Raw genomic sequence first — 56,453 nt, 5'->3', positions numbered from 1 at the left:
GCCAGCAGGAGGGCGCGCTGAAGCTGGTCAAGCACGACCAGGACGGCAAACCGCTGGCCGGTGCCAAGTTCCGGCTGTGGCACGAGACCAACGGCACCGACGGTCTGCAGACCACCGGGGCCAAGCCGGACACCCCCGTCGGTGACCCCTGCACCACCGGCGCCGACGGCATCTGCCAGGGCAGCGGCGTGCCCGGGACGTACTACTGGCAGGAGCTGAGCCCGCCCGACGGCTACTCGGCGCCGGACAGCACGGTCTTCGGACCGCTGGTGCTCACCGCCGACAACCTCGAGGACGGGGTCAGCGTCACGGCCGTCAACAAGCTGATCCCCACCCCGACGCCGACGTCGACCCCGACGCCAACCCCGACGCCGACGCCGACCACACCGCCGAGCACGCCGGCCCCACCGGCGCCCGCTCCCGGTGGCGAACTGCCGCACACCGGTGCGAGCAGCGGGCTCCCGCTGATCGCGACCGGTGCCGCGGCGCTGATCGCCCTCGGTGGGGCACTGTACGTGCTGGTGCGCCGACGCCGGGCCCAGCACCGCTAGGAGCTGTCCCGCTCTGACGGGATGGTGACACCCGGATCGGGCGGGCTCGCGGACCGCAACGGACCGCGAACCCGCCCGACTCCCGTGTTCGACGCGGACGTGAAGAAGAGATCGGAGTGGACCCCCGGATGGCCCGGAAGACGAAGACCAGCCCCCGCCCGCCCCGGCGCAGGCGGACCCGCCGGCTGACGGCGCTGATCGCGACCGTGGTGTGCGCCGCCGTGGCGGGCGGCGTCGTCGCCTACCAGACCGTCTCCGACCAGGCCCCGGAACGCCCGGTCACCACCGAGGAGGCGGGACGGCTGGCACTGTCCCGGCTGAACCTCTACCAGGCCAGCCCGGTCGGGGTGGTGCTCACCGCCGACGAGGGCGGGGGAGTGCGGATCCGGGTCGAGGGCGTCGTGGACTACCGCACCCACCGTGGCGTGGGCCGCTACCGGAGCACCGGCGCGAGCGGGTCGCTCGACCACGGCCTGGTGGTCTGGGACACCGGCGGCCTCGGCCTGGCCCCCGAGCCGGCGGGCGACCAGAGCCCGCCCTGGGAGCAGGCAGAACACATCCCCCGCTCCGGCTGGTCGCCGCGCTCGTACACCGCCGACCCCTTGGACGCCGGCCTCCAACTGCTCACCCAGGTCGGCGCCGACCGTCCGGACAACCCGCTGCTGCTCGCCCAGTCCGGCGCTCGCTGGCTCGGCCGGGACCGGATCGACGGCCGGGGCTACGACCGCTTCGCCGGCCCGCGCGCCCAGGGCGCCGCGCCGGACGGAAAGAGCTCACCGCTGACGTACTGGGTCGACGGCGACGGCAACCTGCGCCGGGTCACCATGCGGATGGCGGGCCTGGGCACCCCGACCAGCGTGGACTTCTCCGGCCGCGACGCCGACGCCAAGCTCCCCGAGGCGCCCTGGCTCACCGGCTGACCACGCCCGGTGACCGTGGCTCAGCGGCGGCGGGCGATCGCCAGGCCGGCCGCTCGCCCCGAGAAGATGCAGCCGCCCAGGAAGGTGCCCTCCAGCGCGTTGTACCCGTGCACGCCCCCGCCGCCGAAGCCGGCCACCTCCCCGGCGGCGTAGAGACCGGGGACCGGGGCGCCGTCGCCGTCGAGCACCCGGGAGTCCAGGTCGGTCTGCAGGCCGCCGAGCGTCTTGCGGGAGAGGATGTTGAGCCGCACGCCGATCAGCGGGCCGTGCGCCGGGTCGAGGATCCGGTGCGGCCTGGCGACCCGGGCGATCCGGTCGGTCAGCGAGCGGCGGGCGTTGTGGATCGCCATCACCTGGGCGTCCTTGCTGAACGGGTTGGCCAGTTCGCGGTCGCGGGCGACGATCTGCCGCTCGATCTCGGCGAGGTCGAGCTTCGGGCCGCGGGCGATCCCGTTCATGGCGGCGACCAGCTCGGGCAGGGTACGGGCGACGACGAAGTCCTCGCCGTGCTGCTTGAACCGCTCCACCGGGCCCGGGGCGCCCTTGGCCAGCCGGCTTCGCAGCGCGAACTTGAGGTCCCGGCCGGTCAGATCGGGGTTCTGTTCCGAACCGGAGAGCGCGAACTCCTTCTCGATGATCGACTGGGTCAGGACGAACCACGAGTAGTCGTGGCCGGTCGCCAGGATCTGCTTCATCGCGCCGATCGAGTCGGCGCCCGGCACACCGGACATCCCGGTCAGCCGGCGCCCCTCGGCGTCGAACCACATGGAGGACGGGCCGGGCAGGATCCGGATGGCGTGGTCCGGCCAGACCGGGTCCCAGTTGTGGACGCCCTCGGTGTAGGCCCACATCCGGTCCCGGTTGACCACCCGGCCGCCCGCCCGCTCGGTGATGGCCAGCATCCGGCCGTCGACGTGGGCGGGGACGCCGGAGATCAGGTGCCCGGGGGCGGGGCCGACCCGGTCGACGGGCCAGTTCGCCCGCATCAGCGCGTGGTTGTGCCCGATGCCGCCGGAGGTCACCACGACCGCCGCCGCCCGCTCCTCGAACGAACCGGCCTCCTCGCGCGAGGACTCGACCCCGCGTCCGGAGTCGTCCGGCGCCAGCACCGCACCCCGGACGCCGACCACCGCGCCGTCCTCGGTCAGCAACTCGTCCACCCGGTGCCGGAACGCGAACCGCACCAGCCCGCCCCGCTCCGCCCGCAGCACCGGACGGAGGAACGCCTCCACCACGCCGGGCCCGGTGCCCCAGGTGATGTGGAAGCGCGGCACCGAGTTGCCGTGCCCGGTGGCCGAACCGGCACCCCGCTCCGCCCACCCCACCAACGGCACCACCCGGTGGCCGAGTTCGCGCAGGTACCGGCGCTTGCCGTCGGCCGCCCAGGCCAGGTACGCCTCGGCCCAGCGCCGCCCCCAGCGGTCCTCGTCGTCCAGCCGGTCGAAGGCCGCCGAACCGAACCAGTCCTGCCGGGCCAGCTCCAGGGAGTCCCTGATCCCGACCCGGCGCTGCTCCGGGCTGTCCACGAAGAACAGGCCGCCGAGCGACCAGAACGCCTGGCCGCCCAGGTTCCGCCGGTTCTCCTGCTCGACCACCAGCACCCGCCGGCCGGCCTTCGCCAGCTCGTGCGTCGCCACCAGTCCGGCCAGTCCGGCTCCGACCACGATGACCTCGGGCTGGAACGGCATTCGGCTCTCCCTCGGGACGGTCACCGTCGCCCGGTCGCGACGGCTGCGCGCCCCCATGGTCGCGGCAGGGCGCGGGGACCGGCACTAGGCTTGTCAGATGGTGACAAAGAAGACTGTGCCACCAGTACAAAGCGAACCGGCGCAAAGCGAACCGGCACAGGCCGACCGGCACGCCGCCGTGGCGCGGATCCTGGCGGACGAGACCGGGATGGTCGACGCCTTCATGGCCGCCATCGCCCGGGAGATCCCCGCCTACGCCAACCTCGACGCCGGCCAGCTCGAGGAGGTCCGCTCCATCATCGTCTGGACGCTCCGCCGGGTCCTCGAACTCTGGGCCGTGGACGGCGCGTTGGGCGCCGAGGACATCCGGATGTTCCGCGGCGTCGGCGCGGCCAGGGCGCGCGACGCCCGTCCACTGGCAGCCGTGCTGCGGGCCTACCGGGTCGCCGCGCTGGCCTTCTTCGACCGGATCGGCGAACGCTTCGCCGACGTCGTCTCGGTCCGCGACCTCAGCGCGCTCGCCCGGGTCTGGCTGACGGTGCTCGACCAGTCCTCCGAGGCCATCTTCGACGGCTACGAGTCCACCGGGCGGATCCTCGGCGAGGACCGCGAGCGCTCCCTCCGGGGCCTGCTCACCGACCTGCTGCTCGGCCGGCAGAGCCACGCCGGCACCCTGCGCGCCCGGCTGCGCGAGCTCGACGCGGAACTGCCGTCCTCCTTCGACCTGATGGTGGTGTCCCCGGCGGCCGGCGCGGCCGAGGCGGCGGAGCGGGCGGCGGCCCTGGTGACCGCCGCCCTGGACGCCCGGGCCGCGGGAGAGGCTGCCGAGCTCGAACTCACCTCGCTGCACACCACCCTGGACGGCGTCGGAGTCGCCCTGGTCAAGGCGGTCGACGTGCCGCTGCTGGACCGCCTGGCGGCCGGGCACGACCTCACCGGCGCCCTGCTCACCGGCGTCACCGCCGCCACCGCGCCGCGCGCCCACCGGCTCGCCGTCCACGGCCTCCGGCACGCCTCGCCGCTGGTGTGGACCGAGCGCCGGGTGCTCGACTGTGGCGACCTGGAGGTGGTGGCCCTGGTCACCGGCCACCCGGACGCCGATCCGGTACTGGTGGCCGAAGCCGTGCTCGGCCACCTCGCCCAGGACGACGAAACCCGGCGGACCCTCGACGCGGTGATCTACTCCGACGGCGCTCCCGCCGCGGCCGCCCGCCTCCACGTCCACCCGCAGACCGTCCGCTACCGGATGCGCCGGCTGGCCGCCGCCACCGGCCGCGACCCGCGGACCCCGTGGAACCGCTTCGTCCTCCAGACCGCCCTGCTCGCCGGCGCTTCCCGGTAGTGGGTGTCCGGGAGCGTCCGGGATTGTCCGGGACGGTGCTCGACCGGTTGTCCTCCGTCCCGCCGGCTGCTGGGGTTCGGGGTGTTCCCGGCGCCAACCCCGGGGCGGAATCGACCCGTTGGAGGAGCACCATGCGATTCACCAGGACCAGGAAGCGCCTCGCCGCCGCCGCGATCGCCGCGGCGGCGATGGGCGTGATCGGGATCGGCACCGCGAGCTCGGCCCAGGCCGCCACGACCGCCGAGGGCAGCTGGGCGTTCGGTACCGGCGGCTGCAATGCGATCGAGAACGTCGCGCTGGGCAGCGACTACCACGACTACATGGACATCGTCCCGACCGCCAACCCCGGCCACTGCCTGTTCGGTGTCTTCGACCGGAACGCCTGGAAGTGGTTGGGAGCCGCCGGCGCGACCCCCAGCAGCAACCCGTCACCGTGGTACTACGACGGACCGGGCCAGAGCCTGGAGGCGTGCCTGATCGACACGGCCAACAACAACACCTGGGCGTGCGGTCCGATCAACTGAGCCAGGTGCGGTGAGCCGGGTGGGAGCGGCCCTTGCGAGTCCGCTCCCGCTGCTCAGCCCCAGCCGGACGCGGCCCCGGAGAGCTGCTCCCGCCCGCCCCTGCGGGTCACTCCGTCAGGGAGTCGAGCAGGGCCCGGGCCTCGTCCGCCTCGGGGATGTCCAGCGAGGTGTGGATCTCGACGGCCTGTTCGGCGTGCTTCCGGGCGGTGCCGGGTTCTCCCAGGCGCTGGTGGGTGCGCGCCAGCCCGAAGTGGATGCGGCCGAGGTTGTACCGCTCACCGGTGTGCGGTAGGTACTCCATCGCGGCCCGGTAGTGCCGGAGGGCGCTCACCGGAGCGTCCATGGCCAGCAGGGCTTCGCCGAGCAGGGTGTGCGACTCGGCTTGACCGAAGGTGTCACCGAGGTCCCGGTGCAGGTCCAGCGCCTCCTGGTACAGGTCGAGGGCCTCCGGATGGCGTCGCAGCCTCTGCTGGTGCTCGCCGAACTGGTTGAGCGCTATGGCCTGGCCGAGGCGGTTGCCGCTGCGCCGGTGGAAGTCCAGCGCCGCACGGTGGTGCTCCAGGGCCTCCTGCAGCCGTCCGAGTCTGGTCAGCGTGGGTCCCAGGTTGATCAGGGCGATCGCCTCGACCGCCGGATCGGGGATGTCCCGGCTGAGCCACAGCGCCCGCCGGTGGTGGTCGAGGGCCTCCTCCAGGCGCCCCATCCGGGTCAGGGTGAGGCCCAGGTTGGCCAGGACGTGGGCCTCACCGTTGCGGTTGCCGGTCCGCTGCTGGAGCTCCAGGGCCTGGTGGAGGAGGTCGAGCGCCTGGCGGAAGTCGCCGAGCTGGTACCGGACCAGCCCGAGCTGCCGTAGCGCGGCCGCCTCACCGGCCTCATCGCCGAGCCGCCGAGTGGCCTGCACGGCGCGGACACCCAGCCCGAGTGCCTCCTGGGCGGGCAGGTGGCGCTTGAGGTGGCGCCAGAGGATCGCCGGCAGGTCCGCCGCGTACTCGGGCAGGCCGGCGTCGGTGGCGTGGCGGATGAGCGCCAGCAGGTTGGCCCGCTCCCCGGTCAGCCAGTCCGCCGCGTCCGCCCCGTCGGCGAACACCAGCGGGGCACCACCGGGCGCGGGCGGCTGCGGTCGGTGATGCCGTTCCAGCGGGGCCAGCAGGTCCATCGCCGAGGCGGCGGTGTGCCGGTAGTGGTCGAACAGCCGGATGAGCGCGGCTCGTTGGAGGGGTTCGGGTTCCTCCCGGGCGAGCAGTTCACCGGCGAAGGCGCGCAGCAGGTCGTGGAAGGTGTACCGGAAGGCCGTCCGTTCGACCAGCAGGTGGTGGTTGTGCAGCGACTCCAGCAGTTCCTCGGCCACGTCCAGCGGCGCGTCGACCAGGGCGGCGAGGGCGTGCGGCGTGACGTCCTCGCCCGGTTGCAGCGAGGCCAGCCGGAACGCGCGCTGCTGGGCGGGGGTGAGGGAGCGAAGGGAATCCACGAAGGCCGCCGCGACGCCCCGGTCGTGGTCGGAGAGCTCGGTCAATAACCTCTGCGGACGCCGGATCCGCTGAAGCAGCTCGACGGGCGTCCAGACGGGATGGTGGGCCAGTCTGGCAGCGGCGATCCGCAGCGCCAGCGGCAGTCTTCCGCACAGTGCGACGATCTCGTCCACGGTGCCGGCATGACCCGCGACCCGGTCCGGGCCGGCGATCCGGGCGAACAGCTCCACCGCCTCGTCATGGCTCAGCACGTCCAGGGGCACGCTGACCGCCCCGTCCAGTGCGGGCATCCGCCGCCGGGACGTCACCAGCACCAGGCAGCGCGGGCCGCCGGGGATCAACGGGCGGACCTGCTCGGCGTCGACGGCGTTGTCCAGCACGATCAGGTACCGCCTGCCCGCCGCCCGGCTGCGCCACAACTCGGCGCGCTCCTCGGTGCGCGACGGCAGCGCGGTCTCACTGACACCGACCGCCCGGAGCAGGCTCGCCAGGGCCGCGCCCGGTTCGAGCGGGCGCTGGTCCGGAGTGAAACCGCGCAGGTCCACGAACAGCTGCCCGTCGGGGAACCGGCCGGCGAGGGTGTGCCCGACGTGGACGGCCAGGGCGGTCTTGCCGACACCGGCCATGCCGTCGATGGCCGAGATCACCAGCGGACCGGACCGGGCACCGCCCGGTCCGGCGGCGAGGGCCAGCAGCCGGTCCACCTCGCCGCGCCGTCCGGTGAAGTCCGGGACGGCGTACGGCAGCAGCCGGGGCACCACGTGTTCGACCGGCTCCCGGCCGGGCTGCGGCTCCGACTCCCCGCGTGCCGCGGAGAGCAGCCGGTCGCGGTCGGCCGGGTCCAGCCCCAGCGCGGTGGCCAGCCGCGCCACCGACGACAGGCGGGGTTGTCGCCGCCCCGACTCCAGCACGCTGATCGCGTGCGTCGAGATGCCTGACCGTTCCGCGAGCTCCTCCTGCGTCCATCCGGTCGAGTACCGGTACCGTCGCAGCAGCGTTCCGAAATCCCCCAGCACGATCGCCTCCGATGGATGGTCAGCCACGGGGACGACGACGGCAGGAACGGCCCGGCGCCCGAAACGCTTCCCCCGTCGGTGACTCCTGGCCTGCGGCCCTGACGGGCCCCTGACAACAGATCATCATAGAACGCCAAGCGAACGCCATGGAGTGACCGGCCGGCGTTGGTCAGGATGGTCCCCGGCACGCACGCCGCGATCGGCCGGTCGAGCCGATCACTCAAGGGGGTTCAGATGACCGAGCGAGACCTGGACGGGGATGCGGACCGGTTACCGGAACGGGCTACGGCGACCGTGCCCGATCCGGGCGGAGCGACCACGGCGCAGGAGTTCGTACGCCGGCTCCGGGCGTTCAAGGCGTGGTCCGGCAACCCGTCGCTGCGCGAACTCGAGCGCCGCACCGGCCTTCCGCGCAGCACCCTCTGGGGGGACCTGAGCCCTCAGCGGAACTGCCTCCCGCCCCTGGAACGGGTGTTGGCGCTCGCCACCGCCTTCGGCGCGCCCACCGAGGAGCTCGCGCGCTGGCAGTCCGCCTGGCAGCGCATCCAGATGCGGCAGCAGTCGGCCGAGCGAGCGGCGCCAGCCGCGCAGGCCGCCGTCGAGCCACCGGCGCCGGTCTCGTGCGCCGCCGTCGAGCCGCCTGCACCCGACGGGGCACCGCGGGCACTCCGGGCACCGGCTCGGACCGGACGCCACCGATTCGCCCGTCGGCGCCTCCTGTGGCCCGTACTGGTGCTCGGCGGCCTGCTCGCCGCCCTGCTGGCCCTGCCCCGGACCGCCGCCCGGGTCACCGGCGGGAGGGCCGCCGCAGCCGCACCGGTGCTCGCGCACGGTACGGCCGCCGCGGGTCGGCGCTCCCGCCGGTCCCCGGCACTCGGCACCGTCACTGCCGCGGCCCTCGTGACCCGGTTCCTGAACGGGCTCCGCGCGTGACCGTCAGGACCGGTACCCGACCGGCCGGGAGCCGGCGCTGCGGCGCAGCAGCCCGTCGACGGGGCCGGCGCGGGGTCGTCGATCATGCTCGCGGTCTCGCTCTCGGGGTCGGTCCGGTTACCGGGCGGGTTCGACTCGGCGGCAGCCGGCCCGCTCCCGACCGGACCCACCAGGGTCCGCGGCCCGCGCGGGTGTCCGACGGGCGAAGCCGGGTAGGCGTCGGATAGCCACCTACTCCGGGAGGCCGCCATGGACCTCGCGTTCCTCACTCCGTTGCTCGACCGGCCCGGTCCCTGGGCCTCGCTGTACCTGGACACCTCTCGCGCCACCGAGGACGCCGCCCCGCGCCGCGCCCTGATCGACCGGGCCGCCGTTCACCGGCTCGCCGGGCTCGGCGTCGACGAGGGCACCTGCGACGCCGTCCGCGACCACCTGGCCGGCGAACCGGCCGCCGCCTCGCCCCCGGGGCGGGCGCTGTTCGCCGCCGACGGCGAGGTCGCGCTGGACGTCCCGCTGATGGAATCGCCGCCGGACGTCGGCGCCACCTGGGCGCCGCTGCCGCACACCGCGCCGCTGCTCGGCCTGCTGGACGACGCCGCGCCGCGCTGTCTGGTGGTGGCCGTCGACCGCACCGGCGCCACGCTGGAGCAGCGCGAGCTCGGCCGCGCCGCGCCGCTCGGCACCGTGGAGGGCCGGCAGTGGCAGGGCCGCGGTCACCGCGCCCCGCCCGCCGACCGGTACGAATGGCACTACCGCCACCGCGTCGAGGACGCCTGGGAGCGCACCGCCACGATCATCGCCGACCAGCTGGCCCGGATCTGGCCCGCCAGCGGCGCCGGCCTGCTGGTGCTCACCGGTGACGCCCGCGAGCGCCGGGCGGTCCGCGAGCAGCTGCCCCGGCAGCTGCGGCCGGACACCGTCGAGGTCGACGGCGGCGGCCGGGCCGACGGCACCGACCGGGACGTCTTCGACCGTAGGATCGCCCAGGCCTGGGAGGAGCACCAGCAGCGGCACCTGAGCACCGTGCTGGACGCCTTCCGCACCGGCGTCGGCCGCCCCGGCGAACACGCCACCGACGCCGCCGGTACCGAGACCGCACCCGGCGCCGCCGCCCAGGGCGTGCCCGCCGTGGTGAGCGCCGCCCGGCAGCACCAGCTCGCCGCCCTGCTCATCCAGTCGGGCGGGCACGATCCGGAGCGCCCGGTGTGGACCGGCCCGGAGCCGGAGCACATCGGCGTCCAGCGGGCCGAGCTGCGCGCCATGGGCGTGTCCGAACCGTGGCAGGCCCCGGCCGCCGACGCCCTGCTGCGCAGCGCCGCGGCGGTCGGTGCCGAGGCCCTGCTGGTGCCCGAGGCCGTGGACGGTCCGCCGGGCGGGCTGGGAGCCGTGCTGCGCTGGAGTGCCTGAGCCGGACGATCGGGCGGAAGATATCACCGTTCGTATACATGTTCCAGGGAGCGGAGGAGAATCGACGACACGGGGCGGGGAGTCCGACGAGGAGGCCGTCCATGAAGAGCCTTGAACGCCGCTACGCGGTGACCCTGCCCGGGCCGATCGGCGGGCACGCCCCGCCGGCCGTCATCGTGGTGCACGCCACCGAGCGGCTGGGGCCTGGCGGCGGGCCCGTCTGGGAGAACGCGGACGGGGACTTCCGGGTGGAGATCACCGGCGAGGTGGCCACCGTCCTGGCCGCTCCGCTCGGCTCCCCACGGCACCCGTGCCTGCACGCCGTGCCACTGCCCGACCGGGCCGTGCCACTACCCGACCGCGCCGCGCCCCTGCGCTGACGGCGAACACGATCACTGATCGGCCGTGCCCGGGGCCGACGGCGACGTGTGGTGCTGACTCGTTCCCGCCGGCAGGCTCCGCTCGGCAGGCCGACCAGCAGTGCGACGACCTGATCAGCGGGCTGCGCGGCGGGCGCAGGCCCGTTCCCCCGGCGGCCGCTCAGCGGAGGCGACCGGGGGAACGGCCGGGCCGGCGCATGCGCAGGGCCAGTGCGGGGCACTGGTTCACGGCCCGGCGGGCGTCGTGTTCCTGCCAGGGGGCGACCGGGACGGTGGTCGACGCGGGATAGCCGTGCGGGCCGAGCCGGACCAGGCCGGGAGCCAGCACGCCGCACAGTCCGTGCCCGGTGCAGCGGGACCAGTCCACCTCCAGGCGGGCGCCCTCGGCAGGAGGCAGCGGCAGCACGTCGAGGACCGGCCGGCCGCAGCCCGGGCCGCCGAGGTGGGCCTCGACGTCCCGGGCGAACACGTCGAGCGCGCTCAGCACGAAGCGGGCCGTGCCGTCCGGGTGCGAACAGGCGCCGCCGCCCTGCGCGCCGCCCAGGGCCTGCCGGACGTCCTCCAGGGCGGTCGGCCCGCCGGTGCCCGCGGCCAGCGCACCGAGCGCCTCGGCGGCGTCGGGCAGCCCGCGCCGGCACGGCCCGCACTGCCCGGCCGACTCACCCGCCAGCCAGGCCGCGACCCGGGCGACCTCGCCGAGCGGGCACGTGGCGGGCGGGAGCGCGACGATCGCGCCGGCGCCGAGGGTGCCGCCGAGCTCGGCCAGGCCCGTGCGCGAGAGCGGTGCGCCGACGGCGTCCGCCGGGTCCAGCCAGGCGCCGTGGTAGCCGCCCACCAGCACGCCGTCGCCCGGCCGCAGCCGGCACGCGTCCAGGACGTCTCCCAGCGCCGTGCCGAAGGGGGCCTCGACCACCAGGGGGCCCGTGCCGGGACGGTTGACCGTCAGCAGCAGCGTGCCCGGTTCCGCGTCGGTGCCGACGGCGGCGTACGGTCCGGGGCCGAGCCGGGCGGCCACGGCGAGCTGCGCCCAGGTCTCGGCGTTGGACAGCAGGGTCGGACGCCGCCGGACGCCGCCCGTTCCGCCCTCTGCCGCGCGGGACTTCACCGCGGCGGGGTGCACCGGAAGACCGTTGACCCCGCGGATCAGTGCGCTGGACTCGCCGGAGACGAAGCGCTCGGGCACGCACACGGTCCGGGCCGGGCAGGGCAGTTCGCGCTCGTCGAGGGCGGCCGGGACGGAGGCCTCGCCGGGACTGCCGGCGGCGACGCCTATGACGATCTCCTCGGCCCCGAAGGCGGCCGCCGCGAGGACGGCACCGTCGAGCACGAGGTGCGGGGCGCGGGCGAGCAGCATCCTGTCCTTGGCACTCGGGGGCTCGCCCTCCGAGCCGTTCACCACGATGACCGGGGCCGCCCCGCTGCGGGCGGCGGCGGTCACCGCGGCCCGGGCCTTGCGGGCGAACGGGAACCCGGCGCCCCCGCGGCCGCGCAGGTCCACGCGCTCGGCCAGGTCCAGCAGGTCGTCGCGGCCGAGCCGGGGGAGCGGGGGGTGGACCCGGACGTGGGCGGCGAGGTCCAGGCGCTGGAAGCGGTCCAGGCCGGCGGTCAGCCGGGCCGGTCCCAGAGGGCGCACCTGCGGCAGCTCGGGCCGGGGACTCACAGGCCACCGCCGGGCTGGAACAGCCCCGGGCGCCGGGGTGCGGCCGGGGCGGCGTGCCGCAGTCGCCGCGGCACCGGCACCGTGCCGGTGCGGGTCGGCGCGTCCGTCCTCGGCGGGAGCGGTGCGCCGGCCGGCTGGGCCTTCGAGCGGCGCCGGTGCACGGTGACGGTCCGGCGGTGCCCCACCCAGGAGAGGCTCCGTACCAACAGGGCGAGCGCGACCACGGCCGCGCACAGACCGTAGCCCCACAGCACCCAGGCGTGCGCCGGGCGCCCGGCGGTCAGGCCGTGGACCAGCGCGACCGGCCAGCAGGCGTACGCGCCCGAGTGCAGCACCCGCCAGAGCCAGGCGTGCCGGCTGCCCGCGAACCGTCCGCGGAACGCGCCCGTCGCCGCGACCAGGACGAGCAGGTCGGCCGCCACGGTTCCCAGGCCCACCGCGACGGCGGTGCCGCCGGTGAAGGGCAGGACCGCGCTCCGCGGGTCGGCGTGGTGCTCGGCGACCTTGACCGCGATGTGGACGGCCAGGAACCCGAGCGCCGCGACGGCGGTCGCCCGGTGCACCGACTGGACGGCCACCCGCAGCCGCGGCGTCAGGACCAGTCGGTCGGTGGCGGCCAGCCCGGACACGACCGCCGCGGTCAGCGAGAGCAGGGTGAAGACCCCGGCGAAGTAGTCCAGGAAGGCGACGACGTGGCGGGCCAGGGCCGATGCGCCATCGACCGCGGTGGCGGCGAGAAGGACCGACGCGGGCATCTGGGCACCTGCTTCCGTGGGTTCGGGCCGGCGGCGGGGCGTGGACCGGCGGCGCTGCCGGCCCGGCCGGAGCGCCTCGAAACCCCGTCGGGGGGTGCACCCGGCCGTGCGGCCGGCGACACCGCTGGTCCGCCCATTCTTAGCGGCGCCGAACCGGCGGTGAAGGCCCCCGAATACGACGCGGGGCAGTAGGAGGGCCTCCGGACGGGGCGTTTCCGCGAAGCCCGGAAGCGGGCCCGTACCTACGGTCGGACGTAGTTGCTACTGTGAGTGACGTAACGGGGCTCACGCACCGGGCGCCGCGGACGGCGGCGAGCCGGTCGACCGGTCGGCCGGTGCCCTCGTCGGCGGGCCGGAGGCTGCGGAGAGCACCCGACCGATGACGGCGCGCCGCTGCGAGCCGATCCGTCCCCCGCTGGACGTGGCCCCTTCGTGCCGGAGCGAGACCATAGGTGTTATGGCGAGGGACACGGGCCCAGATCCCCGGGATCCGGGCCGGACGAGCGGTCATGGCGGGCGACGGCACCCACACCCGGTGCCGGGCGGCCCTCCGGTGCGGCGGCTGCGGTCGGTGCTGAACATCCGCAGTGTCGCGGGGCAGATGTTCCTGCTCCAGGTGCTGATCGTGCTGCTGCTCGTGGTGGCGGCGGTCCTCGCGCTACTGATCGAGTCCCGCAGCGACCGGTTCGCGGCGGCGCGCGACCGTTCGCTCGCCGCGGCCGAGTCGTTCGCCCACGGCCCCGGTCTGGTGGCGACGATGCAGGGACCCAACCCCAGCGCGGTGCTGCAGCCGCTGACCGAGGCGGCCCGCAAGGGCGCCCAGGTCGACTTCATCGTGGTGACCGACCGCAACGGCATCCGCTACACCCACCCCGAGCCGCAGCAGATCGGCAAGAAGTTCGTCGGCACCATCGGACCGTCGCTGCAGGGGCGGATCACCGTCGAGCGGGTGCACGGTCCGCTCGGCCTGGAGTACCAGGTGGTGGTCCCGGTGGAGGACACCCACGGCGGGGTCGTCGGCATCGTGTCCGCCGGGATGAAGGTCGCCAACGTCAGCAGCGCGATCGACCGCCAGCTGCCGGTCGTCCTGGGCGCCGGCGCCGTCGGGCTGGGCCTGGCCACGGCCGGGACGGCGCTGGTGGGCAGGCGTCTCCTGCGGCAGACCCACGGGCTGGGACCGGAGGAGATGACCAGGATGTACGAGCACCACGACGCGGTGCTGCACGCGGTGCGCGAGGGCGTGGTCATCGTCGGCGGCGACGGGCGGGTGCTGCTCGCCAACGACGAGGCGCGCCGGCTCCTGGAGCTTCCCCCCGAACCCGAGGGCCGCGCCGTCGCCGACCTCGGCCTCCAGCCCCGCGCGACCGAGCTGTTGCTGTCCGACAGCGCGGTCACCGACGAGGTGCTGCCCGTGGGTGACCGGCTGCTGGCCGTCAACAACCGTCCCACCGGCAGCGGGGGAGGGCCTCCGGGCAGCGTCACCACCCTGCGCGACTCCACCGAGCTGCGCGCCCTGGCGGGGAAGGCCGAGACCGCCCGCGGCCGGCTCAGGCTGCTCTACGACGCGAGCACGGCCATCGGCAGCACCCTGGACGTCCGGCGCACCGCCGAGGAGCTCGCCAGCACGGCCTGCCGGGAGTTCTGCGACTACGCCACCGTCGACCTCGCCGGAGAGGTCCTGCACGGCGAGGAGCCGCAGACCCCGACGGCCGGTGCCGAGGTGAGGCTGGTGCGGGTGGCGCTCGCGGGCATCCGGCACGATTCGCCGCTGTACCCCCAGGGCACGCTGGTCCGGTGGGCGGGGAGCACGCCGCAGGCGGCCGGGTTCGTCAGCGGGCGGTCCACGCTGGTCCCCGAGCTGGCGACCGACGTCGGGTGGCGCAGGCAGGACGCCGAGCGGACGCAGGCGGTGCTGGACTTCGGCCTGGCGTCGCTGATCGCCGTCCCGCTGACGGCGCGGGGCGTGCTGATGGGTGTCGCCTGCTTCTACCGCGGCCGGGACCGGGGCCCGTTCGAGGACGACGAGCTGTCCCTGGCCGAGGAGCTGGCCGCCCGGGCCGCCGTGTCCATCGACAACGCCCGCCGCTACACCCGCGAGCACACGATGGCCATCACCCTCCAGCACAGCCTGTTGCCGCGCGCGCTGCCCGAGCAGAGCGCCCTCGACGTCGCGTACCGCTACCTGCCGGCCCAGGCAGGGGTCGGCGGCGACTGGTTCGACGTCATCCCCCTGCCGGGCGCCCGGGTCGCGCTCGTCGTCGGCGACGTGGTCGGCCACGGCGTGCACGCGGCCGCGACCATGGGCCGGCTGCGCACCGCCGTCCAGAACTTCTCCTCCCTCGACCTGCCGCCGGACGAATTGCTCGGGCACCTGGACGAACTGGTCGCCCACCTGGACCAGGAGACGGCGGCGGCCGGGGGCGAGCTCACCATCACCGGCGCCACCTGCCTCTACGCGATCTACGACCCCAGCACCGCCACCTGTGCGCTGGCCCGGGCCGGCCATCCGCCGCCCGCCCTCGTCCACCCGGACGGCACGGCCGAACTCCTCGACCTTCCCAACGGTCCGCCGCTCGGCCTGGGCGGGATGCCCTTCGAAGCCGTGCAGGTGCGGCTGTCACCGGGGAGCGGCCTGGTCCTCTACACCGACGGCCTGGTCGAGGACCGGACCCGCGACATCGGCGCCGGCCTGGAGGCCCTCATGACCGTCCTGAGCCGCTCCGGCCGGTCGCCGCGATCGCCCCAGGAGATCTGCGAGGACGTGCTCGACGCCCTGCTGCCCGCCCGCCAGACCGACGACATCGCCCTCCTCGTCGCCCGCACCCGGGTGCTGGGGCCGGACCGGACCGCCGAGTGGGAGGTGGAGCCGACTCCCGAGGCCGTGGCCGGCGTCCGCGCCGTGGCCATCCGCCGGATCGCCGATTGGGGACTCGACGAGGCCGCCTTCGTCACCGAACTGGTGCTCAGCGAACTGGTGACCAATGCCATCCGCTACGGCGCCGCACCGATCCGGGTTCGGCTCCTCTACGACCGCACGCTGATCTGCGAGGTCTCCGACGGCAGCAGCACCGCCCCGCACCTGCGCTACGCGGTCGAGGAGGACGAGGGCGGCCGCGGCCTCTTCCTCGTCGCCCAGCTCACCGAACGCTGGGGCGTCCGCTACACCCCCGGTGGCAAGATCATCTGGGCCGAACAGCCGGTGTGAGGCGGCCGTGCCCGGGGCGGCTCCGGTGATGGTGGTGCCGGAGCCCGGCCCCGGCGGCACCGGGCGCCTCGGGGTCGGTGCCCGGGTCAGGGACGATCCGGGGTCGTCGGGCGCAGGTTGACGATCACCTTGCCGGGGAAGTCCTGCCGCTCGGTGGCGAGGTCCATGACCAGGCGCGGGAAGTCGTCCAGGTCGATCCGCCGGGAGGTGAGCTTCTCCAGGGGGAAGGCGTCCGGGTGTCGGGCGCGCAGGCGGAAGCCCTCCTCGTAGTCCTCCCGGTGGCAGCCGTAGGCGCCCGCGACGGCGATCCGCCTTCCCCGGTGGTCGACCCGCTGGATCAGTTCCCGGCGGCGGATGGTGTCGATGTCGGCCTGGCCGGCCGGGAAGGTGTCGCCCTTGCGGGTGCCGCCGTAGACCAGCAGCACGGCGCCGTCGGCGGCCAGATCGGCGGCGGTCTCCAGGAGTTCGGTGGTGGCGACGGTGGGGGCCACGATCACGACGTCGAACCGGCCCTGGTGCCGCTCCGCCCCGGCCTCGGTCAACGGGTGGTTCTCGTCGTCGGCGAGCAGGCCCTGCTCCCGGGCGAAGGCACGGCGCGGCTCGCCGCGGTTGAAGACGGCGACCGACGCGCCCAGGTGCCGGGCGTACAGGGCGAAGGTGAGTCCGGCGCAGCCGGCGCCGATGACGGCCACCCGGCGGCCCCGGAGGTCGGCCAGGTCGGTGAGTTCGAGGAGCTTGCGGAGCGCGTGCACGATGCAGGCGAAGGGCTCGGGCATCCAGATGTCGTCCCGGATGTCCGCCTCGGGGACCCGCACCACGGCCTGGTCGAGCTGCGCCCCGGTGCCGTGGACGAAGACGTACTCGGCGAAGCCGGTGGTGCGGGTGGGAGTGATGTTGGGGTTGAGGGTGACGAGTTCGCCCTCGTGGAAGCCGGTGCGGGTGCCGGCGAAGGCCACGGTGCCGACGAGTTCGTGGCCGAAGAGCGGGCCGCGGTCCTCGGGGATGTCGCGCGAGCCGAGGATCTCCTTGGCGTCGGCGCGGCAGATGCCCAGGTGGTCGGGCTTGATCAGGACGGTGTCGGCGCCGAGCGCGTCGTGCGGGAAGGGGTGGGTGCCGAGGCTCACCACGCCGTCCCGCAGCGTGGTCGTGAGGTAGGTGGCGGGGAGGTTCGGCACTTTCGGCTCCTCAGCGGGTGCGGGGCAGGTGGGTTCGGGCGCGTGCGATGTCGAGGGCGAGGCGGGCGAGGTCGCCGTCGCGGTAGTCGTTCTCCAGGACCAGCGCCTCGGGCGTGAACCCGTGGGCGGTGAGGGCGGCGAGGGCCTCCCGGACCGGGCCGTCCCCGTCGCCGAGGAGGTCCCGGGCGACGACGCCGTCGGTGCCGTCCTTGAGGTGGATCTGGGGGGCGATCCAGGGGTGGGTCGCCTCGATCAGGGCGACCGCGTCGACGCCGGCCACCCGTGGGTTGTAGGTGTCCAGCAGCAGCCGGAACGGGGCTGCCGCCACCTGCTCGACCAGGAGGCGGGCGCACCGCGGGTCCAGGTCGTTCTCGTTGGCCAGCAGCAGTCCGCGGGCCTGCGCCTCGGCCGCCGCCCAGGCCAGCACGGCGGCGGTCCGCTCGAGGGCCGGCCGGTCGGTGATGGCGCTGCGGCGGAAGCTGGGGACGAAGGCCAGTGGGGCGCCGAGGGCGTGGGCGGTGTCGAGCACCCGGATCAGGACGCGGCGGGCGCGCAGCGCGTCCTGGCTGCCCGGCGGCGCGTGCAGGCCGATGTCGTTGAGGGTGTTGCCCGCGACGGCGAGCGGTCGCAGCCGGTGCCGGGCGCAGTCGTCCCGGATCCGGTCGACGGTGCCCGCCGCGTCGAGCCAGGGCCCCCGGCCGGGGCCGCCGAGGTCGAGCTGGAGGCCGCCGACGCCCGCCCGGTGGGTCAGTTCGACGGCGTCGAAGTGGTCCCCGGGCAGCCGCCAGCCGGCCAGTCCGATGAGGGGGCCGGACGTCACGAGGCCGTTCCGGAGGGGATCCGGCGGCTCTGGGACACCGGCAGCCGCTCGCTCACCGGGTACCAGGCGCCCGCGCCGTCGACCACCAGGTGGGCGCCGTGCAGTCCGGCTCCGGCGGTCGCCGCGAGTTCCCGGGCCAGCGGGGCGAAGCTCGCCGGGCGCATGTAGGTGCCGTAGTCGAAGTCCGCCGGGCGCCTGCGCCGGATCCCGGGGGTGTCGACCATGCCGGCCGGCAGGGCCTGGACGATGCACAGGGCCTCGGTGCCGGGCAGCTCGGGGGTCTCCTCCTGGGCGACGGAGTCCAGCAGGGCGGCGGCGCCGGCCTTGGTGGCGGCGTAGCCGGAGCGTCCGGGCCCGGCGTTGTAGACCACCTCGGAGGAGACGCCGAGGAAGACACCGGGGGCGTCGGGGCGGCGCAGGGCCGGGATGGTCCAGGAGAGGGTCAGCCAGAGGCCGTGGAGGTTGACGTCGAGCTGGCGGCGCCACTCCGCCTCGGTGCACTCCCGGAAGAGGGTGCGCCGGTCGCCGTAGTGGACCGCCGAGTAGCAGACCGCGTGCAGCGGTTCGGCGGCGGCGAGCGAGAGGTTCTCGGCGACCCGGTCGGTGTCCGTGAGGTCGGTGGCCGCCCAGCGCAGCCGTTCGGCGCCGGGCCCGGTCGGCTGGGAGCGGCTGAGCACCGTGACGTCGAGCCCCTCTTCGGCCCAGGCGTCCGCGATGCCGCGGCCGATGCCGGTGGACCCGCCGACCACCAGGGCGCGGCGGCGGCTTGACTCGGTCATGGAGACTCCAGGGGTTCGGGCGGCGCGGGGGCGAAGCGCACCGCGAGTTTGACGAGTCGGCTCCCGGCGACGGTCCGGCCGGGGCCGGTCGACAGGTCGGTCATGATCCGGGCGGCTTCCGACGGCCCGACCACGTGGGTGACCAGGTCGCGGTAGGTGTCCGGGTACCGGCACAACTCGGCCGCCGCCTCGGCGAGGTGGTGGTTGCCCACGCCGCGGTGGCCGGTCAGCCGGACGCGTCGGCCGTCGGTGGTGTCCGCCGTGGTGAAGGCGTACGGGACGGGCTGCCCGGCGCAGTTGGCGGCCCGGACGGCGGATAGGTCGACGCCGGGCAGCAGCGGGTCGGCGGCGCCCGGCGGGAGGCCGCCGAACAGGTCGACGGTCAGCTCGCCGCCGCCGAGCCGCAGGGCGGCGGCGAGCGCGTCCGGGGTGCCGTCACGCGGGGTCGCGAGCAGGGCCGCGACCGGTTCCGGGCCGAGTGGCGGAACGCTTCCGAGCGTCGACTCGACGCCGGAGACGGCTCGTCGGGCGCTCCAGGCCAGTCCGGCGGGGGTGTGGTGGACGAGCAGGACGCGCACGCCGTCGCCGAGCCGGTGCCGGGCGGCCCGGACGGCGAGCTGCCCGATCGTCCCCTCGCCGTACACCACCAGGGTGCGGGGGCGGGAGGTGGCCAGCAGGGCGAGCGCGTACCGGACGGCGGCCAGCGGCTCGATCAGGGCGCCGAGCACGGCGTCGGGTTCCCGCTCCAGCGGGACGACCAGGCCGTCCCGGACGGCCGTGGCGGGGACGAGGGTGCGTTCCTGCAGCAGGCCGTCGACGTTGTGGCCGAGCAGGAAGGACGGGTCCGACGCGTGGGTCGGGTTGACCACCACCGGGGTGCCCGGGCGGCGCAGGGCGTCGGGGACGCCCGGCCCGGCGGCGACCACCCGGGCGATGCCCTCGTGGCCGATCACCGGCGCCGGGTCGTCGCGCAGCCCGCGCAGCATCTGGATGTCCGTGCCGCACAGGCCGGCGACCTGGGTGGCCACCAGCAGTTCGCCGGGAGCGGGCTGCGGGGTGGGGCGCAGGCGCAGCCGTACGCCGCCGGGTTCCCGGACCAGGGCTCGGTGGGTGGGGATGCCTGCTGCGGTGGTCGGGTCGGCCGTGCTCGTGCGGGCCGTGCTCATGCCGGCCCCCCGGCGCTGGCCGCGATTCCGGCGCCGGCCAGGCTGTCGGCCTCCCCGGGGCCGGTGACGGTGATCCGCTGCTCCAGCCAGTCGGGGCTGCGCTCGCTGGTCAGGTAGAGGCCCTGCCGGGTGAGGTGTCCCATCAGGGCGCGCCGGTAGTGGTGGCCGAGGCCGTGGACGACGCCGCCGGTCAGCACCACCTCGTCCAGTTCGGGGTCGAGGCAGAGCGCGGTGCGCAGGACGGCCGCGACGGGGGCGGTGACCGCGTCGAGCAGCTCACCGGCGAGGTCGTCCGAGGCGTCCAGGGCGCGGCGCAGCGCGGTCTCGAAGCCGGTGCCGTCGGCCGTCGGCCGGCCGAGCCCGGAGACCGCCCAGCGGGCCGGTTCCCGCCCGGCGAGGGCGTCCGCCATCCGGGCGATGCCCGGGCCGGAGGCGTAGGCGGCCAGGTGGCCGGGCTTGCCGCAGTCGCAGTCCAGCTCGATCGGCCGTCCGGCGAGCTCGGCGTGGACCGGCAGGTGGCCGATCTCGCCCTGGAGTCCGCAGCCGTCGACCGGGATCCGGCGTTGCCGCTGGTCGATGACCCGGCAGGCGATGCCCGAGCTGATGGTGGCCAGCAGGACCTTGCGGTGGCGGCTGCGGTCGGTGGCCGCGGCGGCGTGCAGCAGTGCGGCGGTGACGTCGTTGACGATGTGCCACCGGACGTCGCTCCGCCGGGCGGTGAGCGCCGCCCGCAGGTCGTAGGGCTCGCTGTGCTCGCCCCACAGCGGGGCGGAGGCGTAGACGAGGCCGGTGCGGTGGTCGAGGGCGGCGCCGAAGGAGATGCCGACGACGGGCTCCGGGGTCCGCGGTACGGCCTCGCACAGCTCCCGGACCATCATGTCCTGGAGCTCGGCGACGGTGGCGGCGGGGAAGCGCTTGAAACTGGGGGAGGGGCGCGAGCTGCGGTCCCGTAACTGCCCCCGGCGCAGCCAGGTCGCCCGGCGGACGTGGGTTCCGCCGACGTCGAAGACGGTGATGGCCGTGACCGATCCGCCACTCATGCCGTCGCGCCCACGAGTTCGGCGCGCGCTCCCGCCGTCCAGGCGCCGATGAACTCCAGGGCCCGGCCGAGCTCATCCGGGGTGAGGTCGTCGGCGAAGACGACGGAGCCGATGCCCCGGGTGAGCGGGACGCGCTGCAGGCCGTCGCGGTGCTTGACCGCGTCGGAGAGCGCCTCCTCCAGCAGCTCCTGGGTGAAGATCGGGTGGGCGATGGGGAGTTGGAAGCCCTGGAGCAGCCTGAGGGCCCGGTCGGTGTCCGGCTCGGCGAGGTGTCCGCGCAGGTGGGCGAGGGCGAGGCAGATGGCCATGTCGACGGCGACGGCCTCGCCGTGCAGCAGCGGCGGGTCGGCGCGCAGTTCCAGGGAGGGGCTGAAGGTGTGGCCGTAGTCGACGGAACGTTCCAGCACCTGCTCCCAGAGGTTGGGCTCCAGCTCGTCGAGCATGCCGGAGATCGCCCGGGAGAGCACCTCGCTGACCGCGGAGCCGCAGCCGCCCAGGGTGTCGGGGGTGATGGCGCCGACGGTCGCCTCCAGCAGGTCGAACAGGACGGCGTCCTTGACCAGTGCCATCTTGATGATCTCGGCGATGCCGTTGGCGACGTGCCGGGGGTCGATGGTGCGCAGGAAGTGCGGGTCGATCAGGGCGGTTTCGGGTGCGAAGTAGGCGCCCAGGCGGTTCTTGTGGTGGCCGTGGTTGACCCCGGTCTTCACGCCGATCCCGGCGTCGATCTGGCCGACCAGCGTGGTGGGGACGCGGACGTAGGGCACGCCGCGGCGGTACATGCTCGCCGCGAAGCCGACGATGTCCAGGACCACGCCGCCGCCGACGGCGACGACCTTCTCGGTGCGGCGCAGGATGCCCATCCGGGACATCGCCTCGGTGACGTGGACGGCCTGCTCCAGGGACTTGGCGCCCTCGTCGCCCTGGACGACGAGCCAGGTCGCGTCGATCCGCCACTGGTCGAAGTACTGGGTGAAGCGGTCGCGGTAGAGCGTGTCGACGACGGAGTCGATCGCCAGCAGGCAGCGGACGGGGCGGCCGTGGCCGCCGCCGCAGGCGCGGGCGAGGGTGGGGTTGTCGAGGTCCAGCAGCCCGCGCACCATGCTGACGCTGTAGGCGACGGGTTGTTCGGCCCGGACGTTCCAGTGCAGCCCGGGCGGCTTGGGGAGATCGGCGACCGGGTTGAGGCCGGTCGGGCGGGGGAGTGTGGTTCCAGACATGACGAAACCTCCGTGAGCGGAACTCGAGCGGGGGAGTGGGGCGGTGGGAGCGAGTCGACCGGTCCGCCTGTCGGCATCGAACGCTAGTGCGTCATCTGCATGCATCGCAATGTGACAGCAGTCACAATAGATGTATTCAAATGCATATTTCTTCCCCGTTGCCTGACTCGGTCCGACATTGCGGCGGTGTGCCGGTGGTGTGAACCGATACAAAGCGGCCCCGGTTGCGGGCAGGAGCCTGCGGCCGGGGCCGTCGGGGGAAGCGGGGTGCTCAGTCCATCGGCACCGCGGGCGCGTACCGCAGCCGGGCGACCAGCGAGGCGGTGGAGTCGGTCAGGGCGGCGGTGTCCAGGGCCTCCGCCAGGGCCTTGCGCAGGGTCTGCTCCGCCATCCCCGCCAGCTGCCGGCCGGCCTCGGTGACCCGCACGTCCACCCCGCGCTTGTCGTCGACGGCGCTGCGCCGCACCACCCACTCGGCGTCCTCGAGACGGGCGACCATCCGGCTGACCGCGGGCTGGTTGGCGCCGAGTGTCTTGACCAGGTCCGACATCCGCAGCGTGCCGTCCCGTCGTTCGGTCAGCGAGAGCAGGAGCAGCAGCTCGTTCATGGAGACCCCGTGGCTGCGGGTCAGCCGCCGGCCCGCGGTCGCGTTGACCTGCTCCATCAGTCGGGTGAGTTGTCGCCAGATGGCGATCTCGTCCCGCCCGCTCCCCGGTCCCCATGTCTCCATTGACGCGGCCCCTTACTGAGTTCTTCGAAACGTTCCCTTGCCCGTCCGCCACCGTTGCCCAGCGTAACTCCTTGCGGCAGTTGACCACTCCGGCGCGTTCGTCCATTATCTACATGCAATCGCATACATCTTCCTCGAAACTGGCTCCCTACGAAAGGCTTGGGTCGCCATGCCACTGCCCCTTCTGGCCCTGATGCTCGGGGTGTTCTGCGTGGGCACCGCCGAGGTCGTCATCGCGGGGATCCTGCCCGAGATGTCGGCCGACCTGGCCGTGTCCATCCCGACCGCCGGTCTGCTGGTCACCGGCTACGCGCTGGGGGTGACCATCGGAGGCCCGATCATCACCCTGCTGACCACCAAATGGTCCCGCAAGGGGCTGCTGCTCACCCTGATGGGCGTCTTCATCGTGGGCAACGTCATCGCCGTGCTCGCCCCCAACTACCCGACCCTGATGGCCGCGCGCGTCTTCACCTCGCTCAGCCACGGCACCTTCGCGGCCGTCGCCTGGCACGTCGCCGCGCTGATGTCCCCGCCGGACAAGCAGGCCACCGCCATGGCCAAGATCGCGCTCGGCTTCAACTTCGCCAACGTGCTCGGCTCCCCGATCGGCACCTTCATCGGACAGCACTTCGGCTGGCGCGCCACCTTCGGCTACGTCACGGCCTTCGCCGTGCTGTGCCTGCTCCTCATCGTCAAGTTCGTGCCCGGCGCGCTGTCCACCGAGAGCGACGAGGGCGGGGAGGGCGGCCTCTCGCTGCGCGAACAGATGAAGGTGTTCCGCAAGGGAAGCCTGCAACTCTCCATGCTGATCACCGTGCTGGCCCAGGGCGCCGTCTTCACCACCTCCACCTACCTGGCACCGCTGCTGCGTGACATCGGCCACTTCGCGCCCGCGATGGTCGGCATCCTGCTCATCGTCTTCGGCATCGGCTCGGTCCTCGGCAACATCCTGGGCGGCAAGGCCGCCGACGCCAACGTGATGCGTGGGGTGCTGCGCGCCCAGAGCGCCCTGCTGATCGCGCTGCTGGTGTTCTGGTTCGCCGCGCCCCACCAGGTCCCCGCCGCGATCGCGCTGTTCCTGTTCGGTGCCGCGGGCTTCTCCATCATCCCGGCGCTGCAGGCGCGGATCCTCTCGGTGGCCGCCGCCGCGCCGGCCCTCGCGCTCTCGGCCAACGTGTCCGCCTTCAACCTGGGCAACGGGCTCGGCGCCTGGCTCGGCGGGGCGACCATCGACCTCGGCTACGACGTCCGGGCCGTCACCCTGACCGCCGCCATCGCCACCGCGATCGCCCTGGTCCTCACGGTGGCGATGTGGGCCCGTGGCCGCCGCGAGCTGCCGGAGCCGGCCGCCGCCGCGGCGCTCGACGACGCGAACACCGCCGACGCCGCGCTCGCCCGGAAGTCGTAGCCCGGACCCCGCCTTCGGTCCCGGTGGATCCGCGCCGCCCCCGGCCTGCCGGTGGGCGGCGCGGGCGTAGCGGGCCCGACGACCCGTCAAGCTCACGGTGTGCCACGGCGCTCGGGCACCGAGCCGATGGTTTTCGGCCATGCCGGACAAAGTGGAAATAGGCTCGGCGATGTGACCGTTCGCATTGGTATGGACACGACCTTCATTCGGCTCGCAGAGCCCGGCACCCGGCGCCGGACCGCCCCCCGGCCGCCCTCCGACGGACTCCGCGACCGCGTGCCGATCGGTCCCCGCGGCGGCACCGTGCTGGACGAGCTGTCCGAGGTGCTCTTCGCCCCGCTGCCGCGCAGCGACCAACGGGCCAAGGGTGCCCTGTACCTCCGCGGGCTGATCGCGGCGCAGGGCCGAAAGTCGATCCGGAACATCGCCGCGCAGGTCGGCGGCCCCGAACTGGCGCAGAGCCTGCACCACTTCATCGCCTCCTCCACCTGGGACTGGGAGCCGGTCAGCCGGGCGCTGCAGCGCCATGCCGACAACGAACTGCGGTTCACCGCCTGGGTGGTGCGGGCGGCGCCGGTCCCCAGGAAGGGCCGGTGCGCGATCGGACTGTGGGGGGTGGCCAGCGAGATCACCGTGCCCGTCAGGTGGCACCTGCTGCCGATCGGGGAGGAGCCGGCCGGGTGCGTCGCGACGGCCGCCCGGGTGTGCGACCCGAGCACGATCGGGCCCCGGCCGGTGGTGCTGGACCTCCCGGGGCTCGACCTGCGGCCCGTCTTCGACTGCTACGCCCGGGTGGGCGCGCCGGTGCTGTCCGCCGTGCCCGCCTGTCTGCCGGTGCTGCACCAGGGGACGGGCCGGGGCGGCCGCTCGCTGCCGGCCTCCCGGGTGCTCCAGCTCCACCGGATGCTCCGCCGACCGGTGGAGTGGACTGACCCGGCGACGGGCGCCGTGCGCAGGAGCCTGGTCGGGGGCGTCCAGGTGGAGTGGGCCGGGTATCCGCTGCTGCTGTTGGGGGAGTGGGACGGCCGGCGGGAGCAGCCGGTGCAGTGCTGGCTGACCAATCTGACGGCCACTCCCCTCGCGGTCCTGCTGCGGCTGGCCAAGTTCCCGCAGCGGGTCGAGCGGGACTTCGCCGGTTCCGCCTCGCACGTCGGGGCGCTCGACGACTACGAGGGGCGCGGCTCCGACGGCTGGCACCGGCACATGACCCTGGCGGCGGCCGCGCACGTGGCCCAGGTGGTCGCCGCGGCCCGGGCCAGGGTCCGTCCGTGGACCCACTGCATGGTGTCGATGGAGCGGATGGGCCGTTCCTTCTGAAAGCCGCGAAACGGACATGGCCCCGGCTAAACATCCGATCTCGTTCTGTGTCACCTTCGCGGGAGGTTCTGACACAGGCAACATGACCGCATCGCCCGTTCCGTCCCCCGGCGGCCATCATCGGAAGCATGCGAATTCTGGTTGCCGGCGGTGGTGTCAGTGGTCTGGCCACAGCGGTCGCGCTGGGGGCGAGAGGCCATCACGTCCTCGTCCTGGAGCAACGACCGGTGCTCACCGAGGGCGGCGCGGGGATCAGACTGGCGCCGCAGGACTTCCGGCTGCTGGACCGGCTCGGCGTCGGCGACGCCGTCCGCGAACGGTCGCTGACCATCGACGAGTTCCGCACCATGGACGGCACGACGGGGGAACCGGTCGGCACCACCGCGCTGCCCGCCGGGCAGGGCGGCGGCCGCTCCGCGCACGCGACGGCCCACCGGCTGGACGTGTACGAGCCGCTGCTCGAGGCCTGCTGGGAGCTGGACGCCGTCCAGCTCTGCCCGAACAGCCGGGTGGTCGGCCACACCGAGCACGGCGAATCCGTGGCGGCCGCACTCGCCGACGGCCGCAGCGTCACCGGCGACGCGCTGATCCTCACCGGCGGCGCCCGCTCGGTCGTCCGCCACGACCCCCGGTGGGCCGGCGACGCCCCGCGGGAGCGGCACGCGGTCTACCACACCGTCATCCCGATGGAGCTGGTGGCGGACCGCTGGCAGGACGGCGCGGCGACCTGCTGGGTCGGGGCCGCATGGCACGTGGCGCACTACCCGCTGCCGGACTCCCGGTACCTGAGCCTCTCGGCCACCCGCCGCGACCACACCGGCGTGGACCTCGACGGCGCCCGGGTCGACCTGGAGCACGTCCTCGCGGCCTTCCCGGAGATCGGGTACGCCGCCCGCAACGTGCTGACCATGGGCCGCGACTGGCGGGTCCGGACGGTCCCCGCCCGGACGGCCGACGCGCGCCGGGCACGCGGCAGGGTCGCGCTGCTCGGCGAGGGCGCCGAACCGGCCCATCCCCTGGAGGCCTCGGGCCTGCGGAACGCACTGGAGGGCGCCGTCGCGCTGGGCGCGAGCGGGGACGCCGCCGAGGGCGACGCACCGAGGTGGCTCGCCGACTACGACACCCACCGCGCCGAGCCCGCGCCGAACGTCCCCGAGCGCTGCGGGGCCGGGCGCCGGTAGGGATTCGCGTCGAGTGGAGCCCGCTCCGCCACCGCCCATGATGGTGGGCGGTGGCGGACGCATGACCGGGGCAGCGGGCCGCAGGCCGTCATCCCCCCGGCCAGGCCGTCGGCCCCCGCCAGGCCGTCAGCCTCCGCCAGGCCGTCAGACCAGCGCGGCCTCGACCAGCTCGGCGGCCCTGGTCACGCTGCCGCCCGCCCGGACCTCCGCGCTGAGTTCCGCCAACCGGGCCGCCACCTTCGGGTCGTCGACCAGTTCCAGTACGGCGGAGCGCAGCGCGGCCGGGGTGACCTCGTCGGTGTCCAGGCGGCGGGCGACACCGAGTTCGACCAGCCGGTCCGCGTTCTCGAACTGGTCGGCGGCCTGCGGCACCGCGACCATCGGCAGTCCGCAGTACAGGCCCTCGCTGCAGCCGCCCATTCCGGCGTGGGTGACGAAGGCGTCGGCCTGCTGGAGCACCGCGAACTGCGGCACCCACGGGTGCACTTCGACGTTGGCCGGAATCGGGCCCAGTTCGGCGGGGTCGGTCGCCTTGCCGACCTGGAGCACGACGTGCCAGCCGGGCAGATCGCCGAAGGCCTCCAAGCACGCGCGGTAGAAGGCGGGTCGGTGGGTGAAGGCGGAGCCGAGCGAGACCAGCAGCACCTTTTGCGCGTCCTGCGGCCGGGTCCAGCTGCCCTGGTGCTCCCGGTTGTCGAGGCAGGGCCCGGCGAAGGAGAAGACCTCGGGGTCGACCTCGTCGATCCGGGGCTGGAGCGCCCTCGGGATGAGCGAGATCCCGCGGTCCGGCCTGAGCATGTACGTGAACATGTCGCGGGGCGGCACCCCGTTGTCGGCCAGCCACTGCGCGAACCGCTCCGGAACGCCCGCCGCCTCCAGCGCCTGCAGGACCGTCCGGAACGGCTCCGCCCGGGAGTCCACCGGCTGGGCGACCCTGGACGGCGAGATCAGCACGGACGGCACGCCCCAACTCTCGGCCAGGACCCGTCCCGCGTACGCCATGAAGTCGTACAGGACGAGGTCGGGCCGGTCGTCCTCGAACGCCTCCCGCATCCGCGGCAGCATCGCCTGCGCCTCGTCGAAGATCATGCCGTGCACATTGATCCCGGGGTCGACGGCTCCCTTGAGGATCGCCAGACCCGTCTCGTGGGGCACGAGCCGGGCGCCGGTGGCCTCGATCTGCTCGGCGAACGACGGGTCGTTCACGTAACTGACCCGGTGGCCACGGGCGACCAGCTCCCGGATCACGTCCAGGCTGGGGTTCACATGGCCGTGCGCCGGGATGTTCACCATGACGATGTGTTTTGGGCCTGGCATGTCGGTACCTCTCCTCGTACGTCCTGACGGAGTTCAGAACTGACGTTACGTCAACTTAACTCGGGGGGAGGTGCCAGGGTGCCCGGGGCGGACGAAGGCGGCGGCCCGGTGGTCGGGGTGCCAACTCCCCGGCCGGGCCGCCGCTTCGATGGAGGGCGGGTCAGGAGTGCCAGGCCGGGGCGGTCACGATCGCCTTCAGCCGGTCCAGGTCGAGCGCCGGATCACCGGGATTGAAGGTGTACCCGTTCTCGCCGTTCCACTCCGAGAGCCGCACCTGGCTGCCGTCCGGGTAGTGCACGGCGGCCGTCCAGTGCAGGACCGGGTTCGTCGCGGTCTTCCCGTTGCCGAAGCGGTTGGTGACGACGAGCGTTCCGTCCGGCCGCTTCTCCCGCACCTCCAGCGGGGTCTCGGGGTTCAGGCCCATGGACGCGAGCTCCTTCCGGCCGAGCGGGGACGCCGGGTCCACACCGATCTGCAGCATGCTGGTGCGGCCCTCGAAGGTGACGGTGAGCGCGGCGTGCCCGGGGGCCTGGCCCTCGACCTTGGCCCCGGGGGGCAGCAACGGGACGAGCTTGGCCAGTAGTTCCGGGTTCGAGGGGGTGCTGGCGGACGGCGTCGGGGAGTCGCCCGACTGCGGCGCCCCTTCGACCGGGGCGAGCGTGGCGAAGACCGGGTCCCAGGCGGGAGAGGTCACCAGGGCGGTCAGCTGGGCGTCGTCCAGCGGCGGGCTCGGCCGGTTCGCCCTGGCCGGCTGCCCGTTGAACTCGGTGAACGCGATCCGGCGCCCGCCCGGAGTGGCCAAGGTGACCCGCCATTCGCGGCCGCCCTGGATGTGCTCGCTGCGCAGCTTGTCGATCACCAGCACGGAACCGTCCGGCCGGACCGTCCGGTCGCAGGAGTCCTGCGGCGTCTGGAACCCGTCCATGCAGACCGCGCTCGCCTCGGGCGGCAGATTGGTCCGCTCCACGGTGAACCGGACGACGCTCGCCCCCGCGCCGTCGTCGAACAGCAGGGTGGCGTCGGTCTGGTGCCAGCTGATCTTGCCGGGCTTAGTGGTGCTCTGCTCCTCCACCGTGCCCTTCGGCAGCAGGCCGGTGACCAGCGTGACCAGTTCCTGCGAGGACATCGTCGGCAGGCCGGGCGGCGGCAGGGTGGCCGGTCCACTGGCCCCGAACGGGTACCTCCCGACGGCTGCGAAGCCGCCGGCCCCGGCCAGCACCAGGACCGCCAGGGCGCTCGCGACGGCGGCGCGCCGGTGCCGGCGACGGCGACGGCCGCGCTGCTCGGCCTGGGCGGCCAGGGCGTGCTGGACCGGCTCCGGTGCCAGCTCGGCGGCCCCGCGCAGGGCCCGGGCGAACCCGTCGGCGAACTCGTCGTCAGTGGGCATGGCGCAGCTCCGTCTGCTCGGAGGAGGGGTTGGGCTCGCTGGTCGTTCTCGTCCCCGTGGAGTCCTCCAGGGCCGTCTCGATGTCGTCGCCCAGCACCGTGCGCAGCCGGGCGAGGGCCCGGCGGCAGCGAGTGCGGACGGCGGTGCCGCTCAGGCGCAGGGCGGCGGCCGTCTCCTCGACGCTGCGGTCCTCCCAGAAGCGGAGCACCAGCACGGCGCGGTCCGGAGCCGGGAGTTCGGCGAGCGCGCGCAGCAGCGTCAGCCGCAGGGCCGGGTCCGGGTCGTGCACGCCGAGCTCGGGGATCTCGTCGGTGACCCGCTCGGAGGCGCTGCGCTTGCGCCGGTACGAGAGGAAGGTGTTGACCAGCACGGTCTGTGCGTACCCGCTGGGGTTGTCGAGCCGGGATATCCTCCGCCACTTCAGGTAGACCCGGCCGAGCGCCTCCTGCACGAGGTCCTCGGCGAGGTGGGCGTCACCGCCGGTGAGCAGGAAGGCCGTGCGCAGCAGGTGCCGCGCCCGGGAGGCGACGAAGTCCGGGAACTCCGGCCAGGGTGGTTCGGCCGATTCTTGATCCATGTCCTGATAACGCGGTGGGGTCGTGGTCGTGTGACAGTCTGGTCGCCGTTGATCGTGTCAGGACGGCTGTGTTCGACGACGGATGGGCGTCCCACTGTATGAACAGTATTAACTGACTTGGTTTTAACCATTCGTTATGTGCGATCACTTCCCGTCGCACCGTCCGACCCGCGAGGCTTCCGTCGGATTCCGCCGGGCCGCGCGACCGCACGACCCGCCGCAATTGGGAGGACTCACCATCTTGTCCAACAGGTACCGTCGACCGCTGCTGGCCGGCGCCGTCACGCTCACCGCGCTCGGCCTGACCACCACTCAGGCGCTCGCCACACCCGGCGCGTCGGACCAGCGCCCGCGCCAGGCGCAGCACCTGGCCGAGATCGGCCGACAGCACGCCGCCAAGGTCACGGGCGCGAGCGGCAGCAAGCAGACCTTCGCCGCCAAGGCCGACGCCGCGGGCGGGGACGACGGCGGCGCCGACGAGGCGGAGAACTCCGCCGAGGGCGTCGCCCAGTACACCGAGGCGCGCACCGCCCCCGGCGTCGTCGCGCCGGGCGCGTACGGCGCGGCCTGGGCGCAGCTGCAGTCGATGCCGCACACCGACGGCAGCTGGAAGCACGTCACCTCGAAGCCGTACAACTCGGACGACCCGCGCTACCGGGACGCCAACTCCAACTCCAGCGGTGGCTCCGGCTACGTCACCGGTCGGATCACCGGCATCGCGGCCGACGACGACGGCTACGTCTACGCGGGCGGCGCCAACGGCGGCGTGTTCCGCTCCCGCACCGGCGGCGGCCAGTGGCAGCCGATCGCCGACAAGCTGCCGACGCTCTCGACCGGCACGCTCGACCTCGACGAGGGCGGCCGGCTCTGGTACGCCACCGGTGAGTCCAACACCGGCGCCACCTCGTACGTCGGCACCGGCGTGTACGTGCTGTCCGACCCCAAGCACGGCGAGTTCCAGCCCGGCAACCGGGTCGGCGGCGCCGAGCTGGAGTCGACCATCATCCACGCGCTGCGCTTCGGCGGCGGCAAGGTGTGGGCGGCGACGAGTCGCGGTGTGTGGAGCCACTCGACGTCCGAGCTCTCCGGCCCGTGGACCCTCGAGTTCGCGCCCAACCCCGACTACCTGCCCGGCGGTTCGAAGGCCAAGGACCCGAGCGCGCCGTACAAGAACATCGCCAACGACATCGCGATCGACCCCAAGGACCCGTCCACGGTCATCCTGGCGGTCGGCTGGCGCGGCGGCGACACCTACAACGGCTTCTACGGCAAGGCCGCTGACGGCAGTTGGCAGCGGGTGGCCTCGCTCGGCGACCTGCCGACCGACGCCGCCAACGTCGGCAACGTGACCTTCGCGCGCTCGGCGGACGGCTCGCGCTACTACGCGATCGACCAGTCGCCGGACGTCATGGCGCACAACCCGGACACCGGCCTCAAGGGCATCTACGTCTCCAAGTCCGGTTCCCCGTCCGGCCCGTGGACGCTGATCGCGGACAAGGACAAGATCAAGAACTCCGGTTCGGCCCTCCAGGGCGCCGACTACCAGCCCGGCATCCAGTCCTGGTACAACCAGTTCCTCCAGGTCGACCCGGCCAACCCGGACCACCTGTACGCGGGCCTGGAGGAGGTGTTGGAGACCAAGGACGGCGGCGCCAACTGGTCCGTCCCCGGCCCGTACTGGAACTTCCCGTTCCCGTGCTGGAGCATCGACCCCACCAAGGTCACCGGCGACTGCTCGCCGACCACCCACTCCGACCAGCACGCCGTCGCCATCGGCTCCTACCACGGCAAGCCCAGCGTGTACGTCGGCAACGACGGCGGCATCTACCGCCGCCCGGTCAACGGCTCGGCGGACGCCTCCGGCCACGCCACCGACTGGAAGTCCCTGGCCGACGGCACCATCGACACCCTGCAGTACTACTCGGTCGGCATCGGCAAGGACCCGGCGGACAAGTCCGGCAAGGGCGTCATCGTCAGCGGCGGCCTCCAGGACAACGGCGAGTCCATCCTGCGCGCCCACGACAGGGTGATGGGCTCCAACTTCGGCGGCGACGGCGCCGACACCCTGGTCGACCCGAAAAACGGCTGCGACATCGCCGAGGAGTACGTCTACCTCGACATGTGGGTCACCCAGAACTGCGCCGTCAACGACGGCTCCGGCAACACCGATCCGAGCAAGGCCACCTCCTACGAGGTCGCCCCGCCCGACAAGGCCACCAGCGCCGCCCGGTTCATCGCACCGATCACCAGTGACCCCAAGGACACCAACACCTGGATCGCCGGCGGCCGGCACGTCTGGGTGCAGCACAAGGGCTACGCGATCCGCAGCGGCAGCGAGTGGACCTCCGCCTACGACCTGGGCGCCGGACACGTCGCCACCGCCGTGGCCACCGTCAACGGCACGGTGTACGCGGGCTGGTGCGGCCCGTGCAACAACCAGGGCTTCAGCCGCGGCATCGCGGTCGGCAACACCGACGGCACCGGCTGGCACCAGCTCAACCTGCCCGTCGACGGCACCCTGCCGAACCGCTACATCTCCTCCTTCGCGGTGGACCAGAACGACGCCCAGCACGTCTTCGTCGCGATCAACGGCTTCTCGCGGACCTGGACCGAGGGCCCCGGCGCGGGCAACGGCCACCTCTTCGAGACCCGTGACGGCGGCGCCACCTGGACCGACGTCTCGGCCAACCTGCCCGACATCCCGGCCACCTCGGTCAAGCTCCTGCCGAACGGCGGCCTCGCCCTCGGCACCGACCTCGCCGCGTTCTACCGCGCGCCCGGCGAGCGCGACTTCTCGGTGCTCGGCCGCAACCTGCCCACCACCGCGGTGCAGCAGCTGAAGACCGGTCCCGACGGCCGGCTCTACGCCGCCACCTTCGGCCGCGGCATCTGGTCGATCGACCCGTGCGACCTGTACGACAACGACGACAACCAGGGCGACGACAACCAGAACTGACCCGTCCAGGCCCTCCCGGTGCCCGGCCCGCTCACCCCGAGCGGGCCGGGCACCGGCGGTTCCGGAACCGGCACCACCTCGGGCACGTCCAACCCGGAACCGCCACGAGACCGGAGACACCCCACCGTGATGCGACGCCTCGCCCTCCCGGCAACCGCCCTGCTGCTCATCCTCACCGCCGCCGCCTGCTCCTCCGCCGCCGGCAGCGGCAGCCCCACGCCGACACCGACCACCCCGAGCACCACCCCAGCCCCGACGGGCACCACCGCCCCCGCGGTCCCGACGGCCACCCCGCCGCCGGCCACCTCGACACGCACCGCCGGCGCCCCGACCCACCAGCCGACCTCCACCCCGCCGCGGACCTCCACCCCGCCCCGGACCCCCACCCCGAGCACCCCGACCCCGGCCCCCACCCTGCCCCCGGACAACGGCGACGACCCGATCGACCTCCAGCACCGCCCCGGCGCCAGCCCCACCCGCCCAGCAGGCTGAGCCGCCCCGCGCCGCGCCACCCGCGCGTCGGTCGGCGAACGGGTACAGCGACGACGTCGTTCGCCAGGAGGTCGCCCGCAGCGGGACCTCCGAGGGAAGGCTGAGGAGAGCCGCCGTACCATTGCCGCCCTGTGGGTTTGCCGAGGTGAGGCGAGGAGAGGGCGGGCAGGGTGGGCAGGGGCGAGTGGGCGGGCGGTCTGGGGCGGCTGGTGGGCGTGGCGGCTGAGCTGGGGGAGGCCGGGCGGCAGGCCGTACTACGGGGCGGGCGGTCCGCGGCGGGTGGGCGGTGGGCGCTGGCGGCGCTCGGCTCCGTCGCTGCGCCGGCGGTGCCGGCCACCGAGCCGTGGAAGCTGTCGCTGGGCACACTGATCGGCCGTCACCCCAGGACGCCGGCGGTCGCGCACAAGCTGCTCGGGCTCCTGGACGGTTACGGCGCGGTGCACCTGGGGCCGGCGAAGGTCGGTTTCGACGGTGAGGAGGTGGAGTGGGACAAGGTCGTCGAGCTACGCACCCGGAACGCCTTCGAGGTGCTGACCACCAGCGCGCTGGAGCAGGACGTGGACCGGATCCGCGAGTTCCTCCCGCCGGTGCCGGGCCGCAAGTGGGCCGTCACCAAGGCCGGTGAGGCGCTGGCCACGGTCGTCCTGGCGGCGCTCGAACGCGGCTCGGTCGACCAGCGGTTGGACGAGCTGACCGTACCGGCCCAGATCGTGTACCGCGGTCTGCTCGGCCGGCCGCGCACCCTGGACGCGGGCTGTTTCGCGGCCGCGACTCTGGTCATCGTCGGTCAGGCCGGAGCGAGCCTGATCGCCACCGCCCGGCAGCGCGGCATCCCGGTCCGGCCCGCTGACGCTGTGACGGAGGAGGAGCGGGCGGCGCACGTCGCGGTGCTGCGCGAGCGCACCGACGCCGTCGCCCGGCTGTTGAGCCGGATCGAGCAGAGCGAGCCGGAGCAAGTGGAGGCGTCCGCTGCCACGCCGCAGGTGTCGCTGGACAAGGCCCCGATCGACGAGCCCGCGGGTGGCCCCGGACCGGAGCCCCACCCGGCGGGCTGAGCCGCCGTTGGACGACGTTGGACGAATGGTGGGGGGAAGGACCCGAAGGGGCGCAAGTGGCTGCAGGGATGGCGATGGTGTTCCGAGGCGAGGAACTGCCCGCGAAGGAGCGGTTCGACTGCTGGCGGGAGTTGCTGGAGCGGACCCGGGCCTGTGACGCGACCAGTGCCCACGCCGACGACTTCCGGGCGGAGTTGCGGCGTACCGAGCTGGGGGAGGTGGTGCTCCTCGGGACGTCCTTCCCCGCGGTGCGGTTCCGCCGGACCGAGCGCATGGTGCGGCGCTCGGACGCGGGGGTCTACCACCTGTCGTTCCTGCAGCAGGGCACCATGACGCTGACCCGCGGCGCGGGCCGGACGGAGACGCTCAGGCCGGGCGACCTCCACCTGGTCGACAGCTCGACCCCGTACGACCTGCGGACCTTCGGCGGCCCCACCGCCGGTCGGGCGGAACCCCGGCTCTCCGGGGTGGGCATCGACTTCCCCGCCGCCCTGCTGCCGCTGCCGCCGCAGCGGCTGCGCGACCTGCTCGGCCGCGCGTTCCCCGCGCGGACGGGCTCGGCGGCGCTACTGTCGGAGTTCCTGCTCGGGCTCGACCGCCAGGCCGCCGCCCTGGGGCCGGCCGAGGCGGCCCGGCTGGGGACGGTCGTGGTGGACCTGGTGGCCGCCTGGCTGGCCCGGGAGCTGGACGCCGAGACCGCGGTGCCGGACGACGCCCGGCAGCGGGCCCTGGTGACCGCCGTACGGGCCTTCATCCGGCGCAACCTGCACGATCCCGAGCTGTCACCGTCCACGATCGCCGCCGCCCACCACATCTCCGTCAGCCAGCTGCACCGGGTGTTCGCCCAGCACTCGCCGGGGGAGACGGTCGCCGCCTGGATCCGGAGCCAGCGCCTGGAGCGGGCGCGCCGTGACCTCGCCGACCCGGCGCAGCGCGCCACCCCGATCCACGCCGTCGCCGTCCGCTGGGGCATCCTCCGGGCCGACGACTTCAGCCGCGCCTTCCGGGCCGCGTACGGGCTCTCGCCCCGCGAGCACCGGCAGCGGGCGCTGGCCGGGGCAGCGGGGAAGTAGCCGGAGGTGATGAGGCATCAGGACAGGGCCCCCGGTCCGGGCGCGGCGCCGGCCCGGTCGTAGCCTGAGCTCCGTAAGCCCGTACCTGACTTCCGGGGGGAAATGATGCGTTGGCGTTCCTTGGCGACCGCTGCCCTGCTCACCGCGGTCACCGCGACGGGGCTGGCCGCGCCCGCCGCGAGCGCGGCCGAACCGGGGGCGCTCGTCCCCGCGGCCGACCGCGAGATCCAGTTCACGGCGGACGGCACCACCGCCTACGGCACCCTGCACGTGCCGGCCCACCGGGCCGGGCACCGGCTGCCGGCCGCGCTGCTGCTGCCCGGCAGCGGCCCGACCGACCGCAACGGCGACGAGCCGCCCGCGCTCACCCCGGGGACCTTGGCGGCGGTCGCCGACACCCTCGGCGGCGACGGCGTGATGACACTGCGCTTCGACAAGTACTTCACCGGCCGCACCGGCCCCGGCGCCTTCCAGGGCGACCCCGGCCGGCTCGACCTGGCCGCCTTCACCCGCCAGGCCGCCGCGGCCTACACCACGCTGCGCGATCAGCCGGAGGCCGACCGGCACGCGATGCTGGTGGTCGGCCACAGCGAGGGCGGGCTGCAGGCCCTGCTCGTGGCCCGTACGGTACGGCCCGCGCCGGCCGGCCTCGCGCTGCTGGCCCCGCAGGACGAGCGGCTGCTGGACAGCCTGGCCGCCCAGCTCGACGGCCAGCTCGACCAGGCGGTCGCGGCCGGACAGGTCACCGAGGAGGCGGCCCGGGCGAACAAGACGGCCCTGGCCGCCGCCGTCGCGGACTTCCGGGCCGGCCGCCCCGTCGACACGAGTGCGCTGCTGCCGCCGCTCGCCCAGCTGCTGAACGCGCTCTTCGGGCCCGACAACGCCCGCTTCGTCCGCAGCGACGACGCGGTCTACCCGCCGGACGTCGCCCGGGAGGTCCGCCCCGGCACCCGAGTCACCGTCACCTGCGGCACCGCCGACGCCAGGGTGCCCTGCGCGACCGTGCCGCCACTGCTCGGCGCCCTGGCCCGGGCCCACACCAGCGGCCCTGGCCTGCGCACCCTGGACGGCGTGGACCACTTCCTGCACCCGGCCGGTACGCCGGTCAACGAACACGCCCTCGCGCCGGCCGCGGTGGCGGCACTGCACGAGTTCGCCCGCTCCTGGAAGCGGTAGGCGGAAAGGCCGGGCACCCCGCGCGCCGGACGCTCCGGTGCGCGGGGTTCCCGTTCTCGCACGGGCCTCAGGCCGGGCCGCTCGCCGCCAGCAGGTCGTGCAGCAGCGGCAGCAGTTCCTCGGGGTCGACGTCCGCGAGTTCGCCGAACGCACCGCTGGAGCGGGCCAGGGCGACCCCGGCGAAGGCGGCCACCGCCAGTTCGGCCCGCAGCTGGGGCCGGTCCACCTGCTCGGTGACGAAGCGGTCGTGCAGCGGCCGCACCATCCGCTCGTGGAGGTAGGTGCGGGCGGCCTGCTGCACCTCGGTGTTGTCACCGGGCAGCACCGCGGCCTGGAAGGAGGGGCCGGGGCCGCGTCGGGTGAGCCGCACCAGCAGGGTGCGCAGCCGTTCCTCGTCCAGCAGGTCGGCCGGTACCTCGTCGCCCAGTTCGAGCCGGACGGTGGCGAGGTAGAGCTGGGTCTTGCCGCCGAAGTACCGGGCGATCAACGCCGGGTCCACCCCGGCCCGTTCACCGATCTCCCGGGTGGTGGTGCGGTCGAAGCCGCGCTCGGCGAAGAGTTCCAGCGCCGCCCGGATCAGCAGCTCCCGGCTGCGCGCCGCGTCCCGCCGCCGGGGCGCCGCGGGCTCCGCGCAGCCGTCCTCCCCGGGGATGGACCGGTCGGCTCCGGCGGCCGCCGCGATCACCGGTCGGCCCCCGCCCGCAGCCCGGGCACCTCGCTCGCGCCGGCCACGCCGTCGGCGATGCTCTCTTCCACCATGAGCTCCTCGTCCACTCGCGCGCCCTTCCGGGCGGCGACCGCGGCACTGAGCCGCGGCAGGACGATCGTAGTCAGCCCCACCACCACCCACACCGCGCAGCCGATCAGCGCCGCGTCCCGGTAGCCGCTGTCCGAGGGCAGCAGCCGCCCCGGCTCGGTGTGCGCCTGGAGGACGGCGCCGCACAGGGCACTGCCGGCGGAGTAGCCGATGGTGCGCAGCAGCTGGTTGAAGCTGACCGCGCTGCCGACCTCGTTCGCGGGCACCGCGGCGACGATCAGTCCGGGCATCACGGCGAAGGTGCAGCCGACGCCGAGCCCGGCGATGCCCATCACCACCAGGTGCCCCCACAGGTGGTCGCGGGCGAACAGGAAGAACAGCACCGAGCCGAGCGAGACGGCGCAGCCGATCGGCAGGACCAGGGCGGAGGAGGTGCGCCGGGTGAGGACCGGGACCATCTTGCTGGACAGCAGGCTGGCCGCCGAGAAGGGCAGCAGGATCAGCCCGGCGACCACGACCGAGGCGCCGAGGCCGTAGCCGGTGCTGGTCGGGGTCTGGACGAAGCGGATCACCAGTGAGATCAGCAGGTACATCCCGACGCCCGCGACCAGGCCGGCCACGTCCGTGGTCAGCACGACGGGGTTCCTGAGGCTGCGCAGGTCGATCAGCGGGTGCGCGGTGCGCAGTTCGTGCCGGACCCAGGCGGCGAGCAGCAGCACCGAGACGGCCGCCACGGTCCACAGCCGGCCGCTGGCCCAGCCCCAGCTCCCGCCCTCGCTGAGCACCAGCAGCAGTCCGACCAGGGCCAGGCTCAGCAGCCCCGTGCCGGGCACGTCCAGCGGCCGCCGCTCGCGGTTCTCGGCCTCGGGCAGTACCAGGACGGCCAGCACCAGCGCCAGGCCGCTGATCACGGCGCCGAACCAGAAGCCCGCGTGGATGCCGAAGGACTGGGCGATCAGGCCGGTGATCGGGTAGCCCAGGCCGACGCCGGCCACGGTGGTGATGGAGAGCAGGGCGACCGCGGAGCGGGAGGCCGCGGCGGGCAGCGCGTCCCGCGCGGTGGCGATGGCCAGCGGGGTCAGACCCACCCCGACGCCCTGCAGCGCCCGGCCGGCGACCAGCCACCAGAAGCCGAGCGGCAGCGCGGCCAGCACGCTGCCGAGCACCACCACGGCGGCGGCCGCCAGGGTGACCGTACGGCGGTCCGGCCCGTCGCCGAGCCGGCCGAGCACCGGGGTGGCGACCGCCCCGACCAGCATCGTGATGGTCAACGACCACTGGGCCTCGGCGAGCGAGACGTGGTCGACGGTGGCGATGGTCGGGATCATCGGCGCGCCGAGGCTGCTGATCACCGCCACCACGGCGCTGAGGAAGATCAGGACGGGCACCAGGGCCCGCTCACGTCGCGTCGACAGGCCCGTTCGGGTCTCCATGGACGCGCCCCCTTTTGTCACAGTTCGAGTGTCCGAACCCGGGGAGCGGGAACCCGACCCCGGCCATCCCGGGGTGCAGGTGACCGAGGGATGTCATCAATCGATGTCATCGGATGATGTCTTCAGATGATGACATGCCGGGGAGCGCCGGCAGAAGCCGGGTCGACCATGGAATTTTTCGAGGCGCGGCCGGGTTGAACGCCGCCCGGCGCCGGCGGCGTCAGCCATGCCGGCCGCGTCAGCGCCGCCCGAAGAGCCGCCCGAGCCAGCCCCCGGAGGCCCGCTCCTTCGGCGGGCAGGAGCACCGCTGGGACTGGGGGATCCCGGCCAGCACCTGTTCGACGTGCATCCCGCACCCGGCGTAGGTCGGCTTCCCGCAGGTGCGGCAGGCGACTCGGCGGCACATACCGCGCTCCCTTCTCAAGCCCCCCGGTGAATGGACTGACCCGCCCAAATATACCCCTCCCCGTATTCGAACTGCGGTGATCGAGCCCGCCGCACGACCACGGATGAGTGGCGGCGGGCCGGCCGAGGCGGTGCGGGCCGGTGGCTCGGCGGGGCGGGGCGGCCCAGACCGCCGCCGGGTCGCGCGGCAGCGCGGTCGGCTGCAGGCCGCGCATGGTCACGGCCGGCCCCGGGGCTGGTGCCGTCCCGGGGCCGCCCGTGGGGCGGTCAGACGGTGGCGCTGATGGCGGCGACGATGTCGTCGTTGCCGAGGGCCTTGCCGCCGATGCCCCAGGCGCCGTCCCGGGCGTTCAGGATGTTGACCCAGGTGTCGTCGGCGCGATGCCCTTCGACGGTCAGGCGTCCGACGATGTCGGTGGCGGACCGGATGAACGCGGCCCGGGCCTCGGCGGTGGCCAGGCCGATGTCGGGCAGCTTCAGCTCGACCATGACGACGGGGCGGTTCACGCCTCCGGCGTAGACGTGCTCCGGGTCGAGGAGGTGGACGGTGCCGCCGACCATCGACGTGAAGCCGGGGTTCCCGGCGAGGCCGCTGGCCTCGGTCAGGGCGGCGGTCAACCGCGGCAGGATCTCGCGCTCGCCGGCGGGGGTGAGAACTCCGCGCGGCGCGGTGACGGTGATGGGCATGGGCCCTCCCTGGAAGGTGGCTAGTACGGACGTCCTAGCTAATCCAGCCTGGGCTAGGATGGGCGTACTAGTCAAGGAGGTCGCCGGTGCGGATCGGGCGGCCGCCGGACTCACGATCGGAGGCGACCTTGGCCGGAGAGACCCGCGAGCGCATGATCGAGGCGACCGTCACGGCGCTCCAGCACCGTGGCGTGGCCGGCATGTCGTTCACCGACATCCTCGCCGGCAGCGGAGCCGCGCGCGGTGCGATCTACCACCACTTCCCGGGCGGGAAGGCGCAACTCGTCGCCGAGGCGGCGGAACGCAACGGCTGCGAGGTCCGCGCCCGGCTCGCCGCGCTCCCGGCGGACAGCCCGCAGGGCGTCGTCGCGGCCTTCCTGGAACTGGTCCGGCCCGTGCTCGCGGCCTCCGCGGCGGGCGGCGGGTGCGCGGTCGCGGCGCTGACGGTCGGAGTCGGGTCGGGAGGCGATGACATGACGCTCCGCCAGATCGCGTCGACCGCGTTCACGGCCTGGGGCGACCAGCTCGCGGAACGGCTGACCGCCGCGGGTCTCGACCCCGACGCCGCCCGAGACCTCGCCACGACCCTGATCGCGCTGCTGCAGGGCGCCCATGTGCTGTGCCGGGCCGCCGGCGATCTCGAACCCTTCGAGCCGGTGGCGCGCACGGCCATGACCCTCGTCGCACACCCCGGCTGACCGGGGTCGTCACCAGCCACTGGGAACCGCTCGCCCCCACCCCCGTGCGGGGCGAGCGGAGATCATGATGGGCGTCGCAACTCCCCTCAGAGGCCCAGGAGTTCGGCGAAGGTGCCGCCGAGGACACGGTCCCGCAGTTCACCGGGCGAGGTGACGCGCTCGACCAGGGCGCGGGTCAGGACCGGGTCGCCGTAGGGGGCGTCCGAGCCGAAGACCGTCCGGTCGGGCACCTCACGGAGGGCCAGGCGGAGTGCGAACACCACGTTCGTCGTGGACAGTTCCAGGTAGAGGTTCGGGGTCTCCCGAGCCAGCTCGATGGCCGTCAGCCAGTTGAGGCCGCCCAGCTGGCTGATCACCACCGGCACGCTCGGGTGGCTGCGGGCCAGGTCGGCCAGCGTCGCCAGGTCGCCGGCGGTGGTCGGCGCGAACCCGTGCACCACGACCGGCAGTCCGCCGTGGTCCGCGGCGGCCCGCAGCACCGGCTCGATCAGGCCCGCACCGTCCGGCGGCGGCGTCAGCTCGCCGATGCCCCGGAAGCCCCGGGCGACCACGTCCCGCTCCACCTCGGCGGCGATCTGCTCGGCCGGCACGTCCAGCCGCACCTTGCCGAAGCCGATGAACCGGTCCGGGTGAGCCGCGCAGGCGGCCGCCAGCTCCCGCACCGCCGCCTCGTGCGCCGCGGCGCCGGCGGCCTGTCCGCTGACCGTCGCGTGCAGCACGCTCATCTCCCGCTTGAACGAGGCCAGATCCACGGCCCGCTCCGGGTGCGGCCGGGTGCCGAAGAGCACCGCGCGGTCGACCCCGGCCTCGTCGAGCAGCGCGAGGTGGCTGTCCAGCGGGTCGTGAACGTGGCTGTGGGCGTCGATGATCAACGGTTTCTCCTGGTCAGGTGCCATCCCTCGGGGCGACCCCGGGCCGCCGTGCCCTAGTCTGCAACCTTGACACCGTGACAAGGTCAAACCGAACGGGGAGCGAACGACCATGCGGATCGGGCAACTGTCCAAGCGCACCGGTACCAGCGAACGCCTGATCCGGTACTACGAATCGGCCGGACTGCTCAGCTCGACCCGACTGCCCAACGGCTACCGCGACTACGAACCCTCCGCCGAGCAGACCGTCCGCCAGATCCGCGCCCTGCTGGCCGCGGGCCTGCCCACCCGGCTGATCGGCCAGGTCCTGCCCTGCGGCCAGCCGGACGGCCCGCTCATCGCCTGCCCGGGGGTGCTCACCAAGCTGCGCGCCCAGCTCGCCGAACTCGACCGGCGTGCCGAGGAGTTGGACCAGGCCCGGAACGCCCTGCGGCGGGCCATCACGGCCACCGAGGAGGCGGGCCTGCCCGCGCTGTAGGGCTTCACCTCGGCAGCCGGGCTCCGGAGCCCGGCGGGCCCCGGAGCCGGTGGAAGCCGCCTGCGTTCCAGCCGCCGGACTGCGCCACACAGGGTGCCGATCGGCCAACCTCGACCGCGAGGTAGCGTTGAGTAGAGATGGCATGTACGCTGCGTGTCGCTGGTTGAACACCCAGCGGGCCTGGCCGTTACTCCGTGGGGGGAGTCACGCCCAGGCCCGGTCGCCGGCCGGGGCCCGGTCGCACTCGTGGGGGAGTCGCGGTCGGGCCCGTCGCCGGTTGCAAGTCGTATGCCCGCTCGATTGCCCCGCCAGACATGACGATTGTCCAGCAGGAAGGCGATTCCAGGCGCGTTCGTCCAGAACGACAGGTGGCGAGGCCTGACTTGGGCGTGGAGGCCGCCATCCACAGCAGGGCGGCGGCCTCCAGCCGTTACTCGGATGCCCGCCCGATCACGGACCGGGCGGGCAGCGGTCGGACCAGGCGGCCGTCGTATGGACGGAGCTGTGGCGATCCTCGTCCGACTGCCCTCGTGCCGCGAGGTCAGTTACAGATGCCGTAGATGGTTGTGCCGGCGGTCCAGTCGCGGACCTGGACGCAGATGTAGTGGCCCGGGCCGTCGTAGTGCCAGCCGGAGCCGGCGCCCCAGGTGTCCGAGATCACGGCGCCGTTGTCCGTCATGACGAACTCGCAGGTGCCGCCGACCCGGGTCGGATTGAGCTCCTGCTGGTCGTGCCAGCCGCCGTTGACGTACTGCAGCTGGATCTCCTGGTCGGCGGTGCAGTTGGGCGTGTAGAGCCAGTGGTCGCCCTCGTTGGCGGCGAAGGCGGGCGTGGACGCGGACAGGGCGATCGCGGCACCGACGCCGAGGACGGCTACGGCGGATCGCAGGGTACGGCGCGACAGCATGGAACGTATCCCTTCCGAAGGCGGAGCGGCCCGGCGGACTGCTCCGCGGGGCCGCTGGCCCGGACAGCCGGGCAGCGCCACGCTGTCAGCGTCCGGGCCGGGGCGGCAATGCGCTCACCGGATCCCGGACACTCTCGGACACTCTCGGACGGGCCCGGTCCGCAGGCGCTCAGAACCGCAGGTCCATCCGCTGCTCGACCGTGTCGAGCCCGAACTTGTGGGCGGGGCGGGAGACGGTGAGCTCGAAGCCGGCCTTCGCGTACAGGTGGTGGGCGGCGTCGAGGCCGGTGATCGTCCAGAGCAGCACGCCTTCGTACGAGCGGGTGCGGGCCTCCTCCAGGGCGGTCTCCAGCAGCCGCCGGCCCAGGCCCCGGCCCCGGGCGACCGGATCGAGGACCACCCATCGCAACTGGCCCCAGCCCGGGCGCTCCTCGGCCCGGACGAGCCCGGTGGCGCCGACCACCCGGCCGTCGAGTTCGGCGACCCACAGCCGCCCGGGTGCCGCGCTGCCCTCGGCGGCGCGGGCCAGGACCAACTCGGCCATGCCGGCGGCGACGTAGGCCTCCATGGTCGCGTCCATGCCGTACTCGCGGGTGTACAGGATGCCGTGCAGGGCGGCGACCGCGCCGAGGTCCCCGGGCCGGTCGGCTTCGCGGATGGTCACGGTTCCGGGTGCGGTGGTGGCCATGGCGGCGTCCCCTTCTGCTACTGAAACACTCGTTTCAGTGGAACGATAGAGCACGTGTCCACCCCAGCCAACGCACCCTCACGTCCGTCGCCGCGCCGTCCGTCGCCGCGCCGCGAGGACCTCCTCGCCGCGACCGTCCGCTACGTCGCCGAACACAACGTCTCCGACCTCTCGCTCCGTCCGCTGGCGGCCGAGATCGGCTCCAGCCCGCGGGTGTTGCTCTACCTGTTCGGATCGAAGGAGGGGCTGGTCCGGGAGGTGCTGGCGGTCGGCCGGACCGAGCAACTGGCGCTGCTGGAACGGTCCGCGGCCCAGGGCGGCAGCGCCCGTGAGACCCTCGAACTGCTCTGGGAATGGCTGACGGACCCCGAACACCGGGGCGCGCTGCGACTGTTCTTCGAAGGGTACGTCCGCGCCTTCGGCCGTAGTGAACCCTGGCTGGACTTCGGCACCGCCTCGCTGGAGGAGTGGCTGCCGCCGCTGGGCCGGGTGCTGGAGGGCACCGGGGCGAACGCCACCGTGGTGCTCGCCGTCCTCCGCGGCCTGCTGTTGGACCTCCTCGCCGGCGAGGGCGGCGCCCACGCCGAGCGCGTCCACGCGGCTTGGCGCGACTTCCTCGACGTCACCCTCGGCTGAGGCCGGGACCCGACGCGCGGACCGTTCGATCCGCAGGCCTGGGCTCAAGGGCAACCACACTGCGGCTTCTGCGTGCCGCTTCTTCCGCGTTCACAAGGCCCCGCGCATCCTTGAGCCGGATGCGCGGGGCCGGAGGGCGGATCAGAGGCGGGCCCAGAGGCCGTTGCCGGGGAGCATCTGGGTGCCGCCGCTGACGTGGCCGGCGCCGTCGCCGGGGTAGAACTTGAGGTTGTTGTTGGCGTCGATGCCGGCGACGGCGGTCTTGCCGGTGCCGAGGAAGTCGCCGGCGGCGATGGCCTTGAAGTTGGCCCACAGGCCGGTGGTTCCGAGCATCGGGGTGCCGGGGCCGCGCATCGTGGAGTACGTCGACGGGCTCACCCGGCAGGGCGGTCGGGTCCGCACCGCGCCGACGCTGCCCACCCGAATGATCATCACCGATCGGACCACCGCCGTCATCCCGGTCCGCACCGACGACTTCGAGAGCGTATGGGGCAGCGCCACCCCGCTGGGCGGGGGGCCCCGAAGCGCACCGGCGGGCTCAGCGCCCAGGAGGCCAGGGCCATCCGGCTGCTCGCGGACGGACTGACGGACGAGGCGGTGGCCAAGCGGCTCGGGGTCTCGCACCGCACCGCGCGGCGGCTCGCCACCGAGTTGATGGAGCGCCTCGGCGCCCGCAGCCGGTTCGAGGCGGGCGTGCGCGCCGTCCAGCAGGGGTGGCTGCCCCATAGCGGATGAGTGGCCCGCCGGTGCCGGCTGACCGGCTCGACGCCGCCCGGCGCTTCGGGCCACGAGCCGTGCCCGGTGCTGTGGCTCAGCCTGGCCGAGCCGGCTGACGTCGCGGCAGCAGCCCTCCGGACGTCGGGCCGTCCCCCGTAGCGCGCCCGGGCCATCGAAGTGCTGTTGTGTTGAGTCTTGTCGGGTTCTGTTAGGTGCAATATCGTATGGCACCGCGGCCTCGTCGACGGCTGCTCACCGGTGCGGTCGTCCACGCCCCCCACTCGCAGGCCGAACGACGTCGCCGCGTTCGCACGCCCCGGTACAGATCGTCAGCACCGGTCCCCATCCACCCGCGCCGCGGCTGGTGCCCTTCGGCAGCCCGGGCCCGGCGCAACTCACCCACCCGGGAAGCCCCCACATGCGCAGAACGCCACACCGGCTCGTCGGCATACTCGCCGTCACCGTCCTCGCGGCCTCCGGCCTCAGCGCCGCTGCACTCGGCACCGCGACTCCGGCCGCCGCCCTCGGCAACGGCAACGCCCTGACCCCGCCCATGGGTTGGAACTCGTGGAACAGCATCGGTGCCTACGTCACCGAGAGCCAGGTCAAGCAGACCATCGACTTCATGTCGGCCAACGGCCTGGTACAGGCGGGATACGACACCGTCACCGTCGACGACGGCTGGTCGATGCGCCACCGCGACGGCCAGAACACGGACTTCGCCAAGACCGCCGACGGCGCCATGCAGCTCTACGACGCCAACGGAAATCCGGTCAGCGGCACCGACGGCGGCGGGAACGACCCCACCAGCGGCCACCTCCTCCCCGAGCCCGACCAGTTCCCCGCGCAGAGCGTCGACGGCAGGACCGTCAACGGCATCCAGTACCTGGCCTGGTACGCCCACAGCAAGGGCATGAAGTTCGGCCTCTACGCCACCGACACCTACACCACCTGCCAGGGCCACCCCGGGAGCCTCGGCCACGAGACCACCGACGCCGCCGACTTCGTCTCCTGGGGCGTCGACTTCGTCAAGTACGACGACTGCCCGTACGGTCCCACCATCTACGGCCCCGACGGCTACGCCTACTACCCGCAGGGCGAGGGCAAGGAGCTCACCCGGTCCATCTACGCCCGGACCCAGACCTTCCAGCGCGCCCTGGACGCGGCGACCGCCGCCGCGGGCAAGCCCAAGATCACGCTGAGCCTGTCCGCGCAGCCCGCGCACACCGGCATCCCCTTCCTGCTGAGCGCCGACGACCCGGCCCGGACCGATCCGCTGATCACCGCCGCCGGCACCCCGCCGCACCAGGCGCCCGGCTACTCGCCCACCGGAATCTGGTGCGGCCAGGTCGCCAACATGTGCCGGATCGGCGGCGACCGCGACAGCGAACTGGACGGCGTGCTCTACAACGGCCAGCTGCAGACCGCGCTGAGGTACCCGGGCAACGTCCACCCCGGCAGCTGGAACGACCTGGACATGATGTTCGCCGGCTGGCAGGACACCTACGGCGTCTGGGGCGTCACCGACACCTCCCAGGGCCACAAGCCCTTCACCGACGACGAGTCGCGCACCGAACTGTCCGTGCTCTCGATGATGGCGGCCCCGCTCGTCTCCGGCGCCGACCTGCGCACCGCCGCCGACTCGCAGCACACCGCGAACGGCTACACCTGGTCCACCGGCATCAGCTCCTCCGCACTCGCGCTGCTCAAGAACCGCGACATGATCGCCATCGACCAGGACAGCCTCGCCAAGCCCGCCACCCTGGTCGGCAACCCGCCCTCCTCCCCGGTCGCCCCGGTGATCCTCAAGCGCCAACTCGCCAACGGGGACCTGGCCGTGGCGCTGGTCAACCAGGACCCGAACAACTGGGCCGTGATCAGTGCCGGCTTCGCGGACCTCGGCCTGACCGGCTCGGGCTACGCCTACCGGGAACTGTGGACGGGTGCCACCGGCACCGCGACCGGCTCCATCGGCGGCAACTGGATCCCCGCGCACGGCGTCGCGCTCTACCGCATCGCCGGGGCGGGCACCGGCACGGGCGGTGGCACCGGGGGCGGCCAGCCGGCCGTCGTCGGCGACGGCAAGTACCACGCGCTCAGCGCCGGTGGCACCGGGGGCCAGGCGCTCGAGGTCCAGGGCGGCTGCTCCGCACCCGTCGGCGGCAACTCCGACATCGGCGCCTACCAGAGCGGCAACGCCGCCCAGCAGTGGACGTTCACGCGCAACGCGGACGGCACCGTGACGATCAGTGACAACTGTGCCACCGCGACCCAGACGCACACCGTGCTCGCCGGCGGCAACGGCGTCGGCAGCGCCTACCTGCTCAACGCCTCGCCCGGTAACCCCTGGCAGGAGTGGAAGGTCACCCAGAACAGCAGCGGCGCGCTCACCGTCACCAACGTCGGCAACGGTCTGACGCTGGACGTCGCCGGAACCGCGGCCGGCTCCACGGGCATGACGAATCCGGCCAACCCGGCTGCCGCAGGGCAGAGTTGGACCGTCCTGTCCTGACCGTCCCGTCCTGACCGGCCCGGCCTGACAGAAGGATCGGCGTGCGGCGTCAGGGTGTCTGCCCTGACGCCGCACGCCCGACCAGGAGGCCGGCGGTCAGCTTTGGGTGAAGCCCGTGAAGTCGGCCTCGCCGCTGGTGCCCGCGCTGTGCGAGGTGGTGAACAGCCCGACGTCCTGGCGTGCGGCCGCTCCCGGCACGGTGGCCTCTCCGATCTTGGTCCAGGTGGTCCCGTCGGTGGAGTAGTAGCCGGTGTACGTCGATCCGTCGCGCACCAGCTTCAGCCAGCTCGGATAGGCCGCCGAGCCCGAACCCTGGTTCGCCGGAGCGCTGTTGGAGTCCAGTTGACCGTTGCCGTCGCTGTCCCACTGCAGCACGTAGCCCTTGCCGGGGGCCTCGGCCAGGACGAGGTACCCGGCCGAACGGCCCGGCTGGGTGATGTCGTTGCGGACCATGATCCCGGCCTTGGCCCAGTCACTGGTCGGTGCCTGCGCGGTGAGCTTCACGACCGTGGTGGAGCCGTCGTGTTCGGCGCCCGGCCGGTAGACGGCGCTGTACTCGTCGACGTCGTAGTAGAGGTCGGCGCCCGCGCCGTCGATGGCGAACGTACCGTCCTGCGCGCCGAACACGGCGGTGGTGTCGGTGAAGGTCCGGAACGGGGCCTGCACGGGTGCGGCCAGGACGACCGGCGCCGGCGCGGTGACGCGCTGCGGGCCACCCGGCCCGTGCGCGGTGGCGGTGCCGGTGAGGGTGGCCCTGGTGATCGGCGTCGGCAGGTGCGCCGGGGCGGTCACGCGGAACATGGCCTGGGCCGCGCCGCCGGGCGGCACGTGCCCGAACCGGGTCTCCGACAGCGGTGCCACCGCCCAGCCGGCCGGTACGTCCAGTCCGAGCAGCACGTCGTTCGCGGACTGCGCGCCGTTGTCGGTGAAGGTCGTGGTGACGGTGGCCGCGCCGCCCGGGGTGAGGTCGGGCACCTTGGTGTCGAGGACGAGGTCCGGGTGCTGTCCGCCCGGGTGGTCGGTCGGGGTGACCTTGTACATCACGACGCCGTGGCCGGGCACGGTGGCGCTGACCGCGCCGGCGCTCTCGCCGGTGGTGCGCGCCCACAGGTCCCGCAGGAGGTACCCCTTGGCCGCCGGCAGGCCGACCGCGGCCGCCGTGGTCGAGATCACCGCGGGCTGCGGGTTCTCGTTGAACAGGGTGACCGCCACCCCGCCGTCGGCGAGCGGCTTGGCCAGGACGTCCAGACCGGCGGCCATGCTCACCGGCCGCCCCTGCTTGCCGAGCCGGTCCTGGTCGACGGATATGACCTCGGTGTTGCCGTAGACGGCGAGGGTGTCGGCGCTCGCCTTGCGCAGGTCGGTGCCGGCGATCAGCGGGGCCGCCATCTCGGCCCAGAGCGAGAAGTGGGCGCGGTCCTCGGTCGCCGTCATGCCGTTGCCGACCTCCAGCATGTCCGGGTCGTTCCAGCCGCCCGGTCCCGCGGCGTCGGCGAGCTTGGCGTTGGCGTGGAAGATGTCCAGCATCCGGCCGAACGAGGCGTCGATGTCCCCGGTGGTGCGCCAGAGTTGGCCGACGGTGGCGCCCCAGGTCCACACGCTGTCCAGACCCCAGTTGCAGAGGCTGTAGACGATCGGGCGGCCGGTCTTCGCCAGCGCGTCGCCCATCGCGCGGTAGCGCTGCAGCGAGGGTAGGCCCTGGTTGTAGCAGTTGTCGTACTTGAGGTAGTCGACGCCCCAGGAGGCGAAGGAATCCGCGTCCTGCTGCTCGTGGCCGAGGCTGCCGGGGAAGCCGGCACAGGTCATCGTGCCGGCGCTCTCGTAGATGCCGAGCTTGAGGCCCTTGGCGTGGACGTAGGCGGCCACACCGGTGATCCCGTGCGGGAACTTGACCGGGTCGGGGACGAGCCTGCCGGCGGCGTCGCGGGTCTTGGCCATCCAGCAGTCGTCGATGTTGACGTACTGGTAGCCGGCGGCCCGCAGGCCGGTCGAGACCAGTCTGTCGGCGGTCTGCTCGACCAGCTGCTCGTCGACGTCGCAGCCGAAGGCGTTCCAGTCGTTCCAGCCCATCGGCGGGGTGGGGACCAGCGTGGCGCCGGCCGACTCGGCGGCCACGGCCGGGGTGCTGGTGAGGGGAACGGCGGCGAGCGGCGCCGCCGCCAGCGAGGCCGCGAGTAACGCGGCCCACGTCTTGCGCATCGTGTCTCCTGGGGTCCGGGGGGTGGTGCGGACGGTGGTGCAGGAACTGGCACCCTGCGCAGGGCGGGGGAAAGCGAACCAAATCCAACAGAGATAGTCAATAGTCAACGCAATCAGACGGATATCAACGCACCTGGGAGGGGTCGGACGTCCGGTCGGACGTCGAACCGTGCGTCGAACCGAGCGCCCGTCAGGGCGTCGAGCGCGGGCGGACCCGCCCATGCCGACGGAGCCCACGGCGTCGGCGGTCAGCACGACGCGGTGGGCTCCGTCGGTGTGGTGCGGTGTGGCGGGCGGGTCGCGGGTCAGCCGAGCGCCGCCTCCCGGAGCCGGGAGGCGGCCTGCTCCGGGCTCACGTCGGTGACGAAGGCGTCCATCCCCGATTCCACCCCGGCCAGGTACTTGAGCTTGCCCGGCGCCCGACGGACGGTGAACAGCTCGAGGTGGAGGGCGAGTTGCCCGCCACCGGTGCGGGGAGCCTGGTGCCAGGCCGAGATGTACGGGGTCCGGTTGGGCGCCGCACCGGGCGCGGCGGGGAACAGCGCGTCGAAGCGGCGCAGCAGGTCCAGGTAGAGGCCGGGGAACTCGGCGCGCTCGGGCTCGGTCAGCGCGGTGAGGTCGGCGACCCGGCGCTTGGGGTAGAGGTGGACCTCGTACGGCCAGCGCGCGGCGAACGGCACGAAGGCGACCCAGTGTTCGCCCCGCAGGACCAGCCGTTCCGGGCTGTCCTGCTCGGCGGAGAGCAGGTCCTCGAACAGGTTCCGGCCGGTGCGGGCCCGGTGCGCCTCGGCCCGGGCGATCATCCGGGTGGTGCGGGAGGGGACGAAGGGGAAGGCGTAGATCTGACCGTGCGGGTGGGCGAGCGTGACGCCGATCTCCTCGCCGCGGTTCTCGAAGCAGTACACCTGGCGCACGCCGGGCAGGGCGGACAGTTCCGCCGTGCGGTCGGTCCAGGCGTCCAGCACCAGGCGCGCCTTGGCCTCGTCCAGGTCCGCGAAGGAGGCGTCGTGGTCGGAGGTGAAGCACACCACCTCGCAGCGGCCGTTGCCGGGCCGGAGGGTGTGCAGGGGCGCGTCCTGGGCCGCGACGTGCTCGGCCGACCCCGGGGCGAGCGAGGGGAAGCGGTTCTCGAACACCGCCACCTCGTAGTCGGCCGCCGGGATCTCGCTGAGCCGCCCGTCCCGGGACGGGCACAGCGGGCACTCGCCCGCCGGCGGGTGGTAGGTGCGCTGCTGGCGGTGGGCGGCCACGGTGACCCACTCACCGAGCACCGGGTCGAGCCGGATCTCGGAGAGGCTCGCCGCGGGCTCCAGGGGGCGTTCGTCCCGGACGTCGCGAACGGCTCCCGGCGCCTGGTCGAAGTAGACCAGTTCGCGGCCGTCGGCCAACCTGGTGGCGGTTCTGTGCACCGCTGTGCTCCTTACGCGTTGGACGTCGCCCCGGCGGTTTTCAAGCTTCAACAGATTCAAACAAACACGATCGCTTGTCAACAAGCGCCGCCCCTCGACGGCCGTGTTTCCGGACGGCTCATCCGGCCCGCCGGAACATGCCCATCCGTGTTCACCGCAGATGTTGACCCTGAAGGCCAGGCGTGTTTGATTGTGTCGGAATTCGCTCCCGCTTGCTTGGACATCACCGCCGGCGGGAACCCACCCCGCGCACCGAGGCATGGAGCTGACGAGATGATCGACGAGGCCGCCACCGACTTCGAGGCCGTCCACGCGGCACGGCCGGACGGCACCTGGGCCGCCCCCGGCCGGGTGAACCTGATCGGCGAACACACCGACTACAACGACGGCTTCGTCCTGCCGATCGCCCTTCCGCACACCACCCGGGTCAGCGCCCGCCGCCGGACGGACGGACGGCTGCGGCTGTACAGCGCCCAGGGCGACGGCACGATCACCGACCTGGCGCTGGAGGCACTGGCGCCCGGCGCCGTGGCGAGCTGGGCGAGCTACCCGGCCGGGGTCTTCTGGGCGCTCGCCGAGGCGGGCCACCCCGTCGGCGGGGCCGACCTGTTCGTCGACAGCGACGTGCCGACCGGGGCCGGGCTCTCCTCCTCGGCCGCCCTGGAGTGCGCGACGGCCGCGGCCCTGAACGACCTGTACGAACTGGGCCTGACCGCGCCGGAACTCGCCCTGATCGCCCAGCGGGCGGAGAACGCCTTCGTCGGTGTGCCCTGCGGGGTGATGGACCAGATGGCCTCCGCCTGCTGCACGGACGGCACCGCGCTGTTCCTCGACACCCGGACGCTGGAGCAGCGGCACGTCCCGCTCGACCTGACGGCGGCGGGGCTGCGGCTGCTGGTGATCGACACCCGGGTCAAGCACGACCTCGGCGACGGCGCGTACGCGGCCCTGCGGGCCGGCTGCGAGCGTGCCGCGGGCCTGCTCGGGCTGCCCGCGCTGCGCGACCTTCCGAGCGCCGACCTGGCCCCGGCCCTGGACCGGCTGCCCGGTGAACTCCGGCCGCTGGTACGGCACGTGGTGACCGAGAACGGGCGCGTGCTGGAGACGATCGACCATCTGGGCCGCGGTGAGCTGACGGCGCTCGGGCCCGTCCTGACGGCGGGACACGCCTCGCTGCGCGACGACTTCCGGGTCTCCTGCCCGGAGACGGACCTCGCGGTGGAGGCCGCCGTCGCCGCCGGGGCGTTGGGCGCCCGGATGACCGGGGGCGGCTTCGGCGGGTCCGTCGTCGCGCTGGTCGGGGCCGCGGACCTGGCGGCCGTCTCCGAGGCGGTGCGGTCGGCCTTCCGCTCGGCGGGCTTCGCCGCACCCGTCACCTTCACCGCGGTGCCCTCGGCGGGAGCCCGTCGGGTGGCCTGACCCGGCCGCCCGCTCAACCGGCCGCCCGCTCGGCCACCCGCTCAACCGGCCGCCTGCTCGACCGCCCGCTCAGCCGCCCGCCGGGACGACGATCAGCTCGCCGACCGCCTCGGCGACCACCTCGCGGGCGGTCGCCGGGAGGGCGTCGTCGGTGACGAAGCAGTCGACCTCCGCCAGGGTCGCGAAGCTGCTCAGCCCGACCACGCCCCACTTGGTGTGGTCCGCGACCACGACCGTGCGGCGTGCCGAGGCGATCAGGGCCCGATTGGTCTGCGCCTCGGCCAGGTTGGGCGTGGTCAGGCCGGCATGCTCGCTCACCCCGTGCACGCCGAGGATCAGCAGGTCCACGTGCAGCGAGCGGATCGTCTGGTCGGCCAGCGCCCCCACCAGGGCCGCCGAGCGGGTGGGCGATCCACCGGTCAGCAGCAGCGACGGGACGGTTTCCCTCCCGTCGCCTCCCGCTGCCCAGAGCAGGTCCGCGATCCGCAGCGAGTTGGTCACCACCGTCAGCTCCGGGACCTCGAGCAGCCGGGAGGCGACCGCGTAGGTCGTGGTCCCGGCCGACAGGGCCACCACGCTGCCCGGCTCCACCAGCTGGACCGCGGCGTCCGCGAGCGCGGCCTTGGTGCCCTCCTCCAGCCCGGACTTGGCGTCGAAGCCGGGTTCGAAGGTGCTCGCCGTCCCGCTCGCCACCGCGCCGCCGTGGACCTTCTCCGCGGCGCCCTGACGGACCAGCGCGTCGAGGTCCCGGCGGATGGTCATGTCGGACACGCCGAACTGCTCGACCAGTTCGGCGACCCGGACCGCGCCGGCCCGGCGGATCGCCTCCAGGATCAGTGCCTGGCGCTGGGCGGCGAGCAACGTCTGGTCAGCCACGGAGGACCTTTCGATCGAACGAGCACGTGCGGCTTGGGCGTTCTCGTCGGCGACCGGGAACGCGGCCGGGTCCTGCGGGAGCCATTATCCCAGCACCGCCGGTGGGCTGTCCCCCCGGTACCCGTCTGTGCGGCGAACCGCCGGTGCCGCGTTCGGTCGCGGCACCGGCGGGTTCGGGTGGATCGGCGTCCCGGCCGGCGAGGGCGGGCCGAGGGCTTCTCAGGCCGGCAGGCCGACCGCCCGGTCGCGGTTGCGGCGCTGCTGGATGACCACGGCGGCGACCAGCAGGGCGCCCTGGGCGACGTTCTGCCAGAAGGAGTTGATGCCCTGGACGGTGAGGCCGTTCTGCAGGGCACCGAGCAGCGCGACGGCGAGCAGGGTGCCGCCGATGCCGCCCTTGCCGCCCTTGAGGGCGCAGCCGCCGAGGGCGGCCGCGGTGATCGACTGGAGTTCCAGGCCCTCGCTGCCGGAGACCGGTTGGCCGCTGCCGGTACGGGCGGTGAGGAGGACGCCGGCGAGGGCGGCGACGGTGCCGGAGAGGGCGTAGGCGGCGATCAGGTACTTGTTGAGGTTGATGCCGGCCAGGCGGGCGGCGGTGTCGTTGCCGCCGATGGCGTAGACGTTGCGGCCGATGTCGGTGTACGTGAGCAGGGCGTGCACGGCGGCGGCGGTGAGGACCAGCAGCCAGACCATGGTGGGCAGGCCGGCGATCTTGCCCCGGCTGAGGAAGACGAAGACCGGGTCGTTGAGTACGTAGCCCTGGGCGCGGCCGTCCGAGACGAGCTGGGCGACGCCCTTGTAGGCGGCCAGTCCGGCGAGGGTGGCGATGGTCGGGTTGACCCGGCCGTAGACGATGACGACGCCGTTGAACAGGCCGATGCCGGCGCCGATGGCGAGGGCGGCGCCGATGCCGAGGTAGGGGTTGGCGCCGGTGGAGGTGAAGACCATCGCGCTGGTGACGGAGGCCAGACCGGCCTGGGAGCCGACCGAGATGTCCAGGCCGCCGCAGATGATGACGACGGTCTGGACGACGGCCAGCAGTCCGGAGATGGTGGCGGCCTCGGCGATGACCTGGATGTTGTCCCAGCCGACGAAGTTCGGGTTGAGCCAGCCGAACAGGGCGACGACGGCGACGAGGGCGCCGATCAGGCTGAGGTTCTGGCCACCGACCGCGGCGAGCAGGGCGTACGGGCCACCGGACCGGGCGGGCACGGCTCCGGCGTCCGGCGCCGGGGCGGTCGGGGGAGTGGCGGTCGTCATGCGCCCACCTCGCTGTGCTCGGCAGGGGCACATGCCCACGCGCGCCTTTCGATGATTCGCTCGCTGCGCTCGTTCAATGGGTCTCTCCGGTCTGGGCGGGGGTGGTGGTGGCCAGGTCGTCGGCCATGGCGAGGGCGAGGACGGCCTCCTCGGTGGCCTGCTCGCGGGTGAGCTCGCCGGTGGTGCGGCCGTTCTGCATCACCACGATCCGGTCGGCGAGGCCGAGCACTTCGGGCAGTTCGGAGGAGATGACCAGGACGGCGGTGCCCGCGCGGGCGAGGTCGGCGATGATCTGGTAGATCTCGGCCTTGGCGCCGATGTCGACGCCGCGGGTGGGTTCGTCGAGGATCAGCAGGTCGGGCTTGCGGGCGAGCCAGCGCGCGAGGACGACCTTCTGCTGGTTGCCGCCGGACAGGGTGCGGACCTCCGCCTCGACGGAGGGGGCGCGGACCCGCAGCCGGTCGGCGTACTCCTGGGCGAGGTCCTTCTCCTGACGGCGCCTGACGAACCGCCAGCGGCTGAGCCGGCCCAGGCTGACCAGCGAGGTGTTGTCCCGGATCGTGCGCTGCAGGAACAGCGCCTGGGTCTTGCGCTCCTCGGGGGCCAGGCCGATGCCCGCGGCGATGGCGTCGCCGGGGTTCCTCAGCCGCAGGACCTCACCGTTGAGCGTGACGGTGCCGGAGTGGACGGGGGCGTCACCGGCCAGCGCGAGGGCGAGTTCGGAGCGCCCGGCGCCGATCAGCCCGGCGAGGGCGACGACCTCCCCGGCGTGGACCCTGAGGCTGATGCCGCTGACGTCGTCGGTGCTGAGGCCCTCGACGTCCAGGACGACCCGGTCGGTGGCGACCTGCTGGCGGACGAACAGCGAGGACAGGTCGCGGCCGACCATGAGCCGTACGAGTTCGCCCTCGTCGGTGGCGGCGGCCCGGACCACGCCGGCCACCCGGCCGTCGCGCAGTACGGCGATGCGGTCGGCGAGCCGGAAGATCTCCTTCATCCGGTGGGAGACGTAGATGACGGCGATGCCCTCGTCGCGCAGGCGTCCGATCAGGGCGAACAGGGCCTCGACCTCGTGCTCGGAGAGCGAGGAGGTGGGCTCGTCGAAGGCGATCGCGCGCGGTGGGACGGCGCCGGTCAGGGCGCGCATGATCTCCACCAACTGACGCTGGGCAGCGGTCAGTTCGGAGCCGAGCAGGGCCGGGTCGAGGACCTTGTCGAAGCCGAGGCGGTGCAGGTCGGCGGTGATCCGGCGGCGCAGTTCGGCGCGGTCGAGCCGGCGCAGCCGGGTGCGGGGCAGCGAGCCGGCGTAGACGTTCTCGGCGACCGGGACGTGCGGGATGATCTCGGGTTCCTGCGGGATGATCCGGATCCCGGCGCGGCGGGCGTCCTGCGGGGAGTCCAGGTCGAGGGCCTCACCGTCCAGCAGGACGCGTCCCGCGGTGGGGCGGTGGTCGCCGGTGAGGATGCGCAGCAGGGTGGACTTGCCGGCGCCGTTCTCGCCCATCAGGGCGGTGACCTGGCCGGGTGGGAAGGCGAGGGTGACGTCGCTGAGCGCCTGGACGGTGCCGAAGCGCTTGGACACGCCCTCGGCGCTCAGGCCGGCGGCGCCGTCCGGTGGCGGGATGGGCGGGGAATCAGGTGGGGTCATCGGGGCCTCGTTGGCGGTGCGGTGCGGACGGTCTTGGGGAGGCCGGGCAGCACCAGCCCGTCGTAGTCGGCCGGGTCCGCCTCCGCGACCAGCCCGTCCACCGCGAAGGTGTCCCCGGGCGCGCGGTGCCGGACGG

At 73.8% G+C, this 56,453-nt stretch carries 49 protein-coding genes (1 of these 49 running past the window's edge); 22 read left to right on the top strand and 27 right to left on the bottom strand.

The features are described 5' to 3' along the window. On the top strand, window positions 1–551 hold the 3' portion of the coding sequence (locus ACWCYO_RS19965) for an SdrD B-like domain-containing protein (protein ID WP_449784950.1). The gene continues 2,221 nt to the left of window position 1, outside the view; only the last 551 of its 2,772 coding nucleotides appear in the window; its start codon lies beyond the left edge, outside the window; the stop codon is at window positions 549–551. A 128-nt stretch (window positions 552–679) separates the two neighbouring features. Further along, window positions 680–1,471 (top strand): hypothetical protein, encoded by a 792-nt coding sequence (locus ACWCYO_RS19960; protein WP_449784949.1) that lies wholly within the window; start codon window positions 680–682, stop codon window positions 1,469–1,471. A 20-nt stretch (window positions 1,472–1,491) separates the two neighbouring features. Here ACWCYO_RS19960 and ACWCYO_RS19955 read toward each other — a convergent pair whose 3' ends face one another. Beyond that, window positions 1,492–3,159, bottom strand: coding sequence for an FAD-binding dehydrogenase (locus ACWCYO_RS19955; RefSeq protein WP_449784948.1), 1,668 nt, complete (start codon window positions 3,157–3,159; stop codon window positions 1,492–1,494). A gap of 178 nt (window positions 3,160–3,337) precedes the next feature. Here ACWCYO_RS19955 and ACWCYO_RS19950 point away from each other — a divergent pair, with 178 nt between their 5' ends. Next, complete coding sequence (locus ACWCYO_RS19950; protein WP_449784947.1) at window positions 3,338–4,501, top strand: helix-turn-helix domain-containing protein; 1,164 nt, start codon at window positions 3,338–3,340, stop codon at window positions 4,499–4,501. Window positions 4,502–4,632: 131 nt separating this feature from the next. Next, window positions 4,633–5,025 carry a hypothetical protein gene (locus tag ACWCYO_RS19945; RefSeq protein ID WP_270149757.1) on the top strand — a complete coding sequence of 131 codons (393 nt, stop codon included), beginning with the start codon at window positions 4,633–4,635 and terminating at the stop codon, window positions 5,023–5,025. 106 nt (window positions 5,026–5,131) lie between these two features. Here the strand turns inward: ACWCYO_RS19945 and ACWCYO_RS19940 are convergent, their stop codons facing one another. Then, entirely contained in the window at window positions 5,132–7,537 is a 2,406-nt protein-coding gene (locus ACWCYO_RS19940) for a helix-turn-helix domain-containing protein (RefSeq protein WP_449784946.1), read from the bottom strand. Window positions 7,538–7,744: 207 nt separating this feature from the next. Between ACWCYO_RS19940 and ACWCYO_RS19935 the strand changes: the two genes are divergently transcribed. From ACWCYO_RS19935 to ACWCYO_RS19925, 3 genes are all read left to right on the top strand, one after another. Beyond that, window positions 7,745–8,443 carry a helix-turn-helix domain-containing protein gene (locus tag ACWCYO_RS19935; RefSeq protein ID WP_449784945.1) on the top strand — a complete coding sequence of 233 codons (699 nt, stop codon included), beginning with the start codon at window positions 7,745–7,747 and terminating at the stop codon, window positions 8,441–8,443. Window positions 8,444–8,692: 249 nt separating this feature from the next. Beyond that, the gene (locus ACWCYO_RS19930; RefSeq protein WP_449784944.1) at window positions 8,693–9,850 is read left to right on the top strand and encodes a baeRF2 domain-containing protein; all 1,158 of its coding nucleotides are present in this window, start codon (window positions 8,693–8,695) and stop codon (window positions 9,848–9,850) included. 101 nt (window positions 9,851–9,951) lie between these two features. Then, window positions 9,952–10,230, top strand: coding sequence for a DUF6296 family protein (locus ACWCYO_RS19925; RefSeq protein ID WP_270149765.1), 279 nt, complete (start codon window positions 9,952–9,954; stop codon window positions 10,228–10,230). Between the two features lie 160 nt (window positions 10,231–10,390). On the opposite strand, the gene ACWCYO_RS19920 is transcribed toward ACWCYO_RS19925, so the two are convergent. Further along, a complete protein-coding gene (locus ACWCYO_RS19920) occupies window positions 10,391–11,863 on the bottom strand; it encodes an NADH-quinone oxidoreductase subunit NuoF family protein (protein ID WP_270149767.1) in 1,473 nt (490 codons plus the stop codon). Between the two features lie 23 nt (window positions 11,864–11,886). Next, a complete protein-coding gene (locus ACWCYO_RS19915; RefSeq protein ID WP_270149768.1) occupies window positions 11,887–12,645 on the bottom strand; it encodes a hypothetical protein in 759 nt (252 codons plus the stop codon). A gap of 601 nt (window positions 12,646–13,246) precedes the next feature. Here ACWCYO_RS19915 and ACWCYO_RS19910 point away from each other — a divergent pair. Continuing rightward, on the top strand, window positions 13,247–15,850 hold the full coding sequence (locus ACWCYO_RS19910; RefSeq protein WP_449784964.1) for a SpoIIE family protein phosphatase: 2,604 nt from the start codon (window positions 13,247–13,249) through the stop codon (window positions 15,848–15,850). Between the two features lie 86 nt (window positions 15,851–15,936). Here the strand turns inward: ACWCYO_RS19910 and ACWCYO_RS19905 are convergent, their stop codons facing one another. From ACWCYO_RS19905 to ACWCYO_RS19875, 7 genes are all read right to left on the bottom strand, one after another. Next, window positions 15,937–17,025 carry an alcohol dehydrogenase catalytic domain-containing protein gene (locus ACWCYO_RS19905; protein WP_449784943.1) on the bottom strand — a complete coding sequence of 363 codons (1,089 nt, stop codon included), beginning with the start codon at window positions 17,023–17,025 and terminating at the stop codon, window positions 15,937–15,939. A 10-nt stretch (window positions 17,026–17,035) separates the two neighbouring features. Continuing rightward, complete coding sequence (locus tag ACWCYO_RS19900; protein ID WP_270149770.1) at window positions 17,036–17,845, bottom strand: sugar phosphate isomerase/epimerase family protein; 810 nt, start codon at window positions 17,843–17,845, stop codon at window positions 17,036–17,038. Further along, the gene (locus ACWCYO_RS19895; RefSeq protein WP_449784942.1) at window positions 17,842–18,624 is read right to left on the bottom strand and encodes an SDR family NAD(P)-dependent oxidoreductase; all 783 of its coding nucleotides are present in this window, start codon (window positions 18,622–18,624) and stop codon (window positions 17,842–17,844) included. The genes ACWCYO_RS19900 and ACWCYO_RS19895 overlap by 4 nt, the downstream gene beginning before the upstream one ends. Then, complete coding sequence (locus tag ACWCYO_RS19890) at window positions 18,621–19,790, bottom strand: alcohol dehydrogenase catalytic domain-containing protein (RefSeq protein WP_270149772.1); 1,170 nt, start codon at window positions 19,788–19,790, stop codon at window positions 18,621–18,623. The genes ACWCYO_RS19895 and ACWCYO_RS19890 overlap by 4 nt, the downstream gene beginning before the upstream one ends. Next, complete coding sequence (locus tag ACWCYO_RS19885; RefSeq protein WP_449784941.1) at window positions 19,787–20,830, bottom strand: ROK family protein; 1,044 nt, start codon at window positions 20,828–20,830, stop codon at window positions 19,787–19,789. Before ACWCYO_RS19885 ends, ACWCYO_RS19890 begins: the two co-directional genes overlap by 4 nt. Further along, window positions 20,827–22,050 (bottom strand): sedoheptulose 7-phosphate cyclase, encoded by a 1,224-nt coding sequence (locus ACWCYO_RS19880; protein WP_449784940.1) that lies wholly within the window; start codon window positions 22,048–22,050, stop codon window positions 20,827–20,829. Before ACWCYO_RS19880 ends, ACWCYO_RS19885 begins: the two co-directional genes overlap by 4 nt. Before the next feature lie 271 nt (window positions 22,051–22,321). Then, a complete protein-coding gene (locus ACWCYO_RS19875) occupies window positions 22,322–22,780 on the bottom strand; it encodes a MarR family winged helix-turn-helix transcriptional regulator (RefSeq protein ID WP_270149775.1) in 459 nt (152 codons plus the stop codon). A gap of 169 nt (window positions 22,781–22,949) precedes the next feature. Between ACWCYO_RS19875 and ACWCYO_RS19870 the strand changes: the two genes are divergently transcribed. The 3 genes from ACWCYO_RS19870 to ACWCYO_RS19860 all read left to right on the top strand — a co-directional run bounded on the left by ACWCYO_RS19870 (window position 22,950) and on the right by ACWCYO_RS19860 (window position 26,686). After that, on the top strand, window positions 22,950–24,188 hold the full coding sequence (locus ACWCYO_RS19870; protein ID WP_449784939.1) for an MFS transporter: 1,239 nt from the start codon (window positions 22,950–22,952) through the stop codon (window positions 24,186–24,188). A 276-nt stretch (window positions 24,189–24,464) separates the two neighbouring features. Next, window positions 24,465–25,505 carry a transposase gene (locus tag ACWCYO_RS19865; RefSeq protein WP_270149777.1) on the top strand — a complete coding sequence of 347 codons (1,041 nt, stop codon included), beginning with the start codon at window positions 24,465–24,467 and terminating at the stop codon, window positions 25,503–25,505. Window positions 25,506–25,633: 128 nt separating this feature from the next. Beyond that, window positions 25,634–26,686: an FAD-dependent monooxygenase gene (locus ACWCYO_RS19860; RefSeq protein ID WP_449784938.1), complete on the top strand. Its 1,053-nt coding sequence runs from the start codon at window positions 25,634–25,636 to the stop codon at window positions 26,684–26,686. A 144-nt stretch (window positions 26,687–26,830) separates the two neighbouring features. On the opposite strand, the gene ACWCYO_RS19855 is transcribed toward ACWCYO_RS19860, so the two are convergent. From ACWCYO_RS19855 to ACWCYO_RS19845, 3 genes are all read right to left on the bottom strand, one after another. Next, window positions 26,831–28,003 (bottom strand): macrolide family glycosyltransferase, encoded by a 1,173-nt coding sequence (locus tag ACWCYO_RS19855; RefSeq protein WP_449784937.1) that lies wholly within the window; start codon window positions 28,001–28,003, stop codon window positions 26,831–26,833. A gap of 160 nt (window positions 28,004–28,163) precedes the next feature. After that, window positions 28,164–29,390, bottom strand: a complete 1,227-nt coding sequence (locus ACWCYO_RS19850; RefSeq protein ID WP_449784936.1) for a ferrous iron transport protein A — start codon at window positions 29,388–29,390, stop codon at window positions 28,164–28,166. After that, complete coding sequence (locus ACWCYO_RS19845) at window positions 29,380–29,967, bottom strand: SigE family RNA polymerase sigma factor (protein ID WP_449784935.1); 588 nt, start codon at window positions 29,965–29,967, stop codon at window positions 29,380–29,382. Before ACWCYO_RS19845 ends, ACWCYO_RS19850 begins: the two co-directional genes overlap by 11 nt. Window positions 29,968–30,208: 241 nt before the next feature. Between ACWCYO_RS19845 and ACWCYO_RS19840 the strand changes: the two genes are divergently transcribed. The 5 genes from ACWCYO_RS19840 (at window position 30,209) to ACWCYO_RS19820 (ending at window position 36,719) form a co-directional block, all read left to right on the top strand. Continuing rightward, the gene (locus ACWCYO_RS19840) at window positions 30,209–32,923 is read left to right on the top strand and encodes a glycosyl hydrolase (protein WP_449784934.1); all 2,715 of its coding nucleotides are present in this window, start codon (window positions 30,209–30,211) and stop codon (window positions 32,921–32,923) included. A 129-nt stretch (window positions 32,924–33,052) separates the two neighbouring features. Then, complete coding sequence (locus tag ACWCYO_RS19835) at window positions 33,053–33,415, top strand: hypothetical protein (protein WP_449784933.1); 363 nt, start codon at window positions 33,053–33,055, stop codon at window positions 33,413–33,415. Between the two features lie 170 nt (window positions 33,416–33,585). Further along, complete coding sequence (locus ACWCYO_RS19830; protein WP_449784932.1) at window positions 33,586–34,470, top strand: hypothetical protein; 885 nt, start codon at window positions 33,586–33,588, stop codon at window positions 34,468–34,470. A 68-nt stretch (window positions 34,471–34,538) separates the two neighbouring features. Next, window positions 34,539–35,543 carry an AraC-like ligand-binding domain-containing protein gene (locus tag ACWCYO_RS19825; RefSeq protein WP_270151453.1) on the top strand — a complete coding sequence of 335 codons (1,005 nt, stop codon included), beginning with the start codon at window positions 34,539–34,541 and terminating at the stop codon, window positions 35,541–35,543. 120 nt (window positions 35,544–35,663) lie between these two features. Next, entirely contained in the window at window positions 35,664–36,719 is a 1,056-nt protein-coding gene (locus ACWCYO_RS19820) for an alpha/beta hydrolase (RefSeq protein ID WP_449784931.1), read from the top strand. Window positions 36,720–36,786: 67 nt separating this feature from the next. Here the strand turns inward: ACWCYO_RS19820 and ACWCYO_RS19815 are convergent, their stop codons facing one another. The 4 genes from ACWCYO_RS19815 to ACWCYO_RS19800 form a co-directional block, all read right to left on the bottom strand. Further along, window positions 36,787–37,404 carry a TetR/AcrR family transcriptional regulator gene (locus tag ACWCYO_RS19815; protein ID WP_270149784.1) on the bottom strand — a complete coding sequence of 206 codons (618 nt, stop codon included), beginning with the start codon at window positions 37,402–37,404 and terminating at the stop codon, window positions 36,787–36,789. After that, window positions 37,401–38,909: an MFS transporter gene (locus ACWCYO_RS19810; protein ID WP_449784930.1), complete on the bottom strand. Its 1,509-nt coding sequence runs from the start codon at window positions 38,907–38,909 to the stop codon at window positions 37,401–37,403. Before ACWCYO_RS19810 ends, ACWCYO_RS19815 begins: the two co-directional genes overlap by 4 nt. Before the next feature lie 238 nt (window positions 38,910–39,147). Continuing rightward, the gene (locus tag ACWCYO_RS19805) at window positions 39,148–39,315 is read right to left on the bottom strand and encodes a hypothetical protein (RefSeq protein ID WP_449784929.1); all 168 of its coding nucleotides are present in this window, start codon (window positions 39,313–39,315) and stop codon (window positions 39,148–39,150) included. Window positions 39,316–39,581: 266 nt separating this feature from the next. Continuing rightward, window positions 39,582–40,001 carry a tautomerase family protein gene (locus ACWCYO_RS19800; RefSeq protein WP_449784928.1) on the bottom strand — a complete coding sequence of 140 codons (420 nt, stop codon included), beginning with the start codon at window positions 39,999–40,001 and terminating at the stop codon, window positions 39,582–39,584. Between the two features lie 128 nt (window positions 40,002–40,129). On the opposite strand from ACWCYO_RS19800, the gene ACWCYO_RS19795 reads away from it, so the two are divergent. Continuing rightward, window positions 40,130–40,699 (top strand): TetR/AcrR family transcriptional regulator, encoded by a 570-nt coding sequence (locus ACWCYO_RS19795; protein ID WP_449784927.1) that lies wholly within the window; start codon window positions 40,130–40,132, stop codon window positions 40,697–40,699. Window positions 40,700–40,785: 86 nt separating this feature from the next. On the opposite strand, the gene ACWCYO_RS19790 is transcribed toward ACWCYO_RS19795, so the two are convergent. Further along, the gene (locus ACWCYO_RS19790) at window positions 40,786–41,571 is read right to left on the bottom strand and encodes an amidohydrolase family protein (RefSeq protein WP_270149799.1); all 786 of its coding nucleotides are present in this window, start codon (window positions 41,569–41,571) and stop codon (window positions 40,786–40,788) included. A gap of 109 nt (window positions 41,572–41,680) precedes the next feature. On the opposite strand from ACWCYO_RS19790, the gene ACWCYO_RS19785 reads away from it, so the two are divergent. Further along, entirely contained in the window at window positions 41,681–42,046 is a 366-nt protein-coding gene (locus ACWCYO_RS19785; protein WP_270149800.1) for a MerR family transcriptional regulator, read from the top strand. A 541-nt stretch (window positions 42,047–42,587) separates the two neighbouring features. On the opposite strand, the gene ACWCYO_RS19780 is transcribed toward ACWCYO_RS19785, so the two are convergent. Then, entirely contained in the window at window positions 42,588–42,953 is a 366-nt protein-coding gene (locus tag ACWCYO_RS19780) for a hypothetical protein (protein ID WP_270149801.1), read from the bottom strand. Between the two features lie 169 nt (window positions 42,954–43,122). Next, a complete protein-coding gene (locus ACWCYO_RS19775) occupies window positions 43,123–43,641 on the bottom strand; it encodes a GNAT family N-acetyltransferase (RefSeq protein ID WP_270149803.1) in 519 nt (172 codons plus the stop codon). Between the two features lie 54 nt (window positions 43,642–43,695). On the opposite strand from ACWCYO_RS19775, the gene ACWCYO_RS19770 reads away from it, so the two are divergent. After that, complete coding sequence (locus ACWCYO_RS19770) at window positions 43,696–44,277, top strand: TetR/AcrR family transcriptional regulator (protein WP_449784926.1); 582 nt, start codon at window positions 43,696–43,698, stop codon at window positions 44,275–44,277. A 141-nt stretch (window positions 44,278–44,418) separates the two neighbouring features. Here the strand turns inward: ACWCYO_RS19770 and ACWCYO_RS19765 are convergent, their stop codons facing one another. After that, window positions 44,419–44,709, bottom strand: a complete 291-nt coding sequence (locus tag ACWCYO_RS19765; protein WP_449784925.1) for a hypothetical protein — start codon at window positions 44,707–44,709, stop codon at window positions 44,419–44,421. Between the two features lie 54 nt (window positions 44,710–44,763). Between ACWCYO_RS19765 and ACWCYO_RS19760 the strand changes: the two genes are divergently transcribed. Together ACWCYO_RS19760 and ACWCYO_RS19755 are read left to right on the top strand one after the other, a co-directional pair. Next, entirely contained in the window at window positions 44,764–45,012 is a 249-nt protein-coding gene (locus tag ACWCYO_RS19760) for a response regulator transcription factor (RefSeq protein WP_449784924.1), read from the top strand. A gap of 400 nt (window positions 45,013–45,412) precedes the next feature. After that, a complete protein-coding gene (locus tag ACWCYO_RS19755; RefSeq protein WP_449784923.1) occupies window positions 45,413–47,506 on the top strand; it encodes an alpha-galactosidase in 2,094 nt (697 codons plus the stop codon). Window positions 47,507–47,602: 96 nt separating this feature from the next. On the opposite strand, the gene ACWCYO_RS19750 is transcribed toward ACWCYO_RS19755, so the two are convergent. Continuing rightward, entirely contained in the window at window positions 47,603–49,705 is a 2,103-nt protein-coding gene (locus tag ACWCYO_RS19750; protein ID WP_449784922.1) for an NEW3 domain-containing protein, read from the bottom strand. A gap of 305 nt (window positions 49,706–50,010) precedes the next feature. Next, window positions 50,011–51,114: a galactose-1-phosphate uridylyltransferase gene (gene galT, locus ACWCYO_RS19745; RefSeq protein WP_449784921.1), complete on the bottom strand. Its 1,104-nt coding sequence runs from the start codon at window positions 51,112–51,114 to the stop codon at window positions 50,011–50,013. 273 nt (window positions 51,115–51,387) lie between these two features. Between galT and galK the strand changes: the two genes are divergently transcribed. Then, window positions 51,388–52,533 (top strand): galactokinase, encoded by a 1,146-nt coding sequence (gene galK / locus ACWCYO_RS19740; RefSeq protein ID WP_449784920.1) that lies wholly within the window; start codon window positions 51,388–51,390, stop codon window positions 52,531–52,533. A gap of 69 nt (window positions 52,534–52,602) precedes the next feature. Here the strand turns inward: galK and ACWCYO_RS19735 are convergent, their stop codons facing one another. The 3 genes from ACWCYO_RS19735 to ACWCYO_RS19725 all read right to left on the bottom strand — a co-directional run bounded on the left by ACWCYO_RS19735 (window position 52,603) and on the right by ACWCYO_RS19725 (window position 56,317). After that, the gene (locus ACWCYO_RS19735; RefSeq protein ID WP_270149811.1) at window positions 52,603–53,409 is read right to left on the bottom strand and encodes a DeoR/GlpR family DNA-binding transcription regulator; all 807 of its coding nucleotides are present in this window, start codon (window positions 53,407–53,409) and stop codon (window positions 52,603–52,605) included. A gap of 219 nt (window positions 53,410–53,628) precedes the next feature. Beyond that, entirely contained in the window at window positions 53,629–54,669 is a 1,041-nt protein-coding gene (locus ACWCYO_RS19730; RefSeq protein WP_270149812.1) for an ABC transporter permease, read from the bottom strand. 73 nt (window positions 54,670–54,742) lie between these two features. After that, window positions 54,743–56,317, bottom strand: coding sequence for a sugar ABC transporter ATP-binding protein (locus ACWCYO_RS19725; RefSeq protein ID WP_449784919.1), 1,575 nt, complete (start codon window positions 56,315–56,317; stop codon window positions 54,743–54,745). Window positions 56,318–56,453 lie beyond the last annotated feature (136 nt).

It is taken from the genome of Kitasatospora sp. NPDC001683 (assembly GCF_053596495.1).
This window is presented reverse-complemented; position numbering and strand designations above follow the sequence as displayed.

What these genes read in the sequence shown, in the direction of transcription:
- ACWCYO_RS19930 (WP_449784944.1), top strand. Translation starts at nt 8,693, where the DNA reads ATGGACCTCGCGTTCCTCACTCCGTTGCTCGACCGGCCCGGTCCCTGG.
- ACWCYO_RS19785 (WP_270149800.1), top strand. Translation starts at nt 41,681, where the DNA reads ATGCGGATCGGGCAACTGTCCAAGCGCACCGGTACCAGCGAACGCCTG.
- ACWCYO_RS19925 (WP_270149765.1), top strand. Translation starts at nt 9,952, where the DNA reads ATGAAGAGCCTTGAACGCCGCTACGCGGTGACCCTGCCCGGGCCGATC.
- ACWCYO_RS19935 (WP_449784945.1), top strand. Translation starts at nt 7,745, where the DNA reads ATGACCGAGCGAGACCTGGACGGGGATGCGGACCGGTTACCGGAACGG.
- ACWCYO_RS19915 (WP_270149768.1), bottom strand. Translation starts at nt 12,645, where the DNA reads ATGCCCGCGTCGGTCCTTCTCGCCGCCACCGCGGTCGATGGCGCATCG.
- ACWCYO_RS19860 (WP_449784938.1), top strand. Translation starts at nt 25,634, where the DNA reads ATGCGAATTCTGGTTGCCGGCGGTGGTGTCAGTGGTCTGGCCACAGCG.
- ACWCYO_RS19850 (WP_449784936.1), bottom strand. Translation starts at nt 29,390, where the DNA reads ATGCCCACTGACGACGAGTTCGCCGACGGGTTCGCCCGGGCCCTGCGC.
- ACWCYO_RS19875 (WP_270149775.1), bottom strand. Translation starts at nt 22,780, where the DNA reads ATGGAGACATGGGGACCGGGGAGCGGGCGGGACGAGATCGCCATCTGG.
- ACWCYO_RS19870 (WP_449784939.1), top strand. Translation starts at nt 22,950, where the DNA reads ATGCCACTGCCCCTTCTGGCCCTGATGCTCGGGGTGTTCTGCGTGGGC.
- ACWCYO_RS19730 (WP_270149812.1), bottom strand. Translation starts at nt 54,669, where the DNA reads ATGACGACCGCCACTCCCCCGACCGCCCCGGCGCCGGACGCCGGAGCC.
- ACWCYO_RS19810 (WP_449784930.1), bottom strand. Translation starts at nt 38,909, where the DNA reads ATGGAGACCCGAACGGGCCTGTCGACGCGACGTGAGCGGGCCCTGGTG.
- ACWCYO_RS19855 (WP_449784937.1), bottom strand. Translation starts at nt 28,003, where the DNA reads ATGCCAGGCCCAAAACACATCGTCATGGTGAACATCCCGGCGCACGGC.
- ACWCYO_RS19725 (WP_449784919.1), bottom strand. Translation starts at nt 56,317, where the DNA reads ATGACCCCACCTGATTCCCCGCCCATCCCGCCACCGGACGGCGCCGCC.
- ACWCYO_RS19780 (WP_270149801.1), bottom strand. Translation starts at nt 42,953, where the DNA reads ATGCTGTCGCGCCGTACCCTGCGATCCGCCGTAGCCGTCCTCGGCGTC.
- ACWCYO_RS19955 (WP_449784948.1), bottom strand. Translation starts at nt 3,159, where the DNA reads ATGCCGTTCCAGCCCGAGGTCATCGTGGTCGGAGCCGGACTGGCCGGA.
- ACWCYO_RS19835 (WP_449784933.1), top strand. Translation starts at nt 33,053, where the DNA reads ATGCGACGCCTCGCCCTCCCGGCAACCGCCCTGCTGCTCATCCTCACC.
- ACWCYO_RS19800 (WP_449784928.1), bottom strand. Translation starts at nt 40,001, where the DNA reads ATGCCCATCACCGTCACCGCGCCGCGCGGAGTTCTCACCCCCGCCGGC.
- ACWCYO_RS19895 (WP_449784942.1), bottom strand. Translation starts at nt 18,624, where the DNA reads ATGACCGAGTCAAGCCGCCGCCGCGCCCTGGTGGTCGGCGGGTCCACC.
- ACWCYO_RS19960 (WP_449784949.1), top strand. Translation starts at nt 680, where the DNA reads ATGGCCCGGAAGACGAAGACCAGCCCCCGCCCGCCCCGGCGCAGGCGG.
- ACWCYO_RS19880 (WP_449784940.1), bottom strand. Translation starts at nt 22,050, where the DNA reads ATGTCTGGAACCACACTCCCCCGCCCGACCGGCCTCAACCCGGTCGCC.
- ACWCYO_RS19845 (WP_449784935.1), bottom strand. Translation starts at nt 29,967, where the DNA reads ATGGATCAAGAATCGGCCGAACCACCCTGGCCGGAGTTCCCGGACTTC.
- ACWCYO_RS19890 (WP_270149772.1), bottom strand. Translation starts at nt 19,790, where the DNA reads ATGAGCACGGCCCGCACGAGCACGGCCGACCCGACCACCGCAGCAGGC.
- ACWCYO_RS19945 (WP_270149757.1), top strand. Translation starts at nt 4,633, where the DNA reads ATGCGATTCACCAGGACCAGGAAGCGCCTCGCCGCCGCCGCGATCGCC.
- ACWCYO_RS19910 (WP_449784964.1), top strand. Translation starts at nt 13,247, where the DNA reads ATGTTCCTGCTCCAGGTGCTGATCGTGCTGCTGCTCGTGGTGGCGGCG.
- ACWCYO_RS19750 (WP_449784922.1), bottom strand. Translation starts at nt 49,705, where the DNA reads ATGCGCAAGACGTGGGCCGCGTTACTCGCGGCCTCGCTGGCGGCGGCG.
- ACWCYO_RS19755 (WP_449784923.1), top strand. Translation starts at nt 45,413, where the DNA reads ATGCGCAGAACGCCACACCGGCTCGTCGGCATACTCGCCGTCACCGTC.
- galK (WP_449784920.1), top strand. Translation starts at nt 51,388, where the DNA reads ATGATCGACGAGGCCGCCACCGACTTCGAGGCCGTCCACGCGGCACGG.
- ACWCYO_RS19805 (WP_449784929.1), bottom strand. Translation starts at nt 39,315, where the DNA reads ATGTGCCGCCGAGTCGCCTGCCGCACCTGCGGGAAGCCGACCTACGCC.
- ACWCYO_RS19760 (WP_449784924.1), top strand. Translation starts at nt 44,764, where the DNA reads ATGGGGCAGCGCCACCCCGCTGGGCGGGGGGCCCCGAAGCGCACCGGC.
- ACWCYO_RS19825 (WP_270151453.1), top strand. Translation starts at nt 34,539, where the DNA reads ATGGCGATGGTGTTCCGAGGCGAGGAACTGCCCGCGAAGGAGCGGTTC.
- ACWCYO_RS19885 (WP_449784941.1), bottom strand. Translation starts at nt 20,830, where the DNA reads ATGAGTGGCGGATCGGTCACGGCCATCACCGTCTTCGACGTCGGCGGA.
- ACWCYO_RS19765 (WP_449784925.1), bottom strand. Translation starts at nt 44,709, where the DNA reads ATGATCATTCGGGTGGGCAGCGTCGGCGCGGTGCGGACCCGACCGCCC.
- ACWCYO_RS19775 (WP_270149803.1), bottom strand. Translation starts at nt 43,641, where the DNA reads ATGGCCACCACCGCACCCGGAACCGTGACCATCCGCGAAGCCGACCGG.